General features: G+C 36.2%; 48 protein-coding genes and 2 tRNA genes (1 of these 50 only partly in view). 32 read left to right on the top strand and 18 right to left on the bottom strand.

The window, feature by feature from the left end:
• The 17 genes from MWU65_RS00490 to MWU65_RS00410 form a co-directional block, all read left to right on the top strand.
• Nucleotides 1-620 carry the end of an FAD-dependent oxidoreductase gene (locus tag MWU65_RS00490; RefSeq protein WP_247074731.1) on the top strand. Its footprint begins 1,174 nt before the window's first position, so 620 of the gene's 1,794 nt are visible here — the last part of the coding sequence; its start codon lies beyond the left edge, outside the window; its stop codon occupies nucleotides 618-620.
• Nucleotides 617-1,717 (top strand): hypothetical protein, encoded by a 1,101-nt coding sequence (locus MWU65_RS00485; RefSeq protein ID WP_247074729.1) that lies wholly within the window; start codon nucleotides 617-619, stop codon nucleotides 1,715-1,717. The genes MWU65_RS00490 and MWU65_RS00485 overlap by 4 nt, the downstream gene beginning before the upstream one ends.
• Before the next feature lie 97 nt (nucleotides 1,718-1,814).
• A complete protein-coding gene (locus MWU65_RS00480; protein WP_247074722.1) occupies nucleotides 1,815-4,610 on the top strand; it encodes a triple tyrosine motif-containing protein in 2,796 nt (931 codons plus the stop codon).
• Nucleotides 4,611-4,849: 239 nt separating this feature from the next.
• Nucleotides 4,850-7,996: a TonB-dependent receptor gene (locus MWU65_RS00475; RefSeq protein WP_247074712.1), complete on the top strand. Its 3,147-nt coding sequence runs from the start codon at nucleotides 4,850-4,852 to the stop codon at nucleotides 7,994-7,996.
• Nucleotides 7,997-8,014: 18 nt separating this feature from the next.
• Nucleotides 8,015-9,514 (top strand): RagB/SusD family nutrient uptake outer membrane protein, encoded by a 1,500-nt coding sequence (locus MWU65_RS00470; protein WP_247074710.1) that lies wholly within the window; start codon nucleotides 8,015-8,017, stop codon nucleotides 9,512-9,514.
• Nucleotides 9,515-9,532: 18 nt separating this feature from the next.
• Nucleotides 9,533-11,578 carry a PKD domain protein gene (locus tag MWU65_RS00465; protein WP_247074708.1) on the top strand — a complete coding sequence of 682 codons (2,046 nt, stop codon included), beginning with the start codon at nucleotides 9,533-9,535 and terminating at the stop codon, nucleotides 11,576-11,578.
• Between the two features lie 28 nt (nucleotides 11,579-11,606).
• The gene (locus tag MWU65_RS00460) at nucleotides 11,607-13,259 is read left to right on the top strand and encodes a glycoside hydrolase family 16 protein (protein ID WP_247074704.1); all 1,653 of its coding nucleotides are present in this window, start codon (nucleotides 11,607-11,609) and stop codon (nucleotides 13,257-13,259) included.
• A gap of 279 nt (nucleotides 13,260-13,538) precedes the next feature.
• Nucleotides 13,539-14,801 carry a glycoside hydrolase family 2 TIM barrel-domain containing protein gene (locus MWU65_RS00455; protein ID WP_247074702.1) on the top strand — a complete coding sequence of 421 codons (1,263 nt, stop codon included), beginning with the start codon at nucleotides 13,539-13,541 and terminating at the stop codon, nucleotides 14,799-14,801.
• Between the two features lie 108 nt (nucleotides 14,802-14,909).
• Nucleotides 14,910-15,386 (top strand): hypothetical protein, encoded by a 477-nt coding sequence (locus MWU65_RS00450; protein ID WP_247074698.1) that lies wholly within the window; start codon nucleotides 14,910-14,912, stop codon nucleotides 15,384-15,386.
• Nucleotides 15,387-15,394: 8 nt separating this feature from the next.
• Complete coding sequence (ruvC, locus tag MWU65_RS00445; RefSeq protein ID WP_247074695.1) at nucleotides 15,395-15,949, top strand: crossover junction endodeoxyribonuclease RuvC; 555 nt, start codon at nucleotides 15,395-15,397, stop codon at nucleotides 15,947-15,949.
• A 34-nt stretch (nucleotides 15,950-15,983) separates the two neighbouring features.
• Nucleotides 15,984-17,114, top strand: a complete 1,131-nt coding sequence (hemW, locus tag MWU65_RS00440; protein WP_247074693.1) for a radical SAM family heme chaperone HemW — start codon at nucleotides 15,984-15,986, stop codon at nucleotides 17,112-17,114.
• Between the two features lie 22 nt (nucleotides 17,115-17,136).
• On the top strand, nucleotides 17,137-17,886 hold the full coding sequence (locus MWU65_RS00435; RefSeq protein ID WP_247074691.1) for a cyclase family protein: 750 nt from the start codon (nucleotides 17,137-17,139) through the stop codon (nucleotides 17,884-17,886).
• Complete coding sequence (locus tag MWU65_RS00430; RefSeq protein ID WP_247074689.1) at nucleotides 17,887-18,240, top strand: DUF4260 domain-containing protein; 354 nt, start codon at nucleotides 17,887-17,889, stop codon at nucleotides 18,238-18,240.
• Nucleotides 18,233-18,874 (top strand): DUF4230 domain-containing protein, encoded by a 642-nt coding sequence (locus tag MWU65_RS00425; RefSeq protein ID WP_247074684.1) that lies wholly within the window; start codon nucleotides 18,233-18,235, stop codon nucleotides 18,872-18,874. Before MWU65_RS00430 ends, MWU65_RS00425 begins: the two co-directional genes overlap by 8 nt.
• 8 nt (nucleotides 18,875-18,882) lie before the next feature.
• Nucleotides 18,883-19,218, top strand: a complete 336-nt coding sequence (locus MWU65_RS00420; RefSeq protein ID WP_247074683.1) for a Dabb family protein — start codon at nucleotides 18,883-18,885, stop codon at nucleotides 19,216-19,218.
• A 14-nt stretch (nucleotides 19,219-19,232) separates the two neighbouring features.
• A complete protein-coding gene (locus tag MWU65_RS00415) occupies nucleotides 19,233-19,592 on the top strand; it encodes an MmcQ/YjbR family DNA-binding protein (protein WP_247074682.1) in 360 nt (119 codons plus the stop codon).
• Nucleotides 19,593-19,641: 49 nt separating this feature from the next.
• The gene (locus MWU65_RS00410; protein ID WP_247074681.1) at nucleotides 19,642-21,414 is read left to right on the top strand and encodes a DNA mismatch repair protein MutS; all 1,773 of its coding nucleotides are present in this window, start codon (nucleotides 19,642-19,644) and stop codon (nucleotides 21,412-21,414) included.
• On the opposite strand, the gene MWU65_RS00405 is transcribed toward MWU65_RS00410, so the two are convergent.
• Nucleotides 21,411-21,947, bottom strand: coding sequence for an alpha-ketoglutarate decarboxylase (locus MWU65_RS00405; RefSeq protein WP_247074679.1), 537 nt, complete (start codon nucleotides 21,945-21,947; stop codon nucleotides 21,411-21,413). The genes MWU65_RS00410 and MWU65_RS00405 overlap by 4 nt on opposite strands.
• 101 nt (nucleotides 21,948-22,048) lie before the next feature.
• Between MWU65_RS00405 and MWU65_RS00400 the strand changes: the two genes are divergently transcribed.
• Together MWU65_RS00400 and odhB are read left to right on the top strand one after the other, a co-directional pair.
• Nucleotides 22,049-24,817 (top strand): 2-oxoglutarate dehydrogenase E1 component, encoded by a 2,769-nt coding sequence (locus tag MWU65_RS00400; protein ID WP_247074677.1) that lies wholly within the window; start codon nucleotides 22,049-22,051, stop codon nucleotides 24,815-24,817.
• A gap of 27 nt (nucleotides 24,818-24,844) precedes the next feature.
• On the top strand, nucleotides 24,845-26,062 hold the full coding sequence (odhB, locus tag MWU65_RS00395; RefSeq protein WP_247074675.1) for a 2-oxoglutarate dehydrogenase complex dihydrolipoyllysine-residue succinyltransferase: 1,218 nt from the start codon (nucleotides 24,845-24,847) through the stop codon (nucleotides 26,060-26,062).
• 68 nt (nucleotides 26,063-26,130) lie between these two features.
• Here odhB and MWU65_RS00390 read toward each other — a convergent pair whose 3' ends face one another.
• The 3 genes from MWU65_RS00390 to MWU65_RS00380 all read right to left on the bottom strand — a co-directional run bounded on the left by MWU65_RS00390 (nucleotide 26,131) and on the right by MWU65_RS00380 (nucleotide 28,623).
• Nucleotides 26,131-27,474 (bottom strand): cytochrome c peroxidase, encoded by a 1,344-nt coding sequence (locus MWU65_RS00390; protein WP_247074672.1) that lies wholly within the window; start codon nucleotides 27,472-27,474, stop codon nucleotides 26,131-26,133.
• A gap of 91 nt (nucleotides 27,475-27,565) precedes the next feature.
• On the bottom strand, nucleotides 27,566-28,012 hold the full coding sequence (locus tag MWU65_RS00385; protein WP_247074670.1) for a retropepsin-like aspartic protease: 447 nt from the start codon (nucleotides 28,010-28,012) through the stop codon (nucleotides 27,566-27,568).
• 167 nt (nucleotides 28,013-28,179) lie between these two features.
• Nucleotides 28,180-28,623 carry a hypothetical protein gene (locus tag MWU65_RS00380; RefSeq protein WP_247074669.1) on the bottom strand — a complete coding sequence of 148 codons (444 nt, stop codon included), beginning with the start codon at nucleotides 28,621-28,623 and terminating at the stop codon, nucleotides 28,180-28,182.
• Nucleotides 28,624-28,786: 163 nt separating this feature from the next.
• Between MWU65_RS00380 and MWU65_RS00375 the strand changes: the two genes are divergently transcribed.
• The 8 genes from MWU65_RS00375 to MWU65_RS00340 all read left to right on the top strand — a co-directional run bounded on the left by MWU65_RS00375 (nucleotide 28,787) and on the right by MWU65_RS00340 (nucleotide 33,937).
• Entirely contained in the window at nucleotides 28,787-29,554 is a 768-nt protein-coding gene (locus MWU65_RS00375) for a TatD family hydrolase (RefSeq protein ID WP_247074667.1), read from the top strand.
• A gap of 15 nt (nucleotides 29,555-29,569) precedes the next feature.
• Nucleotides 29,570-30,604 (top strand): asparaginase, encoded by a 1,035-nt coding sequence (locus MWU65_RS00370; protein ID WP_247074666.1) that lies wholly within the window; start codon nucleotides 29,570-29,572, stop codon nucleotides 30,602-30,604.
• Between the two features lie 61 nt (nucleotides 30,605-30,665).
• A tRNA-Ser gene (locus MWU65_RS00365) sits at nucleotides 30,666-30,753 on the top strand.
• 76 nt (nucleotides 30,754-30,829) lie between these two features.
• Nucleotides 30,830-31,567 (top strand): MotA/TolQ/ExbB proton channel family protein, encoded by a 738-nt coding sequence (locus tag MWU65_RS00360; protein WP_247074664.1) that lies wholly within the window; start codon nucleotides 30,830-30,832, stop codon nucleotides 31,565-31,567.
• 27 nt (nucleotides 31,568-31,594) lie between these two features.
• Nucleotides 31,595-32,044, top strand: coding sequence for a hypothetical protein (locus tag MWU65_RS00355; protein WP_247074662.1), 450 nt, complete (start codon nucleotides 31,595-31,597; stop codon nucleotides 32,042-32,044).
• Between the two features lie 11 nt (nucleotides 32,045-32,055).
• Nucleotides 32,056-32,679: a biopolymer transporter ExbD gene (locus tag MWU65_RS00350; RefSeq protein WP_247074659.1), complete on the top strand. Its 624-nt coding sequence runs from the start codon at nucleotides 32,056-32,058 to the stop codon at nucleotides 32,677-32,679.
• Nucleotides 32,680-32,690: 11 nt separating this feature from the next.
• Nucleotides 32,691-33,173, top strand: a complete 483-nt coding sequence (locus MWU65_RS00345; RefSeq protein ID WP_247074657.1) for a biopolymer transporter ExbD — start codon at nucleotides 32,691-32,693, stop codon at nucleotides 33,171-33,173.
• A gap of 86 nt (nucleotides 33,174-33,259) precedes the next feature.
• Entirely contained in the window at nucleotides 33,260-33,937 is a 678-nt protein-coding gene (locus MWU65_RS00340; RefSeq protein ID WP_247074655.1) for a porin family protein, read from the top strand.
• Here the strand turns inward: MWU65_RS00340 and MWU65_RS00335 are convergent.
• The 10 genes from MWU65_RS00335 to rplM form a co-directional block, all read right to left on the bottom strand.
• Nucleotides 33,932-34,537 carry a hypothetical protein gene (locus tag MWU65_RS00335; protein WP_247074653.1) on the bottom strand — a complete coding sequence of 202 codons (606 nt, stop codon included), beginning with the start codon at nucleotides 34,535-34,537 and terminating at the stop codon, nucleotides 33,932-33,934. The two genes, MWU65_RS00340 and MWU65_RS00335, sit on opposite strands and share 6 nt — an antisense overlap.
• Nucleotides 34,537-35,994 (bottom strand): RNA polymerase factor sigma-54, encoded by a 1,458-nt coding sequence (rpoN, locus tag MWU65_RS00330; protein ID WP_247074651.1) that lies wholly within the window; start codon nucleotides 35,992-35,994, stop codon nucleotides 34,537-34,539. The genes MWU65_RS00335 and rpoN overlap by 1 nt, the downstream gene beginning before the upstream one ends.
• Before the next feature lie 40 nt (nucleotides 35,995-36,034).
• The gene (gene asnS / locus MWU65_RS00325; RefSeq protein WP_247074648.1) at nucleotides 36,035-37,468 is read right to left on the bottom strand and encodes an asparagine--tRNA ligase; all 1,434 of its coding nucleotides are present in this window, start codon (nucleotides 37,466-37,468) and stop codon (nucleotides 36,035-36,037) included.
• Between the two features lie 67 nt (nucleotides 37,469-37,535).
• Nucleotides 37,536-39,953: an efflux RND transporter permease subunit gene (locus MWU65_RS00320; protein ID WP_247074643.1), complete on the bottom strand. Its 2,418-nt coding sequence runs from the start codon at nucleotides 39,951-39,953 to the stop codon at nucleotides 37,536-37,538.
• 499 nt (nucleotides 39,954-40,452) lie between these two features.
• On the bottom strand, nucleotides 40,453-41,010 hold the full coding sequence (frr, locus tag MWU65_RS00315; RefSeq protein ID WP_247074642.1) for a ribosome recycling factor: 558 nt from the start codon (nucleotides 41,008-41,010) through the stop codon (nucleotides 40,453-40,455).
• Between the two features lie 42 nt (nucleotides 41,011-41,052).
• A complete protein-coding gene (gene pyrH / locus MWU65_RS00310) occupies nucleotides 41,053-41,760 on the bottom strand; it encodes a UMP kinase (protein WP_247074640.1) in 708 nt (235 codons plus the stop codon).
• Between the two features lie 164 nt (nucleotides 41,761-41,924).
• Complete coding sequence (gene tsf, locus MWU65_RS00305; protein WP_247074638.1) at nucleotides 41,925-42,890, bottom strand: translation elongation factor Ts; 966 nt, start codon at nucleotides 42,888-42,890, stop codon at nucleotides 41,925-41,927.
• Between the two features lie 93 nt (nucleotides 42,891-42,983).
• A complete protein-coding gene (rpsB, locus tag MWU65_RS00300; RefSeq protein ID WP_247074637.1) occupies nucleotides 42,984-44,063 on the bottom strand; it encodes a 30S ribosomal protein S2 in 1,080 nt (359 codons plus the stop codon).
• Between the two features lie 252 nt (nucleotides 44,064-44,315).
• Nucleotides 44,316-44,702, bottom strand: coding sequence for a 30S ribosomal protein S9 (gene rpsI / locus MWU65_RS00295; protein WP_247074632.1), 387 nt, complete (start codon nucleotides 44,700-44,702; stop codon nucleotides 44,316-44,318).
• Entirely contained in the window at nucleotides 44,703-45,155 is a 453-nt protein-coding gene (rplM, locus tag MWU65_RS00290; protein ID WP_247074630.1) for a 50S ribosomal protein L13, read from the bottom strand.
• A gap of 229 nt (nucleotides 45,156-45,384) precedes the next feature.
• Here rplM and MWU65_RS00285 point away from each other — a divergent pair, with 229 nt between their 5' ends.
• Nucleotides 45,385-45,876, top strand: a complete 492-nt coding sequence (locus MWU65_RS00285; protein WP_247074628.1) for a hypothetical protein — start codon at nucleotides 45,385-45,387, stop codon at nucleotides 45,874-45,876.
• Nucleotides 45,877-45,944: 68 nt separating this feature from the next.
• Here MWU65_RS00285 and polA read toward each other — a convergent pair whose 3' ends face one another.
• Both polA and MWU65_RS00275 read right to left on the bottom strand, forming a co-directional pair.
• Nucleotides 45,945-48,791, bottom strand: a complete 2,847-nt coding sequence (polA, locus tag MWU65_RS00280; protein ID WP_247074626.1) for a DNA polymerase I — start codon at nucleotides 48,789-48,791, stop codon at nucleotides 45,945-45,947.
• A 196-nt stretch (nucleotides 48,792-48,987) separates the two neighbouring features.
• The gene (locus MWU65_RS00275; protein WP_247074625.1) at nucleotides 48,988-49,980 is read right to left on the bottom strand and encodes a N(4)-(beta-N-acetylglucosaminyl)-L-asparaginase; all 993 of its coding nucleotides are present in this window, start codon (nucleotides 49,978-49,980) and stop codon (nucleotides 48,988-48,990) included.
• A gap of 41 nt (nucleotides 49,981-50,021) precedes the next feature.
• Here MWU65_RS00275 and MWU65_RS00270 point away from each other — a divergent pair, with 41 nt between their 5' ends.
• From MWU65_RS00270 to MWU65_RS00260, 3 genes are all read left to right on the top strand, one after another.
• Nucleotides 50,022-50,744, top strand: a complete 723-nt coding sequence (locus tag MWU65_RS00270) for a copper homeostasis protein CutC (RefSeq protein WP_247074624.1) — start codon at nucleotides 50,022-50,024, stop codon at nucleotides 50,742-50,744.
• 55 nt (nucleotides 50,745-50,799) lie between these two features.
• On the top strand, nucleotides 50,800-52,026 hold the full coding sequence (locus tag MWU65_RS00265) for a metallophosphoesterase (RefSeq protein WP_247074622.1): 1,227 nt from the start codon (nucleotides 50,800-50,802) through the stop codon (nucleotides 52,024-52,026).
• An 89-nt stretch (nucleotides 52,027-52,115) separates the two neighbouring features.
• A complete protein-coding gene (locus MWU65_RS00260) occupies nucleotides 52,116-52,412 on the top strand; it encodes a thioredoxin family protein (RefSeq protein WP_247074620.1) in 297 nt (98 codons plus the stop codon).
• 102 nt (nucleotides 52,413-52,514) lie between these two features.
• On the opposite strand, the gene MWU65_RS00255 is transcribed toward MWU65_RS00260, so the two are convergent.
• The gene (locus MWU65_RS00255) at nucleotides 52,515-55,862 is read right to left on the bottom strand and encodes a DUF2723 domain-containing protein (protein ID WP_247074618.1); all 3,348 of its coding nucleotides are present in this window, start codon (nucleotides 55,860-55,862) and stop codon (nucleotides 52,515-52,517) included.
• 154 nt (nucleotides 55,863-56,016) lie between these two features.
• Here MWU65_RS00255 and MWU65_RS00250 point away from each other — a divergent pair.
• A tRNA-Gln gene (locus MWU65_RS00250) sits at nucleotides 56,017-56,088 on the top strand.
• A 232-nt stretch (nucleotides 56,089-56,320) separates the two neighbouring features.
• On the opposite strand, the gene MWU65_RS00245 is transcribed toward MWU65_RS00250, so the two are convergent.
• Nucleotides 56,321-57,670 carry a cation:proton antiporter gene (locus MWU65_RS00245; protein WP_247074616.1) on the bottom strand — a complete coding sequence of 450 codons (1,350 nt, stop codon included), beginning with the start codon at nucleotides 57,668-57,670 and terminating at the stop codon, nucleotides 56,321-56,323.
• Between the last annotated feature and the right edge of the window lies 1 nt (nucleotide 57,671).

The raw sequence follows: 57,671 nt of genomic DNA, 5'->3' as shown, positions 1-57,671 counted from the left end.
ATGGCGAATGGTATTGGGAATTTAGCAGGAATGATTTAAGTCAAATTGAGGACGCAGAAGAAATACGAGATCATATGTTAAAGGCTATTTATGGGTCTTTTGCCAATGCAAAGCAACTCGTTAAAAATGATAGTTTAACCTTAGATTGGGTTTCTTACCTAGTGGGGAAAAGAGAATCTAGAAGGTTAATTGGGGATCATATATTTACCTTTAAAGATGTTGTTGATGAAAGGAAGTTTCCGGATGCTGTAGTTATAGAAACTCGAGAAATTGATGTGCATTATCAAAAAGTATTAACCGATGAACAGCATCCTGATTTTATGTCTGAAGCGTTATTTTATAAAACTCCAGAGTATTATATCCCCTATAGAAGCCTGTATTCCAAAAATATTTCCAATCTATTTATGGCGGGGCGGAATTTTAGTTGCTCTCATATTGGATTGGGCGGACCTAGAGTAATGCGTACAACGGGGCAAATGGGAGCAGCTGTTGGTTTTGCTGCAGCATTATGTAAAAAGCACAAGGTAAACCCTAGAGAAATATACACAAATTATTTGAAGGAGTATATGGATTTAATAGCATCTCAGAAGAATAGACTTATACAAAATACCAAGAAATGAAAATTGTAATTAGAATCATTTTTCTGGTTTTTATTTCTTTTTTAATGCAATGTGCCCTACCCAATTTAAAAGTAAAAAAGGATTCTACCTTGGTTAAAAAACCTGCGTTTTATGATTTAGGATGGGAGCCGAATACTAAGTTAAGCAAGGGACATTTGCCTATTTTTATTGAGACTGATACGGTAGGGCGGCAACAATTGTTTGTGCTATCAAATAACAATACTCCTGTTTTATATAGTGCCCAAATAACCACCCCGGTTTGTGCTGATGGGGATTGTAAGTTAATGAATATTACGTTGTATTGGACCCTTTTAGGGGATTATGCTGGTTTTGATACCGATGAAAATCGTCCCCTTACAAAACATGATCATGACGAATTTTTACCAGAAGATTATCTAAAATTGCATCAATTACTGTTAGATAATAATTCAATTTTAAAAAACAGAACCATTGATGAGTTGGTGACATCTCCCAAACAACTGCAACTAGAAGGAATCGATGCCTTATCTGGCGCAACAATTACAGAGGTTAAAGAATCTGTTGTGCTTGGCGCTTTGTATTCTTGCTATGTGGCTTGGCATTTGGTACATAATAGTGGGGTGAAAGAAAAAATTAAAACACATACAGCTTCAATGGAGAGTACAGCCTTGCGTGTTGCAATGTTGTATGAGGACAATACAGAATATCAGCTTTATGCTTTGGAAAGGTTGAGTTTAGAGCAGTATACTAATCATTTTAAACGAATTAGCGCTGTGTATAAAAATTCAATTCCATTGGTGCGCTCTCTGATTATAAAAAGAATGCCTTTTACTTTTTGGCGTACATCAGAATTGCAATATGAGTTTTGGAATAGTTTTTCTGAAGTTGACGTAAATACAAGGAGCTTGTTGCTTAAACAGTTGAACGAGGTTCCTATTCAGGTGTTAGAAACCCTAAGTGAGGAGTTGTCTATCATGACCAAAAATCAACTTAAGGTTTATTTGGGGGCAATTAAAACCCATCATACTCAAATACACAATACCATAAAAGTGTTCGCCAATTCAGAGCACAACACTTACAGTTATATTGCCAAAGAGTTTTTAGAGCGTCAAGAATAAAATTTTTTTAATTTCAATATCACAGGGAAGAAACATATAATTGCGCACTTATTCCAGAAGTACTAAATTTAGGCAACTATAAGTAATACAATTTCGCGTGAATAAAATTTATTTGATATTTCTTTTGCTTTCTACTGCTCTTTTTTCTCAAGAGCAACCACCTATACTGTCTTATGCTTCAGACGAGTATCTTGGAGGGAGTCAAAATTGGGGGCTATCTCAAGGGAATAACAATTATATTTATGTGGCTAATAATAGTGGATTATTAGAGAATAACGGAGCCCAATGGAGACTCTATGCTTCTCCTAATGGTTCTGTAATACGTTCCGTAAAGGCCATAGACGACTTGGTGTATACAGGGTGCTATATGGAATTTGGGTACTGGAAACGAGATGGTTATGGCGATCTTTTTTATACCTCCTTGGTAGATAAGTTAGGTGTCTCCCTGATAGACGATGAGCAAATATGGAACATTATAGAATATGATATTTGGGTTATTTTTCAATCCTTAGATAGGATATATATCTATGACACGGAAAAAGATACATTTAAAATAATAGAAAGTTCAACCAATAGAGCTCAAATATTTAATGTAGCAGATAGTATTTATTTTCAAAAAGAAGGTGAAGGGTTGTTTACTATTAAAAATGGGGAGGAGAAATTAATCTCGGGCAATCCTATATTTAAAATGAATAGTGTCGTCGGTGTTTTTTTAAAAGATAAAAAACTTCTTGTCCTAATTGAAAATGGAGATTTTTATTTTATAGAAGAAGGCAATGTTGTTCAATGGAACTTGGCATGGAAAAGCGAAACACCCTTACTTAAAATATACACTAGTATACAATTACATGACACTAGCTTTGCTCTTGGAACAATTTCTAATGGTGTATATCACATTACAAACAATGGGGACTTTATTCGTAATATCAATCAAGAAAATGGCTTAAATAACAACACGGTTCTTAGTCTATTTCAGGATAAGGAAATGAATTTATGGTTGGGGTTAAACAATGGAATAAGTGTTGTAAATACAGAATCACATTTTCAGGAGTATATAGACCGAAAAGGAAGGCTAGGGGTTGTTTATGCTGCGATAGTTTTTGATGGTATTTTTTACTTAGGAACAAACCAAGGCTTGTTTTACAAGCCAGTGAACAGCACTTCTAATTTTAAATTAATAGAAGAGACCAAAGGTCAAGTGTGGTCGCTGAAAATCATTAATGGCGATTTATTTTGTGGTCATAATTCCGGAACGTTTACGGTAAATGAAGACAGTGTTACCCTAGTTTCTAATTTACCAGGGACTTGGCTGGTTAAAGAAATTCCGAATCGGCCCAATTTATTGCTTCAGGGAAATTATTCAGGGCTCAGTATTTTAGAAAAAGAGAATGCTGAATGGGGTCTAAGAAATAGTATAGAAGGGATAGATGTCTCCAGTAGGTTTGTAGAATTTTTAAGCCCTTATGAGTTACTCGTAAATCATGAATACAGAGGTTTGTATTCCTTAAAGCTCGATACGACCTATACTAAAGTTGTAGCCAGTAAAGTAAGTGATTATCAAGGGAACGGCTCCAGTTTGTTTAAGTACAATGAGGATATCATTTATACGAATAGTCGGGGGGTTTTTACCCTAAACTCCTCAAAAGAATTTGATTTGGATAGCTCGTTAACCGCTGTGTTTTTTAATGAAGGTGATGATCCAAAAGGAGTGTTTACTCCAGATATGGGAGCTAAAAAGATTTGGACTTTTTCAAATTCAAATATTATTTATGCTTCACCTAGTGCTCTAGAAGACAAATTGCGCAAACATTCTATTTCTATTCCGTCTTCTTTTAAACGAAATATGGGGGTGAGCGGTTTTGAGAATATAACCCCTATTAATTCGGATACCTATTTAATAGGGGTGTCAAACGGTTATATTACATTGGATTTAGGTAAGGTAAAGGAAAGTGCATATACAATAGCTATTACCTCCATCTTAAATGATTTTTATGACAGGCCTTCTATAAAGATTGGGTTGGCAGATCCGTACACCTTTAAATACAAGGAAAATGATGTTACATTTTCCTTTAGTGTACCTGAATTTGATAGTTATACAGATGTTAATTACCAATATAAATTAGAAGGTGTTTATGACAATTGGAGCAATTGGTCACAGGCAGGGACGGTCTCCTTTGATAATTTGCCCTATGGGGACTATAGTTTTAAGGTAAGAGGAAGAGTAGGTAATACACTTACACAGAATATAGCACAGTTTAACTTTTTAGTACAACGTCCTTGGTATCTATCTATCTTGGCACTTGTTCTGTATGGAATGGGGTTAATTGCCTTGTCTTTTTTAATACATCGGTTAAATAAACATTATTATAAAAAAAGGGAACAAAATTTAATTTCCCAAAACCGGAAAGCTTTAAAGCGCAAGAAATTAAAGGCGCAAAAGAAGATAGTACAAGTAAATAATGAGCGACTTAAAAATGAGATAGAAAGCAAAAACAGAGAACTTGCTGTTTCTACAATGAGTCTTATTAAAAAGAATGAGTTCTTAAATGCAATTAAAGATCAATTAAAACAAGCTCCTGAAAGTAGCGCTGTAAAAGCTGTAATACGGACAATTGATCACAGCATCAACAATGCGGATGATTGGAAGTTTTTTGAAGAAGCTTTTAATAATGCCGACAAAGATTTTCTTAAAAAGATAAAAAGTGCCCATACAGAACTAACGCCAAATGATTTAAAGCTGTGTGCTTATTTGCGGTTAAATCTTAGTTCCAAAGATATTGCTCCACTACTCAATATATCTACTCGAAGTGTAGAGGTAAAAAGATATAGACTGCGAAAGAAAATGAATTTGAGGAGAGAAGATAGCTTAACAACCTATATTCTTGATTTGTAATGCCACAACACTTAGCAATTTAACTACAACATTACCCATACAAACTAAATTTTAAAGGAAAACCATAACGATTTGTTAATTTCTTTTTCCAACTATTAAATCCTTATATTATAGGGGGTATAATCGGTATTATGATAATTATAGTAGCGTAAAATTGATAATGTATGTTTTTTGTTGGGGTGCATTATTCTTCTACAGCTATAATTAATACTACATTGCTAAGACTAAAAATACAACATATGAAGAATCTAATTTTAATTATTACAATTGTCTTTAGTGCGGTCAATTTAAGTGGACAAACGTTCATCGTAAATGGAACGGTTACGGATGTGGAATTTAATCAGCCTTTATTGGGTGTAAATGTCATTCTGAAAAATACATCAAAAGGAACAACTACTGATTTTGATGGAAAATTTAGTGTAAGTAATCTGTCTATAGGTGACGTTTTGGTTTTTTCTTCCATTGGTTACTTTACCAAAGAAATTACAATAAAAAATGGCAATTCCTTAACTATTGTCTTGCAAGAAGATATTAGTACATTGGATGAGGTTGTAGTAGTGGGTTACGGTACGCAGAAGGTCGCTAAAGTTTCTGGAGCAATATCAACTGTAAAGGAAGCGTCTATAGAACAACTGAAACCTTTACGCGTAGAAGAAGCCCTTCAGGGTAGTGCCTCTGGAGTTTCTGTTATTCAGAACGGTTCCCCAGGTAGTAAACCTACCGTATTGATTCGTGGTATTCCTTCGTTTACTGGAACAGACCCTGTTGTCATTATAGATGGTGTGCCGCAAAGCTTGGATGACTTAAATTCTATTAGTTCTGCAGATATTCAATCTTTAAGCATTTTAAAAGATGCTGCTTCAACAGCCATTTATGGTGTTAAAGGTGGTAACGGTGTTATAGTTGTGACAACCAAAAGTGGTAGAAATAATGAAAAAACAGAATTTACATTTAATACCTATACAGGAGTTCAGTCGGTCATAAAAAAAATAGGTGTTTTAAATGCTACCGAATACGGCGCCATAATTAATGAAGGTAGTGCAGCCGTTGGAGGAAATATGATTTTTTCTGATATTTCTGCCTTGGGAAGAGGTACAGATTGGCAAGATCAAGTGTTTGATGATGCTACCGTAACATCACATACTTTTTCTGCTAGAGGAGGTTCAGAAAAAATGGGATACTTTTTATCTACAGGGTATTTAAGTCAAGGTGGGATCGTTGGGGGTAATGATAAATCCAATTTTAATCGATTGAATTTTACGGCCAATCTAGATTTTCAATTAACAAGCAATCTGAAATTTTTGATGAATGCCAGTTATGCCAATATTAAGAGTAAATCTGTAGCTGAAAATTCTTTTAATTCCGTTATCGGAAATGCCTTAAATTTTGACCCAACAGTATCTGTTTACAATACCAATGCCAATGACTATGCAACCTATGGCTATAGTAATTATTTGTTGTCTGAAATTTTTAATCCAGTACAGCAATTAGATGACACCTATAATGAAAGCAATGGCGATAAGTTATACGGAAAATTTGAATTGCAATATGATATCTTAGACAATCTTAAACTAACTTCTCGTTTTGGGTATACCAAATGGGATCAGGTAGGGAAAAGCTTTGATCCTTTATCTTATTACGGGCCAAACAATGTATCTAGTGATTATTATTCAGATGGTACGGTTAAAACACAAGAAGTAGATAACGGCGATGGTACTATAAGTATTATTCCTTCTTTCCACAATAGTGTTTCGGAAAATACCGTGTCTAATTTTAATTACACTTTTGAAACCTTTGCAACCTATGGGTTCAATGTAAACGAGAAGCATAATTTTGATATCGTACTAGGAATCTCTCGAAGTAAATCTACAGGACATGGTTTTGGAACTTCAAGACAAGATGTTCGAGATAATTCTTGGGCTTGGGCAGATATTAGTGCCGCTACAGGTGTAAACACTAAACTAAACACCAACGCTTATACTGGGTATAGCTACCAAAATTTAGAACGTAGAAATGTATCGTATTTTAGTAGGGTTAATTATGATTATGAAGGCACCTATTTGGCGTCGTTTTCTGCCAGAAGAGATGGTTCAATCGCCTTTGGTAATGATAATAAGTTTGCTAACTTTTATGCTGGTTCCCTTGGTTGGGTTGCGTCTAACGAAAGTTTCTTTACGTCAGAGGCTATTAATTTTCTAAAATTTAGAGGAAGTTATGGTACCGTTGGTAATGAAAATGTAAATCCTCAGTATGTGAGTATTACCGTTGGGGGTCCAAGTTATAACTCCACAGCCAATAGTAATGGCTACACCTTTGGAACCGAATTTAATTCAGGGGCCACGGTAAATTCATTCAGTAACACAACATTGAGCTGGGAAGAACAAACACAATATAATATAGGTTTTGATGCTACCTTGTTAGATAATATATCAATCACTGCAGATTATTTTAATAAATCTGTTGAAGGATTGTTGTTTACAGATGCCCCACCACTTATTGCTGGAACATCAGAACCTGTAACCTCTAATATTGGGAGTACAGAGAGCAAAGGTTTAGATCTAACGTTAGGGTATAAAAACAGTGCATCAACAGATTTAAAATTTAATACTTCATTGACAGTCACAACCTCTAAGAATACTGTTACTGCAACCAATAGTGATGGAACGGCATTTGTTGCCGGTGGATCCTATTTTAATGGGCAATCGCAAAGTGCTACGCGATTTGAAAAAGGCTTTACACCAGGTTATTTTTACGGATATATATCAGATGGCTTGTTTCAAAATCAATCTGAAATTGATGACCATGCAACCCAAACTGGCGCACAACTTGGAGATATTCGCTTTGTAGATTTCAATAATGACGGGCTTATTAACGATGAAGACAAAACAAAAATTGGGGATCCGTTTCCAACATTTACCTTGGGTTGGAATATAGGTTTTGAATACAAAAATTTTGATCTAAGTATGTTTACCTATGCATCTGTTGGCAATGATATCTACAGAGCTTACGAAAGAAATGCACAATTTTCAAATAAATTTAGAAGTATTTTAAACAGATGGACAGGGGAAGGATCTACCAATGATGCTGTGAATCCGCGCTACACATTTGGGGATACCAATAGTAATATAAGACCTTCTGATAGGTATGTAGAGGACGGTAGTTTTGTGAAAATTAAAAGTCTGATTTTAGGCTATACTTTGCCAAAAACATCCAACGCATTTTTCAGTAAAGTACGTATTTATATGCAGGCTAAAAACCTGTTAACCCTTACGGAATACACAGGTTATGATCCTGAAATATCAGGTGGTATTTTAGACACTGGTGTAGATAGAGGTGCTTATCCACAGGCGCGAACGTTTTTAGCCGGTTTAGATCTTAAATTTTAACATCCAAAATAAATTAGTATGAAAAATATAAAAAACAGTATTGGATTAATCATCATACTTTCAATCTTTATTGGTTGTTCAAAGGTGGTCGAATTTGATCCGCATGATGAGTACCAAGTAACGGAAGTTGATTATTTGCAAACAGAAGCGGATTACCAAACTATGGCAGTTAGCTGTTATACGCCCATGCAATGGTTAAATCAAATGGTTGTGATTGGGGATATTGCTTCAGACAATGCAGTGGCAGGTGGCGAAAATGCTTCCGATGTCGTTTCCTTACAACAAATAGATGATTACAATATTTTAACCAATAACGGCACCATACAAGATTTATGGGTTTCAGCTTATGAAGGGGTTAATAGAACCAATTATTTACTCAGTTATAAAGACGCTAATTTGTTGGGAGAAACCATAAACTTTGCGGGTAAAGAAGCCCTATTTGGGGAGGTTCGTTTTCTAAGAGCATATTACTACTTTAATTTGGTTCGGATGTTTGGTGATGTTGTTTTGTTCACCGACCGAAAATTAGGTATTTCAGATTTTGGGACCTTACAAAGATCTCCAAAGGCTGATGTTTATACGCAAATAGAGTTGGACTTAACAACTGCCATTAGCGCTTTACCTACAGCACAATCACAACAAGGACGAATTACAAGATATGCAGCACAAGCTTTATTAGGGAAAGTTTATTTGTACCAAGAAAAATTTGAAAGTGCAGCTTCAGTTCTTGAAAATGTAGTGAATGGTCCATTTCGTTTAATGGAGTCAGTAGATGATGTCTTTTTATTATCTGGTGAAAATGGATCGGAATCTGTGTTTGAGGTTCAGTATTCTAACGGGCAGCCTTACTACAATTGGGGAGGTCAAACTAGAGGTCAAGGAAATTATGCTGTTCAACAATGCGGTATAAGAGGTATCAATGGATCACCAGAGATGCCGTATAATGCAGGTTGGAGTACCAATCTACCAACGCAGGATTTAGCTGCCGCTTATGAAGATGGTGATGCTAGAAAAGAAGCTTCAGTTTTTGATGTGGAAGCCTATGCAAATAATAATCCTGCCCTAAATGTAACCTTTACGGAAGCTCCATTTAAAAATACAGGTTTGTACAATAAAAAGTACTTGCCACGTAAAGGACAAACCAGTGGACAAATAGAATTGAATTACGAAAACAACCAACGTATTATTCGGTATTCAGAGGTGTTGCTTATGGCTGCGGAAGCCAATTTGCGTTCTGCTACGCCTAATGTGTCAAAAGCACAAGGTTATTTAGATAGGGTACGAGATAGAGCCTTTGGTGATGAAGATCACAGGATTGTAGCAACAGTAGAAGTCGTTTGGAACGAAAGAAGGTTAGAGTTGGCTATGGAAGGGGATCGCTTTTTCGATTTGGTACGAACAGGACAAGCGAATAGTGTTTTAGGTGGTAGCGGTTATAGTTCAGCTACATTGGGACTTTTTCCAATTCCTCAAAGAGAAATTGAAATTTCGGGCTTAACTCAAAACGCAGGGTATTAAAAATTAAAAACTAGAAATATGAAAGCATTAAAATATATTCTAAGTACCATAGTGCTCTTTGCGCTTGTAGGTAGTTGTACAGAAGAGGAGTTTGGGAGTTTGGATTTTGCAGACAAAGTTACGGCACCAGCAAATGTGTCGGCCCTAGTTCAAATAACGCAAGACAATAGCGGTCAGGTAACAATAACACCTAAAGCAGAAGGAGCAACATCATTTGATGTTTACTTTGGAGATGAAACAACTAGCCCGGCAACTGTGAAACTGGGTGAAAACCTGGAGCATACCTATAAAGAAGGTTCCTATGCGGTAAAAGTAATTGCCAAAGGAATTACCGGTTTAAAAACCGAAGTTATCCAAGAAATTAATGTGTCATTTAAGGCACCTGAAAATTTAGAAGTTTCCATTAGCAATGATGAGGCAGTGTCTAAACAAGTAAACGTTACGGCTACGGCAGATTACGCCATGTCATTTGATGTTTATTTTGGGGAAACGGATTCAGATGACCCCATTGCCGCCAATATTGGAGAAGGAGCATCATTTGTGTATCAAGAACCAGGAATCTATACGATAAGAGTAGTTGCCAAAGGTGGTGCCATTGAGACTACGGAATACACTGAAGAATTTGAGGTAACTGCAATTGTTCAGCCAACTACAGCTGCTCCTTCGCAGCCCTTTAGAGCAGAACAAGATGTTATTTCATTGTTTAGTGCTGCCTATGCAGATGTAGCAGGAACGGATTATTTTCCAGATTGGGGACAAGGCGGACAAGGTAGTGGTTGGGCAACTTACGATTTAAACGGAGATCTAATGCTGCAATATACCAATTTGAGCTATCAAGGAAATCAACTCGAAGATCCAATAGATATTAGTGCTATGGAATACCTGCACATGGATGTTTGGACTGCTGATGTAGCTAGAATGGAAACCTCACTAATTAGCTTGTCTACCGGGGAAAAACCGGTTTGGAGTACGTTAACGGCAGGGGAATGGACATCTATAGATATTCCAATTTCGGAGTATACAGATCAAGGACTTTCAGTGGCCGATATTCACCAACTAAAATATGTAGGCGATCCATGGGCAGCAGGAACAGTATTTATAGATAACGTTTATTTTTATAGAGCGGCTACAGTTACAGCCCCTAGCGTAACCCCAATTACCTTTGAAAATTTATTTGAGATGAGTTCTTTTGATGGAGGTGCTATTTCTATAATCGCAAATCCAGATGCCAACGGAAATACTTCAACTATGGTTGCACAATTAGTTAAAAGTGCGGGTCAGCCTTGGGCAGGGTCTAAAATTACAGTGCCTGAACCTTTATCTTTTGCAACGGCAACAACGGTTACAGCAAAAGTATGGTCGCCAAGAGCAGGCTTAAATCTGTTGATGAAGTTTGAAGACGCTACACCCTGGCCAAATACAGTTGCTTCAGCAGAGGTGGTGGCTACAACAACTGTTGCCAATGGTTGGGAAGAAGTATCTTTTGATTTTTCAGGTATCAGTACAAGCACAGCATTTACCAATATTGTATTCATTATGGATAATGGTGACCAAGGAGATGGGACCGCCAATTATACCATTTATTTGGATGACATATCATTAGAATCCTCCTTGGATTTTGAGCCAAAAGAAGCACTAAGTAGTTTTGATGGCGGTGCAATATCCATAATTGCAAACCCAGATGTTAATGGAAATGCATCAAGTATGGTTGCTCAATTGGTTAAAAGCGCGGGTCAGCCTTGGGCAGGATCTAAAATAACAACTTCAGCACCTTTTTCTTTCTCAACAGCTACAACAGTTACAGTAAAAGTGTGGTCTCCAAGAGCCGGCTTAAATCTTTTGATGAAGTTTGAAGATGCTACACCTTGGCCAAATACAGTAGCTTCAGCAGAAGTTACGGCAACCACAACGGTAGCCAACGGATGGGAAGAGTTAACCTATGATTTTTCGGGTATCAGTACAGCAGCGGAGTTTACCAATCTTGTTTTAATAATGGACAATGGTACGCAAGGAGATGGTTCCTCTAATTATACCATTTACGTAGATGATATTTCGCAGAATTAATAAATCAAAAAACTATAAAATATAGATTATGAAAAACATAAAACATAGCATAGGTATTTTTCTTGCCCTGGCAATTTTGGCTGGCTGCGAAGATGAAAAGTATGCGTTTGGAGACGTAATTGCTCCAACGAACTTAGTCATAACAGCAGATATCCTTGGCGCGGATGCAGCTAATCCTAATGGAGATGGTAGTGGTGCTGTAAAATTGAAAGCCACGGCAAATGATGCTATCACTTATCAATTTGTCTACGATGGCGAAACTACGGTTTCTGCCAATGGAACCAATACCTATAATTTTTCAATTACGGGTACCCATGTGTACACCATAACAGTAATTGCAACTGGTAAAGCTGGGATAGCTACCTCAGAAATAATTGAAGTAGAAGTCTTGGCCTTGTATGAAGCTCCAGATGATTTACTAGAAATGCTAATAGGTGACGGTTCTAAGGTTTGGCGAATTAATGCAGACAAAGTAGGTCATTTTGGTGTAGGTCCCGCAGATGAAACTTCACCCATTTGGTATGCGGCCCCCGCAGGGGCAAAAGCATCAACAGGAATGTACGATGATGGTTATAACTTTTCTGAAAGTGGTGTTTTTAAACATATAACAAATAGAGTTAACGATGATCCAACTGAAGATATAACAGGTACTGTATTTGGACAATCAGGTCCAATGGATGAAGATTTAGGGGACAAGGGGTTAACAGCAAACTCCGATAATGAATATGAAAATTATCCGCTAGATGATTATACAGAAAGCTGGACGTTAACAGCACCTGGGGCTCAGGAAACCTTAACCTTATCAGGAAATGCATTTTTAGGATTTTATGTTGGGGGTACTCATAGTTATACCATCATATCTAGATCAGAAGATGAAATGGTTCTAAAGACAATAAGTGCAGATGGTCTTGGATGGTTTTTTATCCTAACATCTACAGCTGCTGTTACTGAAACCTCTAGTGTTGATGTAACCTATAGTAATTTAGTTTGGTCCGATGACTTTGATACCGATGGAGCAGTAGATGCTGCCAAATGGGGGTATGATATTGGTATAGGTGATAATGGTTGGGGTAATGGAGAATCTCAGTATTATACCAACAGCACAGATAACAGTGTCGTTGAAGGAGGAATCTTAAAAATTACAGCAAAAGCAGAAACTATTGGTGGATCTAATTATAGTTCTGCACGATTAAAAACACAAGGTCTGTATGATTTTAAATACGGGCGTGTAGATGTACGTGCCAAATTGCCTGGCGTAGGTGGTACATGGCCAGCCATTTGGATGCTTGGTGCTAATTTTGAAACAGTAGGTTGGCCAGTATGTGGCGAAATTGATATTATGGAACATGTTGGGAACAACCCAGGGAACGTTAGTGCGGCCCTACATACGGTGTCTAGTAGTGGTAATACTGAAAATGTTGAACATACTACGGTTTCGGATGCCACAACGGAGTTTCATATTTATTCTGTGAATTGGTCTGAAAATGAAATTTCGTTTTTAGTAGATGATGAAATTTTTTACACCTATAACCCTGCAGATAAAAACGCAGATAATTGGCCTTTTGATGCCAATCAATTCCTGATTTTAAATTTGGCTTTGGGTGGTTCTTTAGGTGGTGATATTCCAACAGATTTTTCAACGGCAACCTTTGAAATAGACTACGTTAAGGTGTATCAATAATCTTTTAAATTGAGTTGTTGTAATGAAACTTGGTAAGGGCTAGCACGTGTGGAGCTGGTCTTTGCCTAAGGTTTCTAATGCCAATTTTTTAGGTGTTTCCAAAGAAAAAAGAGAACCTAAGTCAATATTTAATGTTTGTATTTAATAAGTCATTGAAGCAAACTTTTATCCCTTCAGTAAAACCACTTAGAAGAAGTATGGTTTGCTATTAAAATAGATGATATGAGAGTGATAACCTATATTCTTTGCATTTGCGTCTTTGTTTCCTGTAAACAGGGAATGGATAATAAAAAAACAGATGTAAAAGAAACAGGAATAGCGGGCCCAGTAAAAGTGGCAATTAAAAATAAGGAGGGGCGCTACCAATTAATGGTAAATAATAAGCCTTTTTACATAAAAGGGGCTGGCTTAGAATTTGGAAACATAAAGGCATTGGCACACCATAATGCAAATTCGTTTAGGACTTGGCGTACAGAAAACGGACAAAAATCGTCTAAGGAAATCCTAGATGAAGCCTATGAAAATGGGTTGCTGGTAACTATGGGGATAGAAGTAGGAAGTGAACGACATGGGTTTAATTATAACGATGAAAAAGCAGTTCAAATTCAATTTGAAAGGGTTAAGAAAGAAGTAAGTGCTTTAAAAGACCATCCCGCGTTATTAATGTGGATGATAGGTAATGAACTCAATTTACAGTATACCAATCCTAAAGTTTGGAATGCAGTTAATGAAATGTCAAAAATGATCCACAGAGTAGACCCCAATCATTTAACAACAACCAGTCTTGCGGGTATCTCTAAAAAGGAGGTCAACTATCTAAAGGAGAGATGTCCAGACTTGGATGTCTTATCTATTCAGATGTATGGCAATCTTCCGGACTTGCCTCGGCTCGTAAAAAGTATGGGTTGGACAAAGCCATATATGGTTACAGAGTGGGGAGCTTCAGGTCATTGGGAGGTGCCTACGACAAAATGGGGAGCACCTATAGAAGAAAACAGTTCTGTAAAGGCAGCCAATTATTTAAAAAGATTTAAGGGGGGTATAGAAGCAGATACCATACAATGTATTGGTTCTTATGTGTTTTTGTGGGGTAACAAACAAGAGCGAACGCCAACCTGGTATGGTATTTTTCTGGAGGACGGCAAAGAAACAGAATCCGTAGATGTTATGCATTATATCTGGAATGGAAAATGGCCTGTTAATAGAACACCTGTAGTTAAAGAGTATACCTTAAACGGAAAAACGGCCTATGATAATGTAATGTTGGAAGAAGGCCAGCTGTATGAGGCGGCTGTTGTAATTTCAGACTTCGAGAACGATTCCATAACCTACTCCTGGGAAATAATGCCCGAAAGCACAGACTTAAAAGATGGTGGGGATTATGAAGAACGACCGAAATCTATCCCAAATTTGTTTGTATCTCAAGAAACAAATAAAATCCAATTTAAATCTCCAGGCAAAGGACCCTATAGGTTATTTGTTTATGCAACTGATGGTAATGCGCATGCGGCAACGGCCAATATTCCCTTTATGGTGAATTAAATTAGGCATCCTTTGGGTTCGTTTAATTGGTATTATTTTAAGGGTTCTTGCTGGCAATATGGCTAACTTGCTTAAAAAATTGTAAATTTCGGCTAGAATTCAATTTGTATGCAAAAAGCAGCCTTATTACTTAGTTTGTTTCTGTGTTTTTCTTGTGATTTTTTTGAAACTAAAGAGTTAAAAGCTCAAAAGATGTTAGATCAAGAAATGAAGGAAATAGACTGGAATACCCTCGATCAATTTCCCTTGTTTGATAGTTGCGATGAGATGGTAACCAAGGAGTACCAGCAAAAGTGTTTTGAAAACACTTTTTTGAAACATTTTTCAACGGTGTTGGGTGAATTTGAATTTATTTTAGACAAAAACATCAAGGATACCGTACATATAGACTTTTTAGTAGATGCCACAGGGGAAGTTTCTATGATAGCGATAGAAGAAAATGCAGCTGTAACCGATCAAATACCAGGGTTTACAGGTATTGTTGCTCGTGGATTAAAAGATTTACCACCATTAAAACCGGCTTTAAAAAGAGGAATACCTGTAAAAGCAATGTTTAGAATTCCATTAATCATCAATACCAAATAATATTTCTTGTGGCTAGTGAAAAAATAATCTTGGGGATAGACCCCGGCACAACCATTATGGGATTTGGGCTCATTAAAGTGGTGGGTAAAAAAATGGAGTTTGTACAGATGAACGAATTGCTCTTACAAAAATATAGCGACCCATATACCAAGCTTAAATTAATCTTTGAACGTACTATTGAACTCATTGATACCTACCACCCAGATGAAATAGCAATTGAAGCACCCTTTTTTGGTAAAAACGTGCAATCCATGTTAAAGTTAGGTCGTGCTCAAGGTGTGGCAATGGCGGCTGGCTTGTCTAGAGAAATACCAATTACGGAGTATTTACCAAAGAAAATAAAAATGGCAATTACAGGAAATGGCAATGCTAGTAAGGAGCAAGTTGCCAGAATGTTGCAAAGTGTATTGGGTTTAAAATCCCTACCCAAGAATTTAGATAGTACAGATGGCCTGGCTGCTGCAGTATGTCATTTTTATAATGCTGGCAAAATAGAACTGGGTAAAAGTTATACAGGTTGGGATGCCTTTGTAAAGCAAAATGAAAAACGAATCAAGAAATAAATCAAATTAATCGTTTGTATAAATTGATCTACTAATGGCAGGTATTTATATTCATATTCCATTTTGCAAACAAGCATGTCACTATTGCGATTTTCATTTTTCTACCACTATGGGTAAAAAGGAGGAAATGCTCCTCGCGATTCAAAAAGAACTGAAGTTGCGAAAAGTTGAATTGGCAAATGAGACCGTGAATACTATTTATTTTGGAGGGGGTACACCTTCGGTTTTAGATACGGCAGAAATAAATCAACTCATACAATCAGTCTATGACAATTACACCGTATTAGACCAACCAGAAATCACCTTAGAGGCCAATCCGGACGATTTGTCTTCTCAAAAAATAAAACAACTAGCAGCGTCAAAAGTCAACAGATTAAGTATCGGTATTCAGTCTTTTTTTGAGGAAGACTTAAAGCTAATGAATAGAGCGCACAATGCTTCGGAAGCAAGGAGTTGTATCGCTGAGGCGAGCGCTCAATTCACCAATATTTCCATCGATTTAATATACGGAATTCCAGACATGTCAAATGAAAGATGGACGCATAATATTCAAATTGCATTGGATTACAATTTGCCGCATATTTCGAGCTACGCACTAACGGTTGAACCTAAAACAGCCTTAGAAAAATTTATAAAAAAAGGAGAAATTAAACCTATAAGTGATGAGGTGTCTCAGGAGCATCATCAAATTTTAGTAGCAGCGCTTACCAAGGCGGGTTATGTAAATTATGAATTTTCTAATTTTGGAAAACCAGATTATTTTTCGCAAAACAATACGGCCTATTGGCAAGGTAAAATGTATCTGGGAATTGGACCGTCTGCCCATTCTTTTGATGGTGTAAATAGAAGTTGGAATATCAATAACAATCCCAAGTATATTAAAGCGATAAATGCAGGTATACAACCAAGGGAAATTGAAACCTTAACGGTTAATGATCGGTATAATGAGTATGTGATGACAGGTTTACGCACAATTTGGGGGGTCTCATTGCAAAAAGTAAGACTTAATTTTGGGGAAACTTATGCGACTTATTTAATGAAAGAAGCAACAGTAAAAATAAAAAATGGACTTTTAAAACTCGAGAACGATACCCTTTTTGTGAGCCCTAAGGGAAAATTTTTAAGCGATGGAATTGCGGCTGACCTTTTTATTGTTAACTTATGACTTCAATTAAGCAATACAATTAATGAAGGCAATTATAAAAGTTAGGTCTAGGAATTATAAAACCAATTTAACCAAACCATTAGATATCTCAATGCCACTGAGGGGTGATAATACTAATGTGAATGTGTGGTATGTAGATCCACCTGTTATCACAGCACATACCGAAGATGGTTTTATAGGTGCCGTACGAGAAGGGGCTTCCATAAATTTTAACGATATCTGTTTTAACCCACATGCCCATGGGACACATACAGAATGTGCCGGTCATATTACCGAAGAATTTATGTCTGTAAATCAGAAATTGCAACAATTTTTCTTTTTGGCTGAGGTAATTACAATAGCACCTGAAAAACTAGGTGATGATTTTGTGATTTCTAAAAAGCAACTACAATATGCCTTGGGTAATAAAAAGCGAGAGGCGGTTGTTATACGGACCCTTCCTAATTTATCGGATAAGATGTCAAGGCAATATTCACATACAAACCCTCCTTATTTACTAGAAGAAGGAGCAGAATTCTTAAAGGAAAGAGAAGTAGAGCACTTGTTAATAGATTTGCCTTCTTTAGACAGAGAGAAAGATGAAGGGGCCTTAGTAGCACATCGAGCGTTTTGGAATTTCAAAGGAAAAATAAGAGAAAACGCTACAATTACCGAGCTTATTTATGTGAATAATACCATTGCTGATGGTACTTATTTATTAAACCTTCAGGTAGCTCCTTTTGAAAACGATGCAAGTCCAAGTAGACCTGTTTTATATAAAGTAGAAGAGTAAATGAAAACAATTTTAAAGCTTGAAGAATTGGCGATGTTTGGGCTAGGAATCTACCTTTTTAGTTTGCTTTTATACCCTTGGTGGTGGTTTTTATTGCTAATTTTAGCCCCAGATATTGGAATGTTAGGCTATTTGTTCAATGCTAAGGTTGGTGCTTTTTTGTATAATATACTCCATCATAAAGGCGTGGCAATCGTATTTTATCTGGTAGGTGTATTTCTCGAAATTCCCTTGTTCCAATTGGTCGGTGTCATCTTATTTTCACATGCTGCGCTAGATAGAGTATTTGGCTACGGATTAAAATATGACAAAGGGTTTAAGTACACACATTTAGGAGAAATAGGTAATGGATAGTATTTTTGAAGTTTTTTTAGGGTTAATTTTAGGTGCAATTTTAATGAATTGGGTGGTATCCTTTTTTAGAACAAAACAGAAAAAGGAAATTACACAACATCAATCTACCGTATTATTAGAAAAAATAAAAAGAGTTTGTAAGTTAATAGCTGTTGAAGGCGATTTTGCAGAGGTGTATCAATATCAAAATACCAAAGAACATTTTATGAGTTTGGTAAGTAGTAAAAAGAAGGCCTTGGTCATCATTAACGCCAAGGTGCAAATTGGATACGATTTAAAAAAGATTTTTTTAAATGCTGATGAAGGTAAAAAGAAAATTATACTGACTAATTTTCCAGAACCAGAAGTGCTTTCCATTTCGCCCGACTTACAGTTTTACGATATAAAAAATGGATTGTTTAATTCTTTTTCACCAGAAGATTTAACCAATGTAAATGCCGAAGCTAAGAATCACATCTTAGAAAAAATACCCCTTAGTGGTCTGATGGATACGGCCCGAAAAGAAGCTATGGAAGCGGTGTTGTTGATAGAGACATTGGTAGAAACCATTGGCTGGACACTGGATTACTCAGCGCTTCAGGTGGAAAACAAAAAAGAAGCAAAACAAATAAAAGAAGATATAAATAAACAATAACAATAGATATGGAAGTAGGGAAGACAGAATTTGATAAAACATTTGTACACACCGTGTTTTTTTGGTTAAAAAATCCAAATAAAAAAGAAGATCGGGATTTGTTTGTTGCTGCTTTAAGTACTTTTTTAAAGTCCTCCAAATACGCTAAAACCAATTTTATAGGAACACCTCCACAGGCTTCCAGAGATGTGGTAGATGGTTCATTTACCTTCAGTTTGTTGGTGTCCTTTGCATCTGCAGAAGACCAAACCAAATACCAGGTTGAAGAAGCACATGAAAAGTTTGTGGAAACGGCCGCACCCCTATGGGAGAAGGTCATTGTTTATGATTCATCTGGAATCTAGATTTTGGTGAAGTTATGAATATAGAGGAATACAGAGATTATTGTATCGCTAAAAAAGGAGTTACGGAAGCTTTTCCTTTTGATGCACATACTTTGGTGTTTAAAGTGATGGGCAAAATGTTTGCCTTGGTTGGCTTAAATAAATTGCCGCTGCAAACCAATTTAAAATGTGATCCTGAGCGTTGTCTTGAATTGCGTGAAACCTACGATGGTCAAATTATTCCAGGATACCACATGAGTAAGAAACATTGGAATACCGTGTTTCTTGAAAACCTCTCTCCAGAATTTATTAAAGAATTGGTAGACGACTCTTACCAGCTTGTCGTGGCCGGGCTACCTAAAAAACTAAAGGAAGAATTGGCAAGTTTGTCCTAATAACCAATATCTTTACAGCTTTTAAAAAAATATAAACACAGTGCTACAGATGGAGAAACTCCTTGCTTTTTATACCAATAATATTTCAAGTCATCAAGAGGAATCTGAAAAAGTAAAATCACAATTACAAGCATCTAGCCTAGTGAGGCTATTGGTGTTTGTAGGAGCTGCTATTGGTATATATGCCTTTATGGGCAATGCTAAAATTATCATCGCTATTGTTTTACTAGCCATTGTATTGTTTATTTTTCTAGTATCCCGGCATTCAGATTTACAATTCAAGTATCATAAGTTTTTGGCACTTATTAAGATTAATGAGATAGAAATTGATGTATTACATCGCAAATTTCATCATTTGCCCGATGGTAAGGAGTTTAGCAATCCAACACATTTTTACAGTCAAGATATAGACCTTTTTGGTAAAGGATCTTTTTATCAATATTGCAATAGAACGGCCTTGGATCGGGGCAGTGAAACCTTGGCGGAAAAATTTACAGAGAATAAGATTGACAACATCTTGCTCAAACAAGAAGCAATAAAAGAGTTGGCAGAAAAACCCAAATGGAGACAAGAGTTTGCTGCTATTGCCACCCTGGTTAAAGCTGAAATACCGTATAAAAACATTGTGCATTGGTTGCAGCAATACAAGGCATTTATGCCAAAAGCTATGCAGCATGTGCCTACTGTTTTTTCAGTGGTGACAGGGTTATTATTTTTGTTTTACTTTTTAGGATTAGTCCCTGGTTTGGTAATTGGTGGTTGGTTTGTTTTGGGCTTGCTCCTATCTGGTCTGTATTTTAAGAAGGTTAGTAAATTGGCTTCGGACACAAGCAAGGTGCAGTCGGTTTTTCAGCAATATCAAAAGTTAATTGTAGAAATAGAAAACCAAGACTTTTCGTCAGAATTATTAAAAGAAAAGAAAAGTAAAATTGTTCAGGAAGGGAAAAAAACATCGGAGATTTTGCACGAATTTTCTAGAATCCTGGGAGCCTTAGACCAGAGGAACAATATGATTTTTGGTTTTCTAGGCAATGGTTTTTTACTGTGGGATATCAAGCAAGCATACAAAATAGAAGCGTGGATAGCAGCCAATGGGGCATCGGTTGAAGAATGGTTTGGTGTAATTGCTTTTTTTGATGCTTACAATAGCTTAGGTAATTTTACTTTTAATCACCCTAACTACGTGTTTCCAATACTAAATAAAGACGCCATGGTTTTAAAAGGAATTAATGTGGCGCATCCCTTGTTAGACCCAACGAAGTGTATCGCTAATGATATTACCATAGACAAAGAACAGTTTTTTATAGTTACGGGAGCAAATATGGCTGGGAAAAGTACCTTTTTGCGTACAGTTTCTTTGCAAATTGTATTGGCCAATGTTGGTTTGCCAGTTTGTGCGTCATCAGTAGAGTATTCGCCCATAAAACTTATAACGAGTATGCGAACAACAGATTCGCTTACAGATGATGAATCTTATTTTTTCTCTGAATTAAAACGTCTAAAATTCATTGTAGACGAAATACAAAATGATCGCTATTTTATTGTCCTTGATGAAATTTTGAAAGGCACCAATAGTACGGATAAGGCAATTGGCTCACGCAAGTTTGTTGAAAAATTAGTCGCATCTAAATCTACCGGTATTATTGCAACTCATGACCTTAGTTTGTGTGAAGCCGCCAAAGAACTCCCAGAAATAGAGAATCATTATTTTGATGCGGAAATTATAGACAATGAATTGCATTTTGACTATAAGTTTAAAGCTGGTGTCTGCAAAAATATGAATGCGTCTTTCCTGTTAAAGAAAATGGAGATTGTAGATTAAAAATACACTCTCACAAAGGGCATAAATGCGTCTGAATAGATGCTTTTTCCTTCGCTGTAAAGCACATCATAACGTACCCCAACTGTAATGTTTCTGCTGGTGTAACCTAGGCCTAGGAATAAGGCCGGATTCCAATAATTGTCTTCAATATTGGCGCCGTCAAATTCAAATTTTCTATTGATACGCAATTGTTCAAATTCGGCCGAAAGTTGAATGGCAGGGATAATGTTGTAATAGGTTAAGGCACTAGCTCCGTAGGCAATCAATTTAGAATCCCGGAATTTAGAATAGTTGAAATTTAATCCGGCACCTATAGCAAATTGGTCATTCACTTGATAAATGGCGTTGGGAGAAAGTGCGGCATTAAAAGTATTATTGCCAAAGCCCAACCCAAATCCACCGCCAAAACGAACATTGTTCCAAAAATCACTCGAGGTATTCTGCGACTGTGCAGAAATGGTTGCATGCGTAAAACTGATAAGTAAGAAGCTAAAAACCAATAATGTTGAAAATGTAGGTCGTTTTCTTTTCATTGTCTTAATTTTTTGTGAATATTACAGACTAAGATATGCTTATAAATACTAAATGTTGTATTTTTGGCTTAATTTTGTTCAAAAGACAGAGAAGAATTTCAATGGATAAATATTCGTTTTTAAACGCAGCGCATACATCATTTTTTGCGACCTTATATGATAAATACTTAATTAGCCCAGATAGTGTAGAGCCTAGTTGGCGTGCTTTTTTTCAAGGATTCGACTTTGGGCAGGAAACTGCATTGGAGGCGTTTTCTGAAAATGGAGTAGCGGGCACAGCTGCAATGCCTCAGTCGTTGCAGAAAGAATTTAAGGTAATTAAGTTAATTGACGGCTATAGAAGCAGGGGCCATTTGTTTACCAGAACAAATCCTGTTCGCGAAAGAAGAAAATACATTCCAACACTTGAGTTAGAGAATTTCGGATTGTTAGAGTCAGATTTGGATATAACTTTCACCGCTGGTGAAATCCTAGGTCTTGGTTCAGTGTCACTGCGCGATATAATAAAACACTTAACAGACATCTATTGCGATGCCATAGGGGTAGAGTATATGTACATTCGTAAACCAGAACGAGTAGAGTGGATACAAAACTGGTTGAATGTAAATGATAACCATCCTAAATTTTCTCCTGACAGGAAAAAACATATTCTTAAAAAATTAAATCAAGCCGTTTCTTTTGAAAGCTTTTTGCATACGAAATATGTTGGGCAAAAACGTTTTTCAATTGAAGGAAATGAGTCTTTAATACCTGCTTTGGATGCCGTAGTAGAAAGAGCAGCAGAAATGGGTGTAGAGGAGTTTGTAATGGGTATGGCTCACCGTGGGAGACTTAATGTGCTTACCAATATTTTTGGAAAAGCAGCGAAAGATATTTTTAGTGAGTTTGACGGCAAGGATTATGAGCAAGAAATTTTTGATGGTGATGTAAAATATCACCTGGGGTGGACCTCAGAGCGGAAGGCTAGAAATGGGAGTAAGATAAAAATGAACATTGCTCCTAATCCATCGCATTTAGAAACAGTAGGTGCGGTTGTTGAAGGGATTGCAAGAGCAAAACAAGATACGCACTTTCCAGATGATTTTTCAAAAGTATTGCCCATAGTTGTACACGGAGATGCTGCCATAGCTGGTCAGGGTATAGTGTATGAGGTGGTACAGATGGCAAATTTAGATGGGTACAAAACCAACGGAACCATTCATATTGTTGTCAACAATCAAATTGGATTTACAACAAACTATTTGGATGCAAGGTCTTCTACCTATTGTACAGATGTAGGAAAGGTTACCTTGAGTCCGGTTTTGCACGTTAACGCAGATGATGCGGAGGCGGTGGTACATGCATCTTTGTTTGCTTTAGAGTATAGAATGCGTTTTAAAAGAGATGTGTTTTTAGATTTGTTAGGCTATAGAAAGTATGGACATAACGAAGGTGATGAACCTCGTTTTACACAACCAAAATTATACAAAGCAATATCCAAGCACAGCAATTCTAGAGATCTTTATGCAGAAAAATTGCTATCTGAAGGGGTTATTGAAAAAGACTTTGTTAAAAAATTAGAAGATGAATATAAGGCCTCTTTGGAAGAGGAGTTAGAAGACTCTAGAAAAGAAGATAAAACAATTATAACACCTTTTATGGCTGATGAGTGGAGCGGATTCACATCAGTTAGAGAATGGGAGATGATGGAGACTGTAGATACTTCTTTTGATAAAAAGAAGCTTACGGAAATAGCCAAGGTAATTACCGAACTTCCTTCGGATAAGAAGTTTTTACGGAAGGTTGAAAAGTTGGTTCGGGATCGTAAAAATATGTTCTTTGAAACCGATAAGCTAGATTGGGCTATGGGGGAATTACTCGCTTATGGTACCCTGTTGCACGAAGGTTTTGGAGTGCGAATGTCTGGACAAGATGTAGAAAGAGGTACTTTTTCTCACCGGCATGCGGTTATGAAAGTTGAGGAGAGTGAAGAGGAGGTAATTTTGTTGAATCACCTGTCTAAAGAGCAAGGTGAATTCCAAATTTACAACTCCCTTTTATCAGAATATGGTGTGGTTGGGTTCGATTATGGGTATGCTATGGCTTGTCCAACAACTTTAACGATTTGGGAAGCTCAATTTGGTGATTTTAGCAATGGGGCTCAAATAATGTTAGATCAGTATATTTCTGCTGCCGAAGATAAGTGGAAGTTGCAAAATGGGCTCGTGATGCTGTTGCCTCATGGCTATGAAGGTCAGGGAGCAGAGCATTCGTCTGCTCGTATGGAAAGATACTTGCAACTATGTGCTCGAGATAATATGTTTATTGCCGATGTATCTACACCTGCGCAGATGTTTCATATCTTACGTAGGCAAATGAAAGTGAATTATAGAAAACCATTAATTATATTTACACCAAAGAGTTTATTAAGACACCCAAAAGCTGTTTCTACAGTAGAAGAGTTTGCGAATGGGTCCTTTCAAGAGGTATTGGATGATACTACGGCGGATGTTTCTAAAATTAAGTCCTTGGTTTTTTGTACGGGTAAATTTTATTATGATTTACTAGCCGTAAAAGAGGAGCAAAATAGAGAAGATGTTGCCTTGGTAAGAGTGGAGCAATTATTTCCACTGCCATCAAGTAAAATGACTGAAATAATAGGGAAGTATACCAATGCAGCAGATGTAGTATGGGCACAAGAAGAGCCAAGAAATATGGGTGCTTGGAGCCATATTATGATGCATTATGTAAATGCAAATAAGTTTAGAGTAGCATCTAGGCGTTTTTATGCCTCGCCAGCTGCAGGTAGTGCCGTTCGTTCTAAGCGTAGGCATCAGCAAGTAATAGATTATGTCTTTGATAAAACCAAAGACAATATGACAAAAAGATAAATACAATAACACATCAAATAAAGCAGGATGATTTTAGAAATGAAAGTCCCTTCACCAGGGGAGTCAATAACCGAAGTGGAAATAGCAGAATGGCTAGTACAAGACGGAGATTATGTTGAGAAAGATCAAGCTATTGCTGAGGTAGATTCAGATAAGGCTACTTTGGAGCTTCCGGCAGAAGAAAGTGGAATTATTACCTTAAAGGCTGAAGAAGGTGATGCGGTTGCAGTTGGAGCCGTAGTTTGTTTAATAGATACCTCTGCTGCAAAACCAGAAGGAAAATCTGAAGCTCCTAAAAAGGAAGAAAAAGAAACAGCTGCGCCAAAAGTAGAAGCACCTAAGGCAGTAACGTCGACTAAGACGTATGCCACAGGTACAGCCTCTCCTGCAGCAAAAAAAATATTAAGTGAAAAGGGTATGGATGCCTCTTCTATACAAGGAACGGGTAAAGATGGTCGAATAACTAAAGAAGATGCCGTAAAAGGAGTTCCTTCAATGGGTACACCAACTACAGGCGGTAATAGAGGAGAAACACGGTCTAAACTTTCAATGTTGCGCCGTAAGGTAGCAGAACGCTTAGTGTCTGCTAAGAATGAGACGGCTATGCTTACTACTTTTAACGAGGTAGATATGTCGCCTATATTCGCTTTGCGTAATCAATACAAAGAAGATTTTAAAACCAAGCACGGTGTTGGATTGGGTTTTATGTCTTTCTTTACTAGAGCAATAGTGCGAGCCTTGGAAATGTATCCTTCTGTTAATGCTATGATAGATGGTAAAGAAATGATAGCTTACGATTTTGCAGATATTAGTATTGCTGTTTCTGGACCTAAAGGCTTAATGGTTCCTGTAATTAGAAATGCAGAAAACTTGACTTTTAGAGGAATAGAAGCGGAGGTAAAACGTTTGGCAATTAGAGCACGTGAAGGAGAGATTACCGTGGATGAAATGACGGGTGGAACATTTACCATTACCAATGGGGGTGTTTTTGGATCTATGTTGTCTACGCCAATTATTAATCCACCACAGAGTGCAATTTTAGGAATGCATAATATTGTAGAGCGACCAATAGCTAAAAATGGTGAAGTAGTAATTGCTCCTATTATGTATGTTGCTTTGTCCTACGATCACAGAATTATAGATGGTAAAGAATCTGTAGGTTTCTTGGTAGCTGTTAAGGAAGCATTGGAAAATCCTGAAGAATTATTAATGAATAATGATGTTAAAAAAGCATTAGAAATGTAATTTTAATATTGTGTTACTATAAAAAAGGGCTGAAGTTAAACTTTAGCCCTTTTTTTATGTTTGTTTAGCTAGTTGCAATCCATATCGGTCTTGGATTCGCTATCAGCGTTAGGAAAACAATTTCCAGATGGTAATTGCTCGGGAGTATATCTGTCTAGGTTGTTGTCGTACAAGGAATTTTCAACAAAGGAAGTTAAATCATTTACCTCGTTGGGGGTAAGATTTAAGGGGATAAAATGTGCTGATAATTGATCTTTTGGTACCGTGGTGTTTTCAGCAATAGCCTTATTCTTATAATTTATTACCGCTTTTATACTTCCAAAGCTTCCGCCGTGACCAAAGTTGGTTATATATTTTAAATTGTATAAAGACGGAATTTTAAATTTATAATTGTCAATTTCTTTACCGGTAAAACCACCTCTCCCTTTTTTAGTTGCTTCATCAATAGCAATATGAGAACTATTCGGGTCTAGATCATTCATTCCTATGGCATAAAAACCAGTTTTGTTTAATCCTGGTCCAGAATGACAAGTAAAACATGCTCCTTTCCCAAAAAATAAATTGGCACCTCTTATTTCTGTTGCAGATAAAGCATTTGCATCACCTTTTAACCATTCTTGAAAAGGAGCTTTGTTGGCAAGCACTGTTCTTTCGTAGGCTGCAATGGCTAATCCTGCATTAATGGTAGAGTATCTTTTTTCTTCTACTATGTTGGGAAACGCTTTGTCAAATAATGGTTTGTAGCCATTGTTTTCTAAAAATTCTACATCTATTAACAGTCGGTGTACATCTAAACCGGCAATTGCTTGTGTTTCTAATCCTTCAAAACCAAGTGTATTTTTTTCCTTAGGAGTGTTGGTTGTCCAATGGTCTTCAGTACCTTGGTTTTCGGCTGTACCACCAAATTGGCCATTCCAAAGCATAATTTTTTGATAGGCAGTGTTTAGAATACTTGGAGATTTTAATGGTTGTACGTCTAGGTCTTCTTTAAGGTAGGCTATAGACATGTGTCTTGTTTCTCCTTTAATTCCAAATCCAAAACCGCCTTCACCTATACCTTGTAAATTGCCGCTTTGGAATCCCGCCGCTGCATGGTGGCAACTGGCACAAGAGTAAGTGTTTCTTCCCATTTCTTTTAATGGATTAAGGGCAAGGCCTGTTTCGTGAAATAGAAATTTTCCCAACGCTACTTTTGCAGGTGTTAATGGGTTTTTTGGATCAGCCGGTATATTGCTAAGGTCGTTTTCTTGTGGTAGTTGTAGCGCATCTAGACTGCCATAGAGAGAAATTATTTTTTCTTGGAGAATGAGATCTTCGACTTGGTAGTAATTTTGGTCGTCCTTAGAACAGCTGGTAGTTAATAAGAAGAATATAATTAAGCTAGGGTAGAATGCTAGTTTTAAGTTAGTCATTGTTGTGGGGTTTAGGCCACAAAAGTCTTACTATAAAGGTAGGCAACCTTAAATCATCGGTGCATAGCCAGAAAAATGGGTGTAGTTGGTATTAGTCTTTAAAGTATACGCATTTTTTTTTGTAATCAATTATGGCCTTGGTTTTTTTAAGGATGTCGGCGCCAATAATTCCATCAACCGGTAAGGCATTATGGTTTAATAGTGCTTGGTTAACGTGCGTTAAATCAAAAACAACAATGCTTAGCTTTTTGTATTTCCAAGCTCCAATTTTTATAGTGTTTTTTGTAGAAATTTGAGTCTCCATATCCGTAGCCCCAGCCCCAGCGGCCTTTACCTCAGATGCTTTAGACGTAAGCTTAAAAAAATCTACTTTATCAATACCAACACAAGTGTTGGAAGCGCCGGTATCTAAAATAAACTTGCCAGAGATTCCATTTATTTTTCCCTTGATTTCAAAGTGATTTGTTTTGGTGAGCTTTAGCTTTATTTTTGTGTAGTTTTTCTTAGCTAGAAATTTGGTAAGCGAAGTGTCTTTCATAGTGTTGTGTTTTCCAAAAGGGTAAAAATACGACAATGAAAAAACAAATGCTTCTCGGTGCACTATAAAAGGGACTTTGTGGGATAGAAGGGTGAACTTCTTGTAATAAGAAAGCCGCACATCAAAGGGATTAGCTATGAGGTGCGGCTTTTGTTTTTATTGATTGCTTATTTGTTAATGCCACTTATGATAATTTTAGAAGTGATTATCTCTCCAGATGCTATTAGTTTCATTGTTTTTTGTGCATCGCTTTCAGAGGTGGAGAATCCTTTGGCATACCCATTGGTCGATGTTACTTCCCAAAAAAAGATGCGTTTGTTGTTGTTGACAACATCAGTTTTGAGCATATGGTAACTTTCTATCTTTTTTTCAAGAATAACTTCTCCAGAGCTAGCCAGACGAATCATTGAAGCGGCATTGACTGCACTTGGTGAAGTCCCGGAATAATATCCCTTGTTTGTTTTAACAGACCAATCATAAATGACAACGATATCGGCTGTGTTGATTTTTTCCACTTCATTTAATGGGCTAACGGTTTTCTTTTCTGTTGTAGCGTGGACATTACATAATGTGAAGGCTACTGTTGCGATAATTAAAATAACTTTTTTCATACGTTCTAATTTTTAAATTATTGTTTTCATTTGTAAGAGCTAACTTTTGCCGTTACATCTTTATATCAATCACATCTAAAAATTGTTACCCAAAAAATTCTGACGCCCCAAAATAGAAGGCTATATACTAGTTGGTTGTAGTGGACTTTTTTATTTTTGTGGTATGATATTGACAGATACACATACTCATTTATATAGCGAGGCTTTTGATGATGACAGAGAGGTAGCTATTAAGGATGCCATTGCAAAAGGAGTTGGCCGCTTTTTTATACCTGCCATTGACTCTAGCTATACCAATGCTATGCTTAAATTAGAAGCAGCCCATCCGGAAAATGTATTCTTAATGATGGGTTTGCATCCTACCCATGTAAATAAAGACTATCTTGAAGAGCTCAGCCATGTTGAGGAAATGTTAGCCAAACGGCAGTTTTATGCTATTGGCGAAATAGGAATCGATTTGTATTGGGATAAAACCTTTTTAAAAGAACAGCAAGAAGCATTTAGACACCAAATACAACTGGCAAAAGAGTATAAGTTACCCATAGTAATTCATTGTAGAGATGCTTTTGATGAAATTTTTGAAGTTTTAGAGTCCGAGAAAAGCGCGGATTTGTATGGTATTTTTCATTGTTTTACAGGAACCTTAAAACAGGCGAAACAGGCTATTTCTTACAATATGAAGTTAGGAATTGGAGGGGTTGTTACTTTTAAAAATGGTAAAATTGATACTTTTTTAAATGAAATAGATCTAAAGCATATCGTTTTGGAAACTGATTCACCCTATTTGGCACCTACACCGTATAGGGGTAAAAGAAACGAAAGTGCTTATATTGTTACCATAGCAGAAAAAATAGCACAGCTCTATAAGAAAGAACTCAAAGAAATAGCGGAAATTACAACTCAGAACTCTAAAGATGTCTTCGGGGTTTAAAGCAATTACAATCAGATGGGTGTAAAAACGAAGATATTACTGATATATACAGGCGGTACAATAGGTATGATCAAAGATTATGAGTCGGGAGCTCTTAAAGCTTTTAACTTTAATAATCTTATGAAAAGGATCCCAGAGCTTACGCAGTTGGCTTGCACCATAGATAGTATTTCTTTTGATAAGCCCATAGATTCTTCCAATATGAATCCTTCCCATTGGGTCGCAATCACAAATATAATAGAAGAACACTACACTCATTATGATGGCTTTGTTGTGCTACATGGGAGTGATACTATGAGTTATACAGCAGCTGCCCTAAGTTATATGTTAGAGAATTTAGGGAAACCTGTTGTTTTAACAGGGTCACAATTACCTATTGGAGACCTTCGTACAGACGCCAAGGAAAATTTAATAACTTCCATACAAATTGCTGCTCTAAGAGAAGAAAATACTGCAGTGATCCAAGAGGTGTGTTTGTATTTTGAATATAAATTATACCGAGGCAATAGAACAACAAAAGTTAATGCAGAACATTTCGAGGCATTTGCTTCCCTAAATTACCCGGAATTGGCAGAATCTGGTGTCCATTTAAAAATAAATAAGGAGTATTTAAAGAAAGTAAAAAAAGAGAAACAATTTAAAGCTCATAAATTGCTAGATGATAATGTTGTGATCTTAAAATTATTCCCCGGTTTAAACCAAAATGTCCTTAATAGTGTTCTAAATATTCCTAATCTTAAGGGGTTAGTTTTGGAAACTTATGGTGCGGGCAATGCTCCAACCGATGAATGGTTGTTAAATAGCCTTAAAAAAGCGATAGATAGTGGATTATATATTGTGAATGTAACACAGTGTTCTGGAGGGAGTGTTTTGCTAGGTCAATATGAAACGAGTGAGGAGTTACAGCACTTACAAATCATTAACGGCAAGGATATTACAACTGAAGCTGCAGTGACTAAACTTATGTATTTATTAGGTACAGGAGTATCGCCAAAACTGTTTAAAACACTTTTTGAAACACCCCTGCGTGGAGAAATGCAAGAAAAATAACATATATAATTTCTGTAACTAATATTTTTTTTGTTATTTGGACCTCGGAAAACTTATGAATAGAGAGGTGGCCGAGTGGTCGAAGGCGCACGCCTGGAAAGTGTGTATACATCAAAAGTGTATCGAGGGTTCGAATCCCTTCCTCTCTGCAGATAAGTTTTAATTTTATTTAAACATTTTTTTTATATCTTTAACCCTATTAACTAACTAAATTAAGTTTTGAAAATGAAAAGATTATCTTCTATCCTAGCCGTAGCTGGGTTGTTTGTTTTTAGTACAAATACAGTAAATGCAGCTACTCTTATACAAGATGCAGCAGCAGCAGAAGCCCCTAGAGGTTTTGTTCAAGTTTTAAAAGAGCAATTTATAACAGGTGGTCCTGCATTTATGGGAATTGTGCTTTTATGTTTAATTCTTGGCCTTGCAGTAGCAATAGAAAGAATTATATACTTGAATATGGCAAGCACTAATACTACTAAGTTAAAGCAAAAAGTAGAAGACGCTTTAGCATCAGGTGGTATAGAAGCTGCAAAAGAAGTATGTAGAAACACAAAAGGACCTGTAGCGTCAATATTTTATCAAGGTTTAGATAGATCTGGAGAAAGTATAGAATCTGCTGAAAAAGCGGTAGTTGCTTATGGTGGTGTTCAAATGGGTCAATTAGAGAAAAATGTTTCTTGGTTGTCTTTGTTTATCGCTATTGCACCAATGCTAGGATTTATGGGAACTGTAATCGGGATGATTCAGGCCTTCCAGAAAATTGCAGCTGTTGGTAACCTAAGTGCATCATTGATTGCAGGGGATATTCAAGTAGCTTTATTAACAACTGTATTTGGTCTTGTTGTCGCCATTATTCTTCAAATTTTTTATAATTATATTATTGCAAAAATCGATAGTATTGTAAATGATATGGAAGATTCTTCAATCTCATTGATTGATATGTTGGTAGATCACAAAAAATAAGTCGGACCTTTAAAATACAAAAGCATTATGCAAAAAATAGTAAAAATAGCTTTGATTATTATAGGCCTTGTGTCGGCGGCTTTATGGTATTTCTTACCATCAGGAGATTTTACAATCCCTGAAGTTGCAGCACAAGCGGCAGATAGCGGAGCAATGAACTCTATGTTCTTTATTACATTTGTTTTAATAGGTATTGCAGTAGTAGTAGCATTGTTTTTTACATTGAAAAACTTGTTTTCTACACCAGATAGCCTTAAAAAGACGTTGTTTTCAATCCTTGGTTTTTTACTTGTGGTAGCAATTTCATACTTTTTATCAAATGGTGATGATTTAGATCCTGAGTTCTTAACAGATATGGATGCAACAACAAGTACTGTTAAAAAGATTGGAACAGGTATTTATACCTTTTTAATATTAGCAGCTATTGCGGTCATTTTAATGGTTGTACCTAGTGTTAAAAAACTAATCGGTAAATAAAAACTAAAATTATGGCAAGAAGAGGTGGAGCACCAGAAGTAAATGCTGGCTCAATGGCAGACATTGCATTCTTACTCCTTATCTTTTTCTTAGTAACTACTACTATAGAAACAGATGCAGGTTTAGATCGTATGTTACCGCCATTGGAAGAGCTAGAAGAACAAGTTTTAATTAAACAGAAGAATATTTTTGAGGTTCAGGTTAGTGAAGACGGACAATTATTAGTAGAGGAAGAATTAACTCCATTGACAGAATTAAAAGCAAAAGCAATTGCTTTTTTAGATAATGGAGGCGCTCCTCAAGGAAGTCCTAACTATTGTGATTACTGTAAAGGAGAAAGAGATCCTGAGTCTTCAGATGACCCAGTGAAAGCTATTATTTCTTTAAAGAATGATCGTAAAACTAAATATTCTGTTTATGTAACTGTACAAAATGAGCTTGTTGCTGCGTATAATGAATTGCGTAACAGAGAAGCAAAACGTTTGGGTTATAATATGTCGTTTACAGAAATGGATGCAGAATATAGTAACCAAGAAACATCAGATGAAGTAAAGGAAAAATTAAAGGTTAGAATTAAACAAATTCAAGATCTTTTTCCAATGAAGTTATCTGAAGCAGAAACTAATAAAAATTAACACAAAGAGTTATGTCAAAATTTAAAAAGAAAAAAGATGGAGAATTGCCTCCAGTTTCTACGGCTTCTCTTCCGGATATTGTGTTTATGCTATTGTTTTTCTTTATGACAGTAACGGTAATGAAGGATAGCGAACCATTGGTAGCTAATGAATTGCCAAAAGCTTCTGAAACTAAGAAACTAGAGAAAAAGGATAGAATTGTTTATATTTTTGTGGGTCAGCCTACTGAAAAGTATCAACGATTATATGGTACAGAAGCAAAAATTCAGTTAAATGATAAATTTGCAAATGTATCTGAGGTTGGAGATTACGTTTTAGAAGAAATTGCTAAAAAACCACAGGAAATACAAAATGCAGTAACTACTTCATTAAAAATCGATAAGAATGCTAATATGGGTATTGTTATGGATATTAAAGAGCAGTTAAGAAAAGTAAATGCATTAAAGGTAAATTATACTACGTACGAGGGTGATGCCTTTGATAATTTAAAATAATTTAGATAGTTAGACTATTTTAAGGCGCTTCAAGTAGGAAACTATTTGAAGCGTTTTTTATTTCATTCGTTTTAAGAAGCTCCATTATGTTTAAAAAATATGTTTTTGTCTTTCTTTGTTTTGCGGTATGCAATTCATTTTCTCAGAATGTTGCCGTAGATAGCACTTATTTAGAAGATCAATTTTATATTGGGGTCACCTACAATACCTTTAGGGATAAACTCTCTAATATGACGCAGAGAAACTTACCCTATGGTTTGCAGTTGGGCTTTATAAAGGATATGCCTATTAATGATAAAAGAACAGTTGCTATAGGATTGGGATTGGGGTATGCGGTGAATTCCTACTATTCAAACTTAATTGCCACTAAGAGTAATGATGATATCACCTATGCTTTTCTTGCAAATGATGTGAGTTTTCAAAGAAGTAAAATTGAAACCCATATCGTAGAATTGCCTATTGAATTTCGTTGGCGTATGTCTACACCTACCAATTATAAATTTTTAAGAATATATGGAGGGGTTAAGTTGGGCTACGCTTTTGCAAGTAGGTCTAAATTTGTCTCCAATGACAAAAGAGAATCCTTTTACAATACCGATATTTCCAAATTTAGATATGGGTTACAATTTAATATGGGCTACAATACTTGGAATGTACATATTTATTATGGATTAAATAATCTGATAAATACGACTGAAACTGTGGCGGGGGAATCGATTAATATAAAGCCGCTAAGAATAGGTTTTATTTTCTATATCTTATAACCAATACTTAATGGTTATTAACTGTGATATAGCTCCTATAAGGAAGCCTATGATGATTTCTGCTGTTGTGTGTGCTTTTAGGTATAGTCGCGCGGAAGCAACAAGACCTGTGCTTAAAATGCCTATAGCAATAGCAAAAATAATGTTTATTTCAAAATGGATGCTTAGGTTTATGAGGAACATAACCAAAGTGCCCATTCCCATTAAATGCATACTACTCTTAAACTTAAAAAATAATAGTACTGCAGAACTAAAGGTTGCCGTTAGTAATCCTAGAAAGAAAAAGAAGAGTTCTTCTGTATAATTGTTGGGTATTACCTTATAAACAACCATAAGCAAAAGCGCTAAGTTAATGTAATAAGGATACTTTCTTTCTTTGATTGTAGGTAGGTCATAAGAGGTAACTAGTCCAATATTACGCAATATTAAAAAGCATACAATAGGGACAATAACCGTAAGTATAAAAATAGGAAGAATATTTCCACTCAATACATTTAGAGTGTAGTATTTGGGTGTGATTTTAAAATAGCATAGCACCCCAAGAATGGGTGTAAATAAAGGGTGAAAAATGGATGAAACTATTTTAAAAAAGTTCTTCATTAAATCTCTTTTCTTAACCTGGCAACAGGAATGTTGAGTTGCTCCCTGTATTTGGCTACCGTTCTTCGGGCAATAGGATATCCTTTATCTTTTAGGATGGCTGCTAATTTATCATCTGTTAATGGTTTTCTTTTGGTTTCCTCAGCGATAACAGTCTCCAGTATTTTTTTTATTTCTTTTGTAGAAACATCTTCTCCCTGTTCGTTTTTCATAGATTCAGAGAAATATTCCTTAATTAATTTGGTGCCGTACGGGGTATCTACATATTTACTATTGGCAACCCTAGAAACTGTGGAAACGTCCATATGAATGGTGTCGGCAATGTCTTTAAGGATCATAGGACGCAGTTTGCGCTCGTCTCCCGTTAGAAAATACTCCTCTTGGTATTTCATGATGGCGTCCATAGTAATAAACAATGTCTGCTGTCTTTGTTTAATGGCGTCTATAAACCACTTGGCTGAGTCTAACTTTTGCTTGATAAAAAACACGGTGTCTTTTTGTGATTTGGATTTTGTCTTGGAGTTCTTATATCCTTCAAGCATATTATTGTACTGTCTGGAGATATGAAGTTCAGGAGCATTTCTACCATTTAGTGTTAATTCCAATTCACCTTCCGCAATTTTAATAGAAAAATCAGGAACTATATGTTCTATGATTCTCGTATTTCCGGCATAAGATCCGCCGGGCTTAGGGTTTAATTTTTCAATTTCAGAAATAGCACCTTTGAGCTGCTCTTCTGTTATATTGTATTTTTGTATTAATTTTTTATAGTGCTTTTTGGTAAACTGATCAAAAGACTTTTGTAAAATAAGAACAGCAAGTTCTACAGCTGGGGTTTGGTCCTTTCTGGATAATTGAATGATAAGACATTCCTCTAAAGAACGTGCGGCAACTCCAGGTGGATCTAGTTCTTGAACCAGTTTTAATACTTTAGTTATGTCTTTTTCTTCTGCGTAAACATTTTGTGTAAATGCAAGATCATCCAAAATGTCTGCAAGAGGTCTACGGATATACCCACTTTCATCAATACTGCCAATTAAAAATTCGGCTATTGCCCAGTCGTTATCATCTAAATAAACCGTATTTAACTGTGCCATTAAATATTGATTAAATGATGTGCCAGAAGCATATGGGATGCTTTTTTCATCATCGTCAGCACTGTAGTTGTTGGCTTGTGTACGATAATCGGGGATTTCATCATCAGATAAATATTCATCTATATTGATGTCTTCTGCTTCAATGGTGTCGTTGTCTGTATCATTATCGTAAACATCATCAAATTCGTCATCAGCATTTTCAACTTCTTCCTTGCCACTTTCTAAAGCCGGGTTTTCTTCAAGTTCCTGCTTTAAGCGTTGTTCAAAAGCTTGGGTAGGCAACTGAATTAACTTCATAAGCTGTATCTGCTGTGGAGACAACTTTTGAGATAACTTAAATTGTAAATGTTGTTTAAGCATTGCGGTTAATTCTTGTGACTATAAATTTAAAGATTTCAGATTAAAATTCAGCATTTTGTGGGGTCCTAGGGAAAGGGATAACGTCTCTAATATTCCCCATTCCGGTTGCAAAAAGTACCAAGCGCTCAAAGCCAAGGCCAAAGCCGCTATGTACTGCACTTCCGTATTTACGCAAATCGGTATACCACCATAATTCTTTTTCGTCAATGTCTAAAGCCTTCATTTTTTCTAAAAGAACATCGAGGCGTTCTTCTCTTTGTGAGCCACCAACAATTTCGCCAATTCCAGGGAAAAGAATATCCATTGCTCTTACTGTTTTTCCATCTTCATTTAATCGCATGTAAAACGCCTTAATTTTTGCTGGATAATCAAACAATATCACAGGACATTTAAAATGTTTTTCAACAAGAAAACGTTCGTGTTCACTCTGTAAATCAGCTCCCCATTCATTGATAGGGTATTTAAATTTCTTCTTTTTGTTTGGTTTGCTATTTCGTAAAATGTCTATGGCTTCTGTGTAGCTAACCCTTTTAAAGTTGTTTTCTGTAATAAACTTTATTTTTTCAATCAAAGGCATCTCACTGCGTTCAGCAACTGGTTTTCCTTTTTCTTCGGCAAGTAACCTTTGTTCTAAGAACTCCAAATCATCTTTGCAGTTTTCTAATACATAAGAAAGCACACTTTTTATGAAATCTTCCGCCAAATCCATATTGGCATCCAAATCAAAGAAGGCCATTTCAGGTTCAATCATCCAAAATTCTGCCAAATGTCTAGAGGTGTTAGAATTTTCTGCTCTAAAAGTGGGCCCAAAAGTATACACTTTGCCTAGACCCATGGCATAAGTTTCAGCTTCTAATTGTCCAGAGACAGTAAGGTTGGTTTCTTTTCCAAAAAAGTCTTCTTGGTAATTAATTGTTCCGTCTTCGTTTAGCGGTGGATTTTTAGGATCTAGGGTAGATACTCTAAACATTTCTCCAGCTCCTTCAGCATCTGATCCTGTTACTATGGGCGTGTGTACGTGGTAGAATCCATTTTGTTGAAAATATTGATGTACAGCAAACGATAGCGCAGAACGCATTCGCATTACTGCAGAAAATGTATTGGTTCTAATCCGCAAATGTGCTTTTTCTCTAAGAAACTCTAGAGAATGCTTTTTGGGCTGAATGGGGTAGGTTTCTGGGTCAGCAGCTCCATGTATTTTTATAGCGGTTACCTGTATTTCTACATTTTGTCCTTTTCCTTGGCTTTCAACTAAGGTTCCCTTTATTTGCAATGCAGCTCCAGAAGAGACTTGCTTTAAAATTGCTTCGTCTAGTTTTTCAAAATCTACAACACATTGAATGTTGTGAATTGTAGAACCATCATTTAAAGCGATAAACCTATTGCTTCTAAAAGTTTTAACCCAACCGTTGGTTGTTACTTCTTGTAAAATGTGTTTGGCGGAAAGTAATTCCTTGATGCTGTATGTATTCATTTTAAAATGTACTTCTTATTTTAAGGGATAAAGATAACTTTTTGTAAAGTCTTTATCACAGTGAAAATTAGTTTTGATTATGGATTTGATTTTTTTTCTTGATTTTTACTTCTTCTAAAGGTAAAATATCAATCTGTGGTTTCTTTAAAACTTCTTTATTGGCAATACTTCTTTCTAAAGACAACAAGAGCGAAGGTAATAAGATTAGGTTGGCTAGCATAGCAAATAGTAAGGTTGCGGATACAAGTGCTCCTAGGGCTACTGTTCCTCCAAAATTTGATATTACAAAGACCGAAAATCCAAAGAACAATACAATAGAGGTATAAAACATACTTACGCCTGTTTCTCGTAATGCAGCATAAACAGACTTCTTAATGGCCCACCTGTTCACCACCAATTCTTGCCTGTATTTTGCCAGAAAGTGAATTGTGTCATCCACTGAAATTCCAAAGGCGATGCTAAATACTAAAATTGTCGAAGGTTTTATAGGCACTCCAGCGAAGCCCATTACCCCAGCTGTAATTACCAATGGTAATAGGTTGGGGATTAGCGATATGATAATCATTCTAAAAGAGCGAAACAAATAGGCCATAAACAGAGCAATTAAACCAATGGCCAAAGCCAGAGATAGCACTAGATTGTTTACTAAGTATTTGGTGCCTTTAAGAAATAATAAAGCCTTGCCGGTTAAGAAAGCCGTATAGCGTTCTTTTGGAAAAATTTTGTCTAGGTTTTCTTGAAGTTTCATTTCAATTTCTTCCATTCGCTCTGTATCCACATCTTTCATAAATGTGGTCATCCGTGCGGTTTGTCCGGTGGTGTCAACAAAACTTTCTAAAAGATTCCCGTTGCCTGTAGAATTACGAGCAACATCCATGATAAAAGTATTTTCTTGTGAGGTGGGCAATTGGTAATACTTTGGAATACCATTGTAAAACGCTTGTTTGGAGTACTTTACCAAATTAACCACCGATATGGGTTTAGATAGTTCAGGTATTTCTTCAATGATACCCCCAAATTCATCCATTCGTTTTAAGGTGGCTGGTTTTAGAACACCATTTTTTCTTTTGGTGTCAATGACAATTTCTACGGGCATTATACCATCAAATTCTTGCTCAAAGAATCGAATGTCTTTAAAAAACTGTGCTTTTTTGGGCATGTCTTCAATGGGGCTGCCAGAAATATCAATTTGATACATTCCTATAATGCTTACGATTAAAAGAAGTATGGATACGATATAAACAGAAATACGCTTTTTCCGGACAATATTTTCCATCCAATTTACAAAAGTATCAATCCATTTTTTGTTCAAATGTTTTAGATGTTTGTCTTGTGGCTTGGGTAAAAAGCTGTAGACAATAGGAATAATTAAAAGAGATAAAATAAAAATTCCAATAATATTCATAGAGGCAACAATGCCAAATTCTTTTAAAAGTTGACTGTCTGTAATAATAAATGTGGCAAAACCAGAGGCTGTGGTGACATTTGTCATTAAAGTAGCATTTCCGATTTTAGAGATAACACGTTGCAGTGAAAGTGCTTTGTTGCCATGGTTTTTTACCTCTTGTTGGTATTTATTGATAAGAAAAATACAATTTGGAATCCCAATTACAATAATTAGTGGCGGAATTAAGGCCGTTAATACGGTAATCTCATACTCTAGCAACCCAAGAATTCCAAAGGCCCACATAACGCCGATTATCACAACGCACATAGAAATAAAAGTGGCTCGAATACTTCTGAAAAAGAAGAAGAAAATTAGTGATGTAACTCCCAAGGCAGCCAAAATAAATTTTTGAATCTCATCAATAATATTCTGAGAATTCATAGTTCGGATATAAGGCATTCCAGAAATGCGTACATCCATTTTGGTTTCCTTTTCAAATTGGTCAATGAGGTGTTTTAAATCTTTTAGGATAAAATCTTTCCGTACAGATGTATTTACAATGTCTTTGTCTAGGTAAACCAGTGTTCTAATAGTCCCCGTCTTTTTGTTGTACAAAAGGTTTTCATAGAATGGAATGTTTTGAAACAAATGATGTTTTAAACTGTCTATTTCTGCAACTGTTCTAGGGGCAGTTTTTATGAAATTTTGCAGTATAAATTCTTGGCCGTCTTCATCTTTAACAAGTTCTTTTAAATTTTCGGTAGAAAGTACAAAATCAACCTCTGGAAAAGCCTCCAGTTGTTTGCTTAATTTGTTCCATCTGTTAAAATTAGCTGGGGTAAATAAGGTGCTGTCTTTAATGGCTAAAGCCATTACATTGCCTTCTTCTCCAAATAAATTTAAAAAAGATTGGTATTGAATGTTTATGGGGTGGTGGTCTGGTAATAGGTTGGCTTCTGAGTTAGAAAAACGCATGTTTTTCCATTGCAAAGCTAAAAATATGGTAAAAGCGGTAATTAGTAATAAAATTAGAATTCTATTTCTTAGAATTATCCGAGCAGTTTTAGCCCAAAAACCTTGCGTTATCTTAGCACCCATTAAAAGTAATTATAAGTGCGCAAAGGTAAAGAATGATTGTTAGTGTACCCAAAAAATGAAGTTTAAAAAATGGGAAATGATAAAATTGAGCTAGTAAAGAATAGGAATTCCATACTGTTTGTAAAATTCTTCTACTTCCGTTTGGGTGTTTTTTAATTTGGAAAGCGATAAATCCCGTGGCTTTCCATTTTTTAAGAGAAAGGAATAGCTTTCAATGCCTAAATTTTTTCTCTTGTTTAAACCAATGACAGTTTTTATCAAATAATATTCTTGATAAGATTTTTTAAAGATTAAGTAATATCCGGAAGCTAAGAGTAAGACAAGAAGTGCTGTGTTGAAATAGCCTATATGGTTTAAGCTATTATTATAAATGTTTAGAATTGAACTAAGATTAATAATGCAGAGAAGATTTTGGCATTTCTTCGTTGACTTTTAATGTCATCTATGATTTGCAGCTTATCTAAATCTTCTCTGTAGTATAGTTTCATACTTAGTTAAATTAGACTTTCATTATTTCAACTTCTTTAGAAGCGAGTAGGGTGTCAATCTTTTTAGTGTAATTGTTGGTTAATTCTTGAACGGATGCTTCGGCATTTTTTTTCAAATCTTCAGAGGCATCATCGGAATTTCGAATTTCTTTATTGGCTTCTTGTCTTGCATTCCGAATTCCAATTTTAGCATCTTCAGCTTCGGATTTTGCTTGTTTTACCAAATCTCTTCTCCGTTCTTCAGTTAGAGGAGGGACATTAATAATTACGAAATCGCCATTGTTCATCGGGTTAAAACCAAGATTTGCATTCATAATGGCTTTTTCAATTTCGTGCAACATGTTTTTCTCCCATGGCTGTACAGCGATAGTTCTAGCGTCAGGAATATTAATATTGGCTACTTGAGAAAGTGGCGTAGAGGAGCCGTAGTAATCTACCATAACACTTGATAGCATTATTGGGCTGGCCTTACCGGCTCTAATTTTTATAAATGCTTTTTCTAAATGGTCTATGGAGCCATTCATACTTTCTTTTGTGCTGTCTAAAATAAAATCAATTTCTTCGTTCATTTTAATAGTATTTAAACTAGGTACATCAAAATCTGCACCTTATTATACATTTACTTCTGTTCCTATATTCTCACCGGATACTAACTTTAATAAGTTGCCTTGGGTGTTCATGTCAAAAACAATAATTGGCAATTCATTTTCCTGACTTAAGGTAAATGCAGTGGTATCCATTACTTTTAATCCTTTGGTGAGTACATCTTGGAAAGAAATTTTATCAAACTTTGTTGCATTAGCGTCTTTTTCGGGATCTGAGGTATAGATACCATCAACTCTAGTTCCTTTTAAAATTACATCAGCTTCTATTTCTATGGCGCGTAATACCGCGGCAGAATCTGTTGTGAAATAAGGATTTCCCGTGCCTCCGCCAAAAATAACAACCCGTCCTTTTTCTAAATGGCGCATGGCTTTTCTTCTGATAAAAGGCTCAGCTACTTCATTTATTTTAATGGCAGTTTGTAATCTTGTTTGAATGCCAGCGTCTTCTAGAGCACTCTGTAGGGCTAATCCGTTAATGACTGTGGCTAGCATCCCCATATGGTCTCCTTGAACACGATCCATACCGTTGCTGGCTCCAGAAACACCTCTAAAAATATTACCACCACCAATGACAATAGCTACCTGAATACCTTTTTGCGTAACTTCTTTTATTTCCTGAGCATAGGCTGCCAATCTTATTGGGTCAATTCCATATTGTCTTTCACCCATTAAGGCTTCTCCGCTGAGTTTTAAAAGTATTCTTTTGAATTGCATAGTGCGCTTGTTTATATAGGAAACAAAAATAATCAAAAAAATGAATGCAATTGAACCTCTTATATTTTATTATGAGATTTTGTTAACGAAAACTGTAAAACAAAAAAAGCCGTTTTCGAATAGGAAAACGGCTTTTCAGTAATTAGAGGCAAAGCTCTTAATTCTTATCCAAGAGAAACTCTTTTAAAGGCAACAACTTTTACGTCGCCGTATGAAGTTACATAACTCTCAACGTTAAGTTTTTCATCCTTAATAAAGTTTTGGTCTAATAGACATTGCTCTTGGTCTAGCGTTGTGTTATCAGAAACAAAACGTTCCATTTTTCCTGGTAAAATTTTATCCCAAATTTGTTCTGGCTTGCCTTCAGCTTTAAGTTGTGCTTTAGCATCTTCTTCTGCCTTTGCCATAACCTCAGGTGTTAACTGTGCCATAGAAATGTATTGTGGTACATTTTTAAGGGTTTTTCCTAGACGTTCCAATTCAATATTGTCTTTTTCAATAACGGCAATTCTAGCTTCAGTTTCTGAAGCAATAAAAGCGGGATCAAAATCCTTGTAGGACAAAGTTGTTGCGCCCATAGAAGCTATTTGCATAGCAACATCTTTTCCTAAAACTTCAATATTATCTACTTTAGAGGATAAACCAACCAAAGCAGCAATTTTATTAATGTGAACATAAGAACCTACAAAAGGAGCTTCTACTGTTTCAAAAGCGTTAATGTCTAATTTTTCACCAATAACACCAGTTTGTTCCACTAATTTTTCAGTAACAGTCATACCACCAAAATCGGCAGCTAGAAATTCTTCTTTTGTATTGTAGTTTAAGGCTAATTCACCCAACTGACTTGCAAGGTTTAAAAAGTTTTCGTTTTTTCCAACAAAATCTGTTTCGCAACCTAGTACTATTGCTACACCTTTAGTTTCAGAAGCATTAACTTTTGCAACAGCAGCACCTTCACTTGAATCACGGTCAGCTCTTTTTTCTGCAACTTTTTGTCCTTTCTTACGAAGCACATCGATTGCTTTGTCAAAATCACCCTCTGCTTCAACTAACGCATTTTTGCAGTCCATCATTCCTGCACCTGTAGCTTTTCTTAGTTTGTTTACTTCTGCGGCTGTAATTTTTGCCATTTTATTTTCGGTTTTAAAATGGTCCTGAAAAAACAGTATTTTTTCAGGACGATGTTAAATTAATATTTTGTTTTTTTTATAGTAAGAAGTACGTTATTCAATGCCTCCTTTAGTGTTGTCTTGCCATTCTTTAAGCTCATCCCATTTACCATCAGCAGCCATTTTTGCTTGTTTTGGCCAAGATCCTGGGTTTTTAGATGCATAACGAGATCCGGCAGCAGCTAATATTTCACTTAATTCTTCAACAGATTTACCAGCCAAATCAGCATATGTATTGATGTTGTTGCTTTGGAAAATTTCAGCAATTTTAGGTCCAATTCCTTCAACCTTAGTTAAGTCTTCAGCTTCAACAGTAGCTTCTTTTTTAACTTCAGCTTTAGGTGCTTCTTCAGTTTTTGGAGTTTCTTTAGCTTTTGGAGCTTCTTCTTTCTTTGCTGGTGCAGCTACTTCTTCCTTGCCTTCTTTTTCTGCTTGCTTATCTGATTTACGATCAGCTAAACCTTCAATAATAGCATCAGTAACATGCGTTAATACTGCTTCAATAGATTTAGAAGCATCATCATTTGATGGTATGATATAATCAATTGGTCTTGGATCTGAGTTAGTATCTACCATAGCAAAAATAGGAATGTTTAATTTTAAAGCTTCCTTAACTGCAATGTGCTCTCTCATAGTATCTACAATAAATAAAGCGCCTGGTAGACGAGTCATATCAGAGATTGAACCTAAGTTTTTCTCTAATTTGGCTCTAAGACGATCAACTTGTAAACGTTCTTTTTTAGATAAAGTTAAAAAAGTACCATCTTTTTTCATTCTATCAATAGAAGCCATTTTTTTAACGGCCTTACGAATAGTGATAAAGTTGGTAAGCATACCACCTGGCCATCTTTCTGTGATGTAGGGCATGTTCGCTTTTCCTGCTCTATCGGCAACGATATCTTTTGCTTGTTTTTTGGTAGCTACAAAAAGTATTTTTCTACCTGAGGCTGCTATTTTTTTAAGAGCTTCATTAGCTTCTTCAATTTTTGCAGCTGTTTTGTATAAGTTAATAACGTGTATTCCGTTACGTTCCATATAGATATACGGTGCCATATTCGGGTTCCACTTTCTTGTCAGGTGACCAAAGTGCACACCTGCTTCCAATAAATTCTTTACTTCAATTTTGTTTGCCATTTTTTTTGTAATAGTTTACGTTCCGTTTTACTTAGCAATGCTAAAGTAGTGCGTATGCAGTCTTTAACATTTAGATGCTAAACTAGTGCCTTCTATATGGTAATAGAAAACAACGACAACTTGTTTTAATTTTATGCTTTAGAATTTTTCTAAAGACGCTCAATGAACTTGTGGTGTTGGAAAAATCCAACGAATAAAAAATCAGGAAAAACCTGATGTAAAAAAACCGGAACAAAGTTCCGGAATATTTTTTTAACGTTTAGAGAATTGAAATTTCTTACGGGCTTTTTTCTGACCGAATTTCTTACGCTCTACCATTCTTGGATCTCTTGTTAAAAGACCTTCTGGTTTTAATATCAATCTGTTTTCAGCATCTACCTCGCACATTGCTCTAGATATTGCTAATCTAATAGCTTCTGCTTGTCCAGTAATACCTCCTCCGAATACATTTACTTTTACGTCAAAGTTCTCTTCATTGCTTGTTAAAGCAAATGGTTGTCTCACTTTGTACTGTAAAGTAGCGGTAGGGAAATATTCATTTAAATCTTTTTTGTTGATCGTAATGTTTCCGCTTCCTTCAGAAACGTATATACGTGCAACAGCAGTTTTACGTCTGCCTATCTTATGAATTATCTCCATTTATAAATCCTTTAAGTTTATTGCTCTTGGTTTTTGCGCCTCTTGGTTGTGCTCAGAACCTACGTAAACTTTTAGGTTACGAAAAAGTTCCGCACCCAATCTGTTTTTAGGTAACATACCTTTAATAGACTTTTCCACTACACGTGCTGGATTCTTCTCCAACATTTCAATAGCAGTCTGAGACCTTTGTCCACCAGGGTAACCTGTGTGTCTTATATAAGTCTTAGTTTGCCATTTGTTACCACTTAAAGTAACTTTTTCTGCATTGATAACAATTACGTTATCCCCACAGTCCACATGTGGTGTAAAATTAGGCTTGTTCTTCCCTCTTAAGATTTTTGCAACCTTAGAAGCAAAACGACCCAACGTTTCTCCTTCAGCATCAACCAATAACCACTCCTTAGAAACGGTTGCTTTATTGGCTGAAATTGTCTTGTAGCTTAATGTATCCACACTAATATATTTTTATAATTTACTTTGAAACCCGATAAACGGGGTGCAAATGTACAATTAAATACTTTAAATACAAATGGTTATTTCTTATTATTTTTAGAGTTTTTTAGAAAAGCTTTAATTTGATGAATTTGTCACCTATTAATAAGTCTTTAAATTCACTGGTTTTTGGAGTAAAATGTAATATTATTATATTTTCTGCGTTCTTACAGCTAATAATTTAGATGTGATGAAAATAATAAAACAAAATTTAATATTTGTATTGTTGGTATGTTTAAGCGCTGTTTCTTGTAGTACAGATAGTGAAAAGAATTTGTATTCTGATAGCAATTTAATCGGAACTTGGGAAGTTACTGAGGTAAAGGCCGAAGAATCTTCAAACCTTAATTTACCTAAAGAGATTGCAAACAACCTTATTGGTGAAGGCTGTAAATTATTGGTTTATACCTTTAGTAAAGAAGGGACAGTGGTGATCAAGAGTAAATTAAATCATATTATGGTGAATGCAGGGCCAACAGGTTTAGAAGTAGATTGTCCTGAAGAAACAGATACGGAGATTACTACATGGGAATTAAATGATGATCAATTAACGTATACTAATGAGAATGGAGATGAAGAAACCATTACGGTAAAGTTTGAGGGTAATACCTTTATCATATTGGGGGAGGATATAGATGCTGCTAATTATGCGGGTATGGAAATTGTATTTACTAAAAAATAGCATAAATTCAATTAAAAAGGGTCTTTGGCATCTGTTGTCAAAGACCCTTTTTTTGTTTAAAATACACCTTAGTGTGCTTCCAGCCAATTTGCACCCTTATCTATTTCTACTTCTAATGGCACTTTTAAAATATAGGCATTTTCCATTTCTGTTTTAATGAGTTGGGTGACGGCTTCTAATTCGCTATTGTGTGCATCAAAAACCAGTTCATCATGTACCTGAAGGAGCATTTTTGTTTTGTACTGACCTTCGGTAAGTTTTTTGTGAATATTAATCATTGCAATTTTAATGATATCCGCTGCGCTACCTTGAATGGGGGCGTTTACGGCGTTGCGTTCTGCTGCCCCTCGAACAACCGCATTTCTGGAATTGATGTCTTTTAAGTAGCGACGTCGGCCTAAAACTGTCTGTACGTAGCCATTGTCTCTGGCAAAATCGACCAACTCGCTCATGTAATTTCGCAATTTTGGGTAGGTGGCATAATAGGCATCTATAAGTTCTTTGGATTCCGATCTACTAAGGTCGGTCTGGTTGCTTAATCCAAAGGCAGATACCCCATAAATAATTCCGAAATTTACCGTTTTGGCATTGCTGCGCTGCTCTCTTGTTACTTCAGTGATAGGGACATTAAAAACCTTAGAGGCTGTGGAAGCGTGAATATCTTCCCCATTCTTAAACGCATCAATCATAGTAGTCTCGTTGCTTAAGGCGGCAATAATTCTCAATTCTATTTGTGAATAATCGGCAGCAAGTAAAGTGTATTCTTCGTTTCGGGGTATGAAGGCTTTTCTAACCTGTCTTCCTCTTTCCGTTCGAATAGGAATGTTTTGCAAATTGGGATTATTGCTACTTAATCTGCCTGTGGCAGCAACCGTTTGCATATAATCTGTATGTACGCGTCCCGTCTTTTCTTCTACTTGGTCTGGTAGTGCGTCTACATAGGTGCTTTTTAGTTTGGCTAAACCGCGATAGTCTAAAATATCTCTAATTATGGCGTGTTCTTTTGCCAAATAAGAAAGCACATCTTCCGCTGTAGAAAACTGTCCTGTTTTAGTTTTTTTTGGTTTGTCAACAAGCTTTAGCTTATTGAATAGGATTTCTCCCAATTGTTTGGGGGAGGCGATATTAAATTCTTCTCCAGCAGCTTTGTAAATACTCGTTTCTAAATTTAAAATATCCTTATTTAAGTCCGCTGATAATGATTTTAAAAATGCAGTATCCAAATTAATGCCTTCCAATTCCATATCGGCTAAAACACTCAATAACGGAATTTCAATGTCCTTAAAGAGTCCTTCTGTTTTAGCAGCGGCCAGTTCTGGCCTAAAGTGTTCTGCCAACTGGTAGGTGATATCAGCGTCTTCAACCGCATATTCAGTTTGCTGTTCCAAGGGAACTTGGCGCATGGATAACTGATTTTTCCCTTTTTTCCCAATCAATTCACTGATGGAAACGGGTGTGTAGTCTAAATAGGTTTCAGCCAATACCTCCATATTATGGCGCATATCAGGATTTATAAGGTAATGCGCTAACATAGTGTCAAAATAATTCCCTTTAATAAGGATGTTGTATTTGCGCAGTACTTTAATATCGTATTTTAAATTCTGTCCTATTTTTTCGATTTGTTCCGCCTCAAAAAACGGACGTAATTGTTCAAGTATTTTTTGTGTCTCCATTACATCTTCTGGAAAAGACACATAAAAACCTTTGCCGGCTTCCCAAGAAAAAGCAATGCCTACCAATTCAGCGGTTAAGGGGTTTAGTCCTGTTGTTTCGGTGTCAAAACAGACAGAGGTTTGTTTCATTAAGTTTTGTAGAAACAGCTTCATTGCCATGCCAGGAGCTACGCTTTGGTATAGGTGTGACGTATCTTTTATTGTTTTTCTGCTAGAAAATTCCTGCTTTAGGGTTTCAGATGTTTCTCCGGTTGCTCCAAATAGGGAAAATTGACCGGCACCAGCAGTATCCGTCTTTGCTTGTTTCTTTTCTTTTTGTTCTCCAGCAGCGGCAGAATTAGTCCCTATTGTTGGGGTTTCTGTCGCAAATGTTTTTATAAGATTGTCTATGAGCCTTCTGAATTCTAATTCTTCAAAAATGGCTGTAACCTTTTGTAAATCTGGCTGGTCTAACTCATACTCTTTTTCGTTAAACGCTACTGGTACGTCTAGCATAATGCGTGCTAGCTTTTTTGAAAGCAAGCCAAGTTCTTTGTTGGCTTCAATCTTTTCTTTCATTTTTCCTTTGAGCTCGTGGGTGTTGGCTAGCAAGCCTTCCATACTGCCATAAGCGGCTAGGAATTTTTTAGCAGTTTTTTCGCCAACCCCAGGTAAGCCCGGAATATTATCAACCGAATCTCCCATCATCCCTAGAAAATCGATCACCTGTTCTGGCCTTTCTATTTCAAACTTTTTTTGTACTTCGGGTATCCCCCATGTTTCATAACCGCCACCGAACATGGGTCTGTACATAAAAATGTTTTCTGACACCAGTTGTGCAAAATCTTTATCAGGGGTAACCATATAGGTTTTATAGCCTTCCTTTTCAGCTTTCTTTGCCAAGGTGCCTATGATGTCATCGGCTTCATAACCTTCTTTTACTATTACAGGAATATGCATCGCCTTTAGTATTTCTTCAATATAAGGTATGGCGAGTTTTATAGCTTCAGGGGTTTCGTCTCTGTTTGCCTTGTAGGCTTCAAACATTTCTACTCTGTCTACACTCCCGCCGCGGTCAAAGCAGACTGCTAAATGATCTGGGCGCTCCCGTTTAATAACGTCTAATAAGGAATTGGTAAAACCTAGTATTGCCGAAGTGTCTAAGCCCTTAGAATTTATTCTTGGATTTTTTATAAAGGCGTAATATCCTCTGAAAATTAAAGCGAAAGCATCGAGTAAAAAAAGTCTTTTTTGGTCTGCCATTGTTGTTTTTTGTCTAATATTTTATGAGGAATGAGGAATGTATTTTTGTGGTTATGTTTGTATGGAATTGCTTGGTTGAAATCTATTTTTTTAATTTTAGTCTACTGCCTACTATTTAATAAGTAAGGTATAAAGCAGCACCAATATCGCGTATTCCCAAGCCCCATTATTTAATTTCCTCAAATTCCGATTTTCTTTATTTCTTTTTGTAGAATGAGGCCACCTGCTCATTAGTGTGTCCTGCCTCTGTTGCTTTGCGGTAGGTAAAACCTGGGTGAACACAATAGCCACCTGTTTCTCCTTTTTTGTTCAGTGCTAGAAAACCAATTTGGAAATCTTCACGCCCTTTGTTTTTATCCATAATACGTTTTACACCTTCTTCACAGGCTTCTTGAGGAGATTTTCCTTGGCGCATTAATTCAACAATTAAAAAACTACCTACAGTTCTAATTACCTCTTCACCGACTCCGGTTGCGGTTGCTGCACCCACTTCATTGTCTACAAACAAACCAGCTCCAATAATTGGAGAATCACCAACCCGTCCGCCAACTTTATAAGCCATACCACTGGTGGTACATGCGCCGGCAAGATCTCCATTCTTGTCCATCGTTAACATCCCAATAGTATCGTGATTTTCAATGTTGATAATGGTTTCATACTTGGAAGTTTTTTTCCATTCTAGCCATCTGTTCTTTGCCTCTTCGGTAAGTAAATTGGTTTTTTTAAATCCTTGTTCGTAAGCAAACTGTTCTGCTCCTTTGCCCGCTAAGATGATATGTGGTGTCTCTTCCATCACTTTTCTAGCTACAGCTACAGGGTGGGCTATGTTTTGTAGGTAAACCACAGATCCGCAATTACCTTCCTTGTCCATAATACATGCATCCAAAGTAACATTTCCGTCGCGGTCTGGTGTTGCCCCAATACCAACGGTTGTGTTTTTTATGTCGGCCTCTTCAGCCATAGCACCCTTCTCAACAGCATCTAGCGCATTTCCGCCATTGGCTAGTACCTTCCAAGCAGTAGCGTTTGCATTTTCAAAATTCCAGGTACAAACAGTTATTGGTTTAATTGTTTGCGTTTCTGCCGGTAAAATAGCAGTTTTTTTGTCGGCACAAGAAGCCAGTAAAGGAGCCGAAACTAAACCTGCAGTGCTTAAGGTAGAATTTTTTAAAAATTTTCTTCGTTTCATATTTATAGGTTGACTAATTTTAGGCTTTAAATATAATGAATATGATTGTAGAAGTATGTGCAAATTCATTTGAATCTGCTTTAAACGCACAAAAAGCAGGAGCAGATAGAATAGAATTGTGTATTGAACTTGGTGTGGGAGGGGTAACACCATCCTATGGGTTGCTAAAAAAAACAATACAAGAATTGGAAATACCCGTAAATGTGTTGGTGAGACCCAGGAGTGGCGATTTCACTTATACCGATGCGGAGTTTGACAGTATGAAACTGGATATTGAATTGTGTGTGGCATTGGGTTGCAATGGAATTGTTTCTGGGGTGTTGCACAAAGACTTTACCTTAGATGTAGTACGTACCCAAGAACTGATACAGTTGTCAAAACCGTTAGAATTTACCTTTCATAGGGCATTTGATTGGGTAAATGATCCTGTGGCTACCTTTGAGCAGTTGCAAAAAATGGGGGTAGATTATATACTAACATCAGGACAACAAAAATCGGCTCCAGAAGGCTTTTCTTTGTTGTCAAAACTAAACATGCTGTCTACAAGCTGTAAAATTATGCCGGGTGGAGGGGTGCGTACAACAAACGCCAATGACTTCATAGTAGAAGGTTTTCCTGCCTTGCATATGTCTGGAACTAAATTCTATAAAACCTTAGATAAGGCACCTCCATTTTCTATGAATTCCCCTTCGTTTTTAAAAGAAGATCAGGTGGCTATATCTGATATAGAAACAATTAGGGAAGTGGTGCTGCACGTTAAATAAACCTTAAATGGTTTTGTCTAGGTGTGAAAACTTTACCTTTGCAAAAAAATAATGTATGTTACGTTGGGTATTTTTTGTATTAATTTTTCTTGCTTTTAGTTTTTATGCCTTTCAGGGATTAAAAACGGCAACAAGGGCGAGTTGGGTTCATTATATCTATATAGGAATTACTATAGCTGTACTTGCTAATTTTGTTTATCAATTTAGTCTTGGTAGTACAGGGGGAGTGTTGAGTATTGGAATGAGTTATGCTTTTGGGTTTTTATTGGCAGTGTTGTCTTTTAATATTATCATTTTAATTTTTCTGGTTTCTGAAGATAGTTTTAGATTAATCTCAGGTGTTTACAATAAATTTTTTGGGGAGTCACAAGAGTTTTTTATGCCAACGCGAAGGCGATTTTTAAGTTTAATTGCGCTTGGTCTTGCTGCCTTGCCTTTTGGCGCTGTATTGTATGGTATGGTTAAAGGGAAATACAACTTTAAGGTCTTAAAGTATGAATTGGCTTTTGACGATTTACCAGCGGCCTTTGATGGGTATCAAATTACACAAATATCAGACATACATAGTGGTAGTTTTGACGATAGGGCAAAAATTGAGTATGCTGTTAATTTGATTAATGAGCAGAAGAGTGATGTTTTGTTATTTACGGGAGATCTCGTAAACAATAGGGCTGATGAAATGGTGCCATGGATCGATGTTTTTGACAAGTTAGAAGCAAAAGACGGTAAATTTTCAATCTTAGGGAATCACGACTATGGAGATTATGTGCAATGGGAAACGGAAGCCTTAAAAAGCCAGAATTTAGAAGATCTCAAGCAAATTCAAAAGGATATTGGGTTCGATTTGCTTTTAAATGAAAGTCGTTTTTTGCAAAGAGGAACCGATAAAATAGCATTGGTTGGAGTAGAAAACTGGGGCAAAGGTGGTTTTAAAAAAGCAGGAGATTTAAAATTAGCATCAGCAGATGTTGCTAGTGAAGATTTTAAGGTGTTAATGAGCCACGATCCATCGCATTGGGAGCAAAAAGTGTTGAAAGATGATTATCATTATCATTTAACCCTTAGTGGACATACCCACGGGATGCAATTTGGAATAGAGATTCCGGGATGGGTTAAATGGAGTCCGGCAAAATGGAGGTACAAACATTGGGCGGGAATTTATAAAGAAATGGGGCAATATATAAATGTGAATCGTGGTTTTGGTTTTTTAGGATATCCAGGAAGAGTGGGTATATGGCCTGAAATCACCGTAATTACCCTAAAAAAGAAGGAATTAACTTAATTTTATCACTTTAAATTGTAAAATTAAAGCCCACCCTTTTTAATTTAACATTTTTTATTACTTTTGATTAACAACGGAAAGATATATATATGTCTAAATTTGGAGAACTTATAGATTTAAATATGCCAGTACTGCTAGATTTCTATGCAGAGTGGAATGAGCAATCTACAGCAATGCACCCCGTTCTTAGGGATGTAGCTGCTGCTTTAGGGGATAAAGGAAAAGTGATTAAAATTGATGTAGATAAAAACAAAGAGCTATCTCAAGCGCTTCGTGTTAAGGGGCTGCCTACCCTTATGATTTATAAAAAAGGTGAAATGGTATGGCGCCAAAGTGGTGAGCTAGATGCCAATACTCTTATTGGGTTGTTAAACGAATACCTTTAACAACTAAAAATTCTATATCGTAAAACAAGGGCTATTGCCCTTTTATACTATACCTTTTTTTATAGGTTTAAAAAAAGGCACTGTGGTGATTTGTTATGGGTTTTAATTGCCAATCTCTTCCAATACAGCAGAAATAGTATCTACTGTATTAGAATCTGGCATGTCGGGATCTAACAAAGTGTCTTCTTCAGGGGTATCTGGCATTAACCTACTATTGCCTTGAACAAAATGATTGAACTTATCTAAATATTCATTGAGGATTAAGTTTTCCTTTTCTTCAAGCTGGGTGTCTTTATTGCTTGAGAGAATGTCTACTATTCTGATATAGCCCTCTAAGTCGCCTAGAATATCATTTCTACGGCTGTATTGTACATCTAAGGCTAGGGTAGAATAATAAGTTAGGCTTTCTTGGTATTTCGTTTTTAACTGCTCAAATAAAGCCCTTGCTTTTTCTGTTTCTCCTACCTTGTAATAGCCATCTACAAACGGTTCTACAAAGGCATAATAACCAAAATAGTCTACAGGTAGGTTGGTCATGCTAATCTCAATAACATCTTTGGCTTTGTTTATTTTGTTTTCGCTGATGAGTTGCTCTGTTAATCTCGCTAAGTTTCCTCTGTAAGATATTGCTTGTGTTCTGGTCTGTGGATCATGGTATATTTCTGAACTTCCAGAGTTGCCCCATTCCCAATTTTTAACAACATCATACATTAGGTCGCTATCTATCCGGCCCATATCATAGGGGCTTTGGTTTTTTGTTTTAATAGGAACTAATTTATAGGCCAAACCATCTAGCTGTAAATATTCTTTCATCCAAAGGTATTCCCCGTTGTCAAAACTACCTCCAGAGAAGTACAACGGACGTTTCCAATCGTTATTGGCAAGAATGTCTAACATGAGAATCCGGTTTTTGCCCATTGCGCTAGGTAAATCAATGTCGATATAATCCACAATTAAATGGGCATCTTTTTCTTTCACTAAGCCGCTTTCTAAGACATTTTCCTTATTTACTGGAACACGTATTTTATTGGTAGGGTAGTAAACAAAGTCTAAAGTACTTTCAGGATAACCAGAAACATCTCTATCTTGAAGTTCAAAAAGATACTTAAATTTTGTTTGTGGCTTGTCGCTCCCAATCCAGTTCATGAAATCCTTAATATTCCACCTTTTATCTTTAAACTGAGGTAGTTCTTGGTGATAAATAGCGTCTCTAGAACCATAACGGTATTCTTTATGAGTTAGTTGTGATGGAATAGGGTCGCTCGTGTATGCTTTCTTTTTCATTTGATCAATATACCAGTCTGTTGCAAATAGGCTAGTGTTTACTACACGAACATCTGTGCGATAATGTTCAATTTCTTGAACGTACCAAAGCGGAAAGGTGTCATTATCACCAATAGTAAATATGATAGCACCAACATTTTCTTCGGTGGAGTCTAAGTAGGCTTTCGCCGTGCTGTTTGCTGTAAATTTATTAGATCTATCGTGATCATCCCAGTTTTGGTATGCCATTAAAACGGGTACGGCAAGGAGGCAGGCTATGCTTATTACGGGAGCCAGGATTTTAGGGGATAAAAATTTTCTAAATTCATCAAACAAACCGGCAACTCCCAAGCCAATCCAAATAGAAAAGACATAAAAGGAGCCCACTAAGGAGTAGTCTCTTTCTCTAGGTTGAAAAATATAGGGGTTGGTGTAAAATTGAATAGCAAGGCCTGTAAACATAAAGAAAACAAAAAGTGCCCAAAACTGTTTTGGGTCTTTCTTGAGTTGAAAAAGAATTCCGATAATTCCTAAAATTAGAGGTAAAAAATAATAGGTGTTTCGGCCCTTGTTGTCTAAAACATCACTGGGTAAATTGTCTTGACTGCCCAGACGCATGTTGTCAATAACTCCAATACCACTTATCCAATTTCCGTGATTGTTATACCTGCCTTGGACATCGTCTTGTTTTCCAACAAAATTCCACATAAAATAACGCCAATACATATAGCCAAATTGAAAGTCTACCATGTATTTTACATTGTCCCAAACACTTGGTGGGAGCACTTCTATATAACCTTCAGCCTGAGCCTCTTTTAAAAAACCAATGTATTGATCGGCCCCGATTTCACCTTTGGCAAAACCATCTTTTAGATTGTTGGCAACTTCTCTTAACTCATTGCTTGATAAATGTTCTCGGGCAATTTTAAAATCTAAGGCCCCGTAATATTTCATGTAATTTTCCGCATGTTCTCTAGACCACATTCGAGGTAAAATACCAATGTGTTTTTTGTCTGCACTTTGCGAAGCGTTCTTGTATTTGTTAACAATAACGTATTTGCCTAAGGCATCATTTCTTTCGTATTTAGGCTTGTCGTCTTTTTCTTCGCCTCCAGGGGCAAAGGCATCTGAGTAATACGCGCCATAGATTGGGCTGTCTACGCCAGGATATTGTTCTCTGTTGTAGTAAGCCAATAGTGATCTTGCATCTGCTGGATCGTTCTCATTAATTACAACATTGGCATTTGCACGAATGGGAAGCATTAACCAAGAAGAAAACCCTAAAAACAAAAACATAGTACACAATACAATGGTGTTTGCGGTTTTGTATTCGTTTTTTCTAGTGTAGCGAAGACCTAGGTAAAAGGCTGCTATAAATAAAAGGCCGATAATAATGGAACCAGAGTTAAATGGTAGGCCAATACTGTTTATAAAGAATACTTCGCCCCAACCAAAGAGCTGAAGTACATAGGTAAGTGAGAATTTATAAACCATCATTAAAATGGCTACTACAGCTATATTGGCTAGTAAAAAGTTCTTAACAGTAGTTTCTTTGTAGCGTTTAAAGTAAAACAATAAACCAATGGTAGGTATGGCTAAAAAGCCCATAAATTGTATTCCAAAAGTTAAACCAACCACAAAGGAGATCATAATAATCCATCGGTTGCCTCTTGGGTTGTCTAATTCATCTACCCATTTTAAACCTAACCATAGCAGTAATGCCATAATAAAACTTGCCATTGCATATACTTCAGTTTCTACAGCATTAAACCAAAAGCTGTCTGAAAAGGTAAATGCCAAAGAACCAACCAAACCACTACTTAATATGGCGATGGCTTTGCTGTTGGTAAGGATGCTATCTTTAAGAATTAATTTTTTAGTTAAATTGGTAATAGACCAAAACATAAACAAGATGGTAAAGGCACTAGAGGCTCCAGAGACAAAATTTACCATACTAGCAACTTTGGTAGGGTCTGTGGCAAACATTGCAAAGAAAGCACCTATCATTTGTAATAAAGGGGCTCCTGGTGGGTGGCCAACTTGTAATTTTGCCGATGTTGCAATATATTCTCCTGCATCCCAAAAACTACTAGTAGGTTCTACGGTAATTAAATAAGTAATGGAGGCAATTAAAAAAGCTACCCAGCCTAGGATAGTGTCCCATTTTTTAAAATTCTTGGAGAACATAATGTATTCGGTTTAAGATTGTGGCGAATTTAGTAATAAATTGATATATGACGGGCATAATTTTATAAAGGTTTAACAGACTTTATTTATTTTTTTAAAAATTGTTTTGTGTAACCAAAACTTTATTATAAATTTGCAGCCTCTTAATAGAGATTGGCCCATGGTGTAATTGGTAACACACCGGTTTTTGGTACCGACATTCAAGGTTCGAGTCCTTGTGGGCCAACAAAAAATCCTTCTAATTAACTGAAATCCAGTTTTTTACGAAGGATTTTTCAATTTTAATCTTTTTCTTTGAAGGGTTTTTTCGTGAATGTAGAAAAATCATCCTTTCCTTTTAAAATAGGTTGTTTCTAGTGTTATTTACAGCATCAGCAATCGGATTTCACGAAAGAAATACAATACAATGCAAGGTTTAATTGTTGAAAATTTTTTTCTAATCCATTGTGAATTAGTTCTTAGCGATTCAAGGGGTCTTCAGAAGCGTCTTTGTTTTTCTTCGAAAGATTTAATGTTACAGTTGTAGGAATTTCTTCCCCTTCTTCCTCGTTTTTGGTTTCGTCATTTAACTTGTCCCATGTGTCAATTTCATCATCGAGCTCATCTAGGAGGGTTTTCATTTTGTGTTTGTCCTTAATCATAGCGGCCGTCATAATGAGGCTTGTGCCTATGATAACGAATAATAAAATGCCAGAATCAAAGGTTGTGATCTGGGCTTCTTCAGGAATAGCGTAAAACAATAGAATAGTAATTAATCCTCTGGGGGCAATAAAGAGTTGTGGTAAAATATCACTTCCAAAAAAAACACGTAAAATGATAAATCGAATGAGGTAAATAGAAGCGATAATGAGTAGGCTAGTCAATGCCACAGTTATGCTGAACAAAGAGGATAATACAATGGTGATTCCAAAGATTACAAAGAAAAAGGTGCGGACAACAAAGGCGGTTTCTAAAGTGATAATGTGTAGTTCGTGATAGATCTGTTCTGCGCGCTCTTTATTTAAGTATTTTGATAAAAACCCTCCAAAAAATAAATTCATATTGGCTATAATTAAACCAAAAATCAAAATAATTATCAGAGAAGATAAATGAAGTTTCTTGCCTAGTGCATATAGCAAGAGAAGTACTGCAATTAACAAAAACTGTTTTGCTTGTGATTTTATTTGTTGGAAAATTAGGATAATAGCGTAGCTGGCAATGATAGAAATCACAATAGTAAGACCAATATTTCCGGCAAAACTGGCAACGCCATTTCCGGCTTCTTTTGCTGGATTTAAATTTCCTGTTAGAAAGTAAAACATCATGATTCCCATAATATCAGAGAAAGTACTCTCGTAAATGTGAAATTCTTTCTTGGCTTCAGAGAGTCCACTAACACTGGGGATTATAATAGCGCTGGACAAGACCGAAAGGGGTGTGGCATAGAGCCAAGCAGATGTCTTAGTCATTCCGTCTATAAAATGGAATAGTATTTCTGCGACTACCCATGCGGATGCTACCAAGCCAATCAGAGCAATGGACATGGATTTTAAAATGGGGACGAGTTTTTCTCTTTTCAGTTTTAATTCGAGTGCTGCTTCAAGGACAATCATAATTAGGCCTATAATCCCTAGAATTTCTAAAGAGGCAAAAAAGTCGATATTGCCTTCGCCAATAAATTCCAAAACATATTTAAGTATAATGCCGAGGATTATAAGCATTAATACGGAAGGAATATTTGTTTTTTTTGAAATGCCGTTAAAAAGAAATGAGATTATGATGATGATTGATGCGACAATAATAAGGTTGTAAGGGGATAGTATTTCCATT

The sequence above is a fragment of the Cellulophaga sp. F20128 genome (assembly GCF_023015805.1).
Lineage (GTDB): Bacteria > Bacteroidota > Bacteroidia > Flavobacteriales > Flavobacteriaceae > Cellulophaga.
This window is presented reverse-complemented; position numbering and strand designations above follow the sequence as displayed.

What these genes read in the sequence shown, in the direction of transcription:
- MWU65_RS00435 (WP_247074691.1), top strand. Translation starts at nt 17,137, where the DNA reads ATGAAGGCAATTATAAAAGTTAGGTCTAGGAATTATAAAACCAATTTA.
- MWU65_RS00320 (WP_247074643.1), bottom strand. Translation starts at nt 39,953, where the DNA reads ATGGGTGCTAAGATAACGCAAGGTTTTTGGGCTAAAACTGCTCGGATA.
- MWU65_RS00350 (WP_247074659.1), top strand. Translation starts at nt 32,056, where the DNA reads ATGGCAAGAAGAGGTGGAGCACCAGAAGTAAATGCTGGCTCAATGGCA.
- MWU65_RS00455 (WP_247074702.1), top strand. Translation starts at nt 13,539, where the DNA reads ATGGATAATAAAAAAACAGATGTAAAAGAAACAGGAATAGCGGGCCCA.
- rpsI (WP_247074632.1), bottom strand. Translation starts at nt 44,702, where the DNA reads ATGGAGATAATTCATAAGATAGGCAGACGTAAAACTGCTGTTGCACGT.
- MWU65_RS00275 (WP_247074625.1), bottom strand. Translation starts at nt 49,980, where the DNA reads ATGAAACGAAGAAAATTTTTAAAAAATTCTACCTTAAGCACTGCAGGT.
- MWU65_RS00385 (WP_247074670.1), bottom strand. Translation starts at nt 28,012, where the DNA reads ATGAAAGACACTTCGCTTACCAAATTTCTAGCTAAGAAAAACTACACA.
- MWU65_RS00245 (WP_247074616.1), bottom strand. Translation starts at nt 57,670, where the DNA reads ATGGAAATACTATCCCCTTACAACCTTATTATTGTCGCATCAATCATC.
- MWU65_RS00485 (WP_247074729.1), top strand. Translation starts at nt 617, where the DNA reads ATGAAAATTGTAATTAGAATCATTTTTCTGGTTTTTATTTCTTTTTTA.
- MWU65_RS00425 (WP_247074684.1), top strand. Translation starts at nt 18,233, where the DNA reads ATGGATAGTATTTTTGAAGTTTTTTTAGGGTTAATTTTAGGTGCAATT.
- MWU65_RS00430 (WP_247074689.1), top strand. Translation starts at nt 17,887, where the DNA reads ATGAAAACAATTTTAAAGCTTGAAGAATTGGCGATGTTTGGGCTAGGA.
- MWU65_RS00405 (WP_247074679.1), bottom strand. Translation starts at nt 21,947, where the DNA reads ATGAAAAGAAAACGACCTACATTTTCAACATTATTGGTTTTTAGCTTC.
- MWU65_RS00400 (WP_247074677.1), top strand. Translation starts at nt 22,049, where the DNA reads ATGGATAAATATTCGTTTTTAAACGCAGCGCATACATCATTTTTTGCG.
- MWU65_RS00335 (WP_247074653.1), bottom strand. Translation starts at nt 34,537, where the DNA reads ATGAAGAACTTTTTTAAAATAGTTTCATCCATTTTTCACCCTTTATTT.
- MWU65_RS00255 (WP_247074618.1), bottom strand. Translation starts at nt 55,862, where the DNA reads ATGTTCTCCAAGAATTTTAAAAAATGGGACACTATCCTAGGCTGGGTA.
- MWU65_RS00415 (WP_247074682.1), top strand. Translation starts at nt 19,233, where the DNA reads ATGAATATAGAGGAATACAGAGATTATTGTATCGCTAAAAAAGGAGTT.
- MWU65_RS00460 (WP_247074704.1), top strand. Translation starts at nt 11,607, where the DNA reads ATGAAAAACATAAAACATAGCATAGGTATTTTTCTTGCCCTGGCAATT.
- MWU65_RS00270 (WP_247074624.1), top strand. Translation starts at nt 50,022, where the DNA reads ATGATTGTAGAAGTATGTGCAAATTCATTTGAATCTGCTTTAAACGCA.
- MWU65_RS00340 (WP_247074655.1), top strand. Translation starts at nt 33,260, where the DNA reads ATGTTTAAAAAATATGTTTTTGTCTTTCTTTGTTTTGCGGTATGCAAT.
- MWU65_RS00390 (WP_247074672.1), bottom strand. Translation starts at nt 27,474, where the DNA reads ATGACTAACTTAAAACTAGCATTCTACCCTAGCTTAATTATATTCTTC.
- MWU65_RS00375 (WP_247074667.1), top strand. Translation starts at nt 28,787, where the DNA reads ATGATATTGACAGATACACATACTCATTTATATAGCGAGGCTTTTGAT.
- pyrH (WP_247074640.1), bottom strand. Translation starts at nt 41,760, where the DNA reads ATGCAATTCAAAAGAATACTTTTAAAACTCAGCGGAGAAGCCTTAATG.
- MWU65_RS00410 (WP_247074681.1), top strand. Translation starts at nt 19,642, where the DNA reads ATGGAGAAACTCCTTGCTTTTTATACCAATAATATTTCAAGTCATCAA.
- MWU65_RS00285 (WP_247074628.1), top strand. Translation starts at nt 45,385, where the DNA reads ATGAAAATAATAAAACAAAATTTAATATTTGTATTGTTGGTATGTTTA.
- MWU65_RS00345 (WP_247074657.1), top strand. Translation starts at nt 32,691, where the DNA reads ATGTCAAAATTTAAAAAGAAAAAAGATGGAGAATTGCCTCCAGTTTCT.
- asnS (WP_247074648.1), bottom strand. Translation starts at nt 37,468, where the DNA reads ATGAATACATACAGCATCAAGGAATTACTTTCCGCCAAACACATTTTA.
- MWU65_RS00475 (WP_247074712.1), top strand. Translation starts at nt 4,850, where the DNA reads ATGAAGAATCTAATTTTAATTATTACAATTGTCTTTAGTGCGGTCAAT.
- tsf (WP_247074638.1), bottom strand. Translation starts at nt 42,890, where the DNA reads ATGGCAAAAATTACAGCCGCAGAAGTAAACAAACTAAGAAAAGCTACA.
- polA (WP_247074626.1), bottom strand. Translation starts at nt 48,791, where the DNA reads ATGGCAGACCAAAAAAGACTTTTTTTACTCGATGCTTTCGCTTTAATT.
- MWU65_RS00370 (WP_247074666.1), top strand. Translation starts at nt 29,570, where the DNA reads ATGGGTGTAAAAACGAAGATATTACTGATATATACAGGCGGTACAATA.
- odhB (WP_247074675.1), top strand. Translation starts at nt 24,845, where the DNA reads ATGATTTTAGAAATGAAAGTCCCTTCACCAGGGGAGTCAATAACCGAA.
- MWU65_RS00265 (WP_247074622.1), top strand. Translation starts at nt 50,800, where the DNA reads ATGTTACGTTGGGTATTTTTTGTATTAATTTTTCTTGCTTTTAGTTTT.
- MWU65_RS00355 (WP_247074662.1), top strand. Translation starts at nt 31,595, where the DNA reads ATGCAAAAAATAGTAAAAATAGCTTTGATTATTATAGGCCTTGTGTCG.
- MWU65_RS00465 (WP_247074708.1), top strand. Translation starts at nt 9,533, where the DNA reads ATGAAAGCATTAAAATATATTCTAAGTACCATAGTGCTCTTTGCGCTT.
- MWU65_RS00470 (WP_247074710.1), top strand. Translation starts at nt 8,015, where the DNA reads ATGAAAAATATAAAAAACAGTATTGGATTAATCATCATACTTTCAATC.
- MWU65_RS00260 (WP_247074620.1), top strand. Translation starts at nt 52,116, where the DNA reads ATGTCTAAATTTGGAGAACTTATAGATTTAAATATGCCAGTACTGCTA.
- MWU65_RS00360 (WP_247074664.1), top strand. Translation starts at nt 30,830, where the DNA reads ATGAAAAGATTATCTTCTATCCTAGCCGTAGCTGGGTTGTTTGTTTTT.
- rpsB (WP_247074637.1), bottom strand. Translation starts at nt 44,063, where the DNA reads ATGGCAAACAAAATTGAAGTAAAGAATTTATTGGAAGCAGGTGTGCAC.
- frr (WP_247074642.1), bottom strand. Translation starts at nt 41,010, where the DNA reads ATGAACGAAGAAATTGATTTTATTTTAGACAGCACAAAAGAAAGTATG.
- hemW (WP_247074693.1), top strand. Translation starts at nt 15,984, where the DNA reads ATGGCAGGTATTTATATTCATATTCCATTTTGCAAACAAGCATGTCAC.
- MWU65_RS00380 (WP_247074669.1), bottom strand. Translation starts at nt 28,623, where the DNA reads ATGAAAAAAGTTATTTTAATTATCGCAACAGTAGCCTTCACATTATGT.
- MWU65_RS00420 (WP_247074683.1), top strand. Translation starts at nt 18,883, where the DNA reads ATGGAAGTAGGGAAGACAGAATTTGATAAAACATTTGTACACACCGTG.
- MWU65_RS00450 (WP_247074698.1), top strand. Translation starts at nt 14,910, where the DNA reads ATGCAAAAAGCAGCCTTATTACTTAGTTTGTTTCTGTGTTTTTCTTGT.
- rpoN (WP_247074651.1), bottom strand. Translation starts at nt 35,994, where the DNA reads ATGCTTAAACAACATTTACAATTTAAGTTATCTCAAAAGTTGTCTCCA.